The sequence below is a fragment of the Aliihoeflea aestuarii genome, from assembly GCF_024105665.1.
Taxonomy (GTDB): Bacteria; Pseudomonadota; Alphaproteobacteria; order Rhizobiales; family Rhizobiaceae; genus Aliihoeflea; species Aliihoeflea aestuarii.
In genome coordinates, this window is record NZ_JAAAMK010000006.1 from 1 (window position 1) to 55944 (window position 55944).

General features: G+C 62.5%; 54 protein-coding genes and 3 tRNA genes (1 of these 57 only partly in view). 25 read left to right on the forward strand and 32 right to left on the reverse strand.

Annotated features, from left to right (window positions below; translation table 11 throughout):
- Window positions 1-135: 135 nt before the first annotated feature.
- The 5 genes from GTW25_RS12990 to GTW25_RS13010 form a co-directional block, all read right to left on the reverse strand.
- A tRNA-Pro gene (locus GTW25_RS12990) sits at window positions 136-212 on the reverse strand.
- Window positions 213-226: 14 nt separating this feature from the next.
- Entirely contained in the window at window positions 227-1519 is a 1293-nt protein-coding gene (locus GTW25_RS12995; protein WP_252912566.1) for an O-antigen ligase family protein, read from the reverse strand.
- The gene (locus GTW25_RS13000; protein WP_252912567.1) at window positions 1516-3054 is read right to left on the reverse strand and encodes an undecaprenyl-phosphate glucose phosphotransferase; all 1539 of its coding nucleotides are present in this window, start codon (window positions 3052-3054) and stop codon (window positions 1516-1518) included. The genes GTW25_RS12995 and GTW25_RS13000 overlap by 4 nt, the downstream gene beginning before the upstream one ends.
- A 77-nt stretch (window positions 3055-3131) precedes the next feature.
- Entirely contained in the window at window positions 3132-4235 is a 1104-nt protein-coding gene (locus tag GTW25_RS13005) for a glycosyltransferase family 4 protein (RefSeq protein ID WP_252912568.1), read from the reverse strand.
- A gap of 23 nt (window positions 4236-4258) precedes the next feature.
- Window positions 4259-4816 (reverse strand): polysaccharide biosynthesis/export family protein, encoded by a 558-nt coding sequence (locus GTW25_RS13010; protein ID WP_252912569.1) that lies wholly within the window; start codon window positions 4814-4816, stop codon window positions 4259-4261.
- A gap of 184 nt (window positions 4817-5000) precedes the next feature.
- Here GTW25_RS13010 and GTW25_RS13015 point away from each other — a divergent pair, with 184 nt between their 5' ends.
- Window positions 5001-7049, forward strand: a complete 2049-nt coding sequence (locus tag GTW25_RS13015) for a Wzz/FepE/Etk N-terminal domain-containing protein (protein WP_252912570.1) — start codon at window positions 5001-5003, stop codon at window positions 7047-7049.
- Between the two features lie 18 nt (window positions 7050-7067).
- Entirely contained in the window at window positions 7068-8174 is a 1107-nt protein-coding gene (locus GTW25_RS13020; protein WP_252912571.1) for an NADH:flavin oxidoreductase/NADH oxidase, read from the forward strand.
- Window positions 8175-8193: 19 nt separating this feature from the next.
- Here the strand turns inward: GTW25_RS13020 and GTW25_RS13025 are convergent, their stop codons facing one another.
- Window positions 8194-9333 carry a GNAT family N-acetyltransferase gene (locus GTW25_RS13025; RefSeq protein WP_252912572.1) on the reverse strand — a complete coding sequence of 380 codons (1140 nt, stop codon included), beginning with the start codon at window positions 9331-9333 and terminating at the stop codon, window positions 8194-8196.
- A gap of 75 nt (window positions 9334-9408) precedes the next feature.
- Here GTW25_RS13025 and GTW25_RS13030 point away from each other — a divergent pair, with 75 nt between their 5' ends.
- Window positions 9409-10440, forward strand: a complete 1032-nt coding sequence (locus GTW25_RS13030) for a polysaccharide deacetylase family protein (protein ID WP_252912573.1) — start codon at window positions 9409-9411, stop codon at window positions 10438-10440.
- Here GTW25_RS13030 and GTW25_RS13035 read toward each other — a convergent pair.
- Entirely contained in the window at window positions 10435-10662 is a 228-nt protein-coding gene (locus GTW25_RS13035) for a DUF2842 domain-containing protein (RefSeq protein ID WP_252912574.1), read from the reverse strand. The genes GTW25_RS13030 and GTW25_RS13035 overlap by 6 nt on opposite strands.
- A 143-nt stretch (window positions 10663-10805) precedes the next feature.
- Here GTW25_RS13035 and GTW25_RS13040 point away from each other — a divergent pair, with 143 nt between their 5' ends.
- Window positions 10806-11891, forward strand: a complete 1086-nt coding sequence (locus GTW25_RS13040; protein ID WP_252912575.1) for a COX15/CtaA family protein — start codon at window positions 10806-10808, stop codon at window positions 11889-11891.
- Here the strand turns inward: GTW25_RS13040 and GTW25_RS13045 are convergent.
- From GTW25_RS13045 to GTW25_RS13080, 8 genes are all read right to left on the reverse strand, one after another.
- Entirely contained in the window at window positions 11881-12690 is an 810-nt protein-coding gene (locus GTW25_RS13045; protein ID WP_252912576.1) for an aminoglycoside phosphotransferase family protein, read from the reverse strand. The two genes, GTW25_RS13040 and GTW25_RS13045, sit on opposite strands and share 11 nt — an antisense overlap.
- A complete protein-coding gene (gene argC, locus GTW25_RS13050; RefSeq protein WP_252912577.1) occupies window positions 12687-13628 on the reverse strand; it encodes an N-acetyl-gamma-glutamyl-phosphate reductase in 942 nt (313 codons plus the stop codon). The genes GTW25_RS13045 and argC overlap by 4 nt, the downstream gene beginning before the upstream one ends.
- A 72-nt stretch (window positions 13629-13700) precedes the next feature.
- On the reverse strand, window positions 13701-14654 hold the full coding sequence (gene speB / locus GTW25_RS13055) for an agmatinase (RefSeq protein ID WP_252912578.1): 954 nt from the start codon (window positions 14652-14654) through the stop codon (window positions 13701-13703).
- Window positions 14655-14667: 13 nt separating this feature from the next.
- Window positions 14668-14955: a type II toxin-antitoxin system RelE/ParE family toxin gene (locus GTW25_RS13060; RefSeq protein WP_252912579.1), complete on the reverse strand. Its 288-nt coding sequence runs from the start codon at window positions 14953-14955 to the stop codon at window positions 14668-14670.
- Entirely contained in the window at window positions 14952-15218 is a 267-nt protein-coding gene (locus GTW25_RS13065; protein ID WP_252912580.1) for a type II toxin-antitoxin system ParD family antitoxin, read from the reverse strand. Before GTW25_RS13065 ends, GTW25_RS13060 begins: the two co-directional genes overlap by 4 nt.
- A gap of 127 nt (window positions 15219-15345) precedes the next feature.
- Window positions 15346-15822, reverse strand: a complete 477-nt coding sequence (rpsI, locus tag GTW25_RS13070; RefSeq protein WP_252912581.1) for a 30S ribosomal protein S9 — start codon at window positions 15820-15822, stop codon at window positions 15346-15348.
- Complete coding sequence (gene rplM, locus GTW25_RS13075; RefSeq protein WP_252912582.1) at window positions 15822-16289, reverse strand: 50S ribosomal protein L13; 468 nt, start codon at window positions 16287-16289, stop codon at window positions 15822-15824. Before rplM ends, rpsI begins: the two co-directional genes overlap by 1 nt.
- Before the next feature lie 216 nt (window positions 16290-16505).
- Window positions 16506-16952 (reverse strand): PaaI family thioesterase, encoded by a 447-nt coding sequence (locus GTW25_RS13080; RefSeq protein WP_252912583.1) that lies wholly within the window; start codon window positions 16950-16952, stop codon window positions 16506-16508.
- A gap of 110 nt (window positions 16953-17062) precedes the next feature.
- Here GTW25_RS13080 and GTW25_RS13085 point away from each other — a divergent pair, with 110 nt between their 5' ends.
- The 6 genes from GTW25_RS13085 to GTW25_RS13110 all read left to right on the forward strand — a co-directional run bounded on the left by GTW25_RS13085 (window position 17063) and on the right by GTW25_RS13110 (window position 20978).
- Window positions 17063-17878, forward strand: a complete 816-nt coding sequence (locus GTW25_RS13085) for an enoyl-CoA hydratase (RefSeq protein WP_252912584.1) — start codon at window positions 17063-17065, stop codon at window positions 17876-17878.
- Window positions 17878-18207: a DUF2185 domain-containing protein gene (locus GTW25_RS13090; protein ID WP_252912585.1), complete on the forward strand. Its 330-nt coding sequence runs from the start codon at window positions 17878-17880 to the stop codon at window positions 18205-18207. Before GTW25_RS13085 ends, GTW25_RS13090 begins: the two co-directional genes overlap by 1 nt.
- 3 nt (window positions 18208-18210) lie before the next feature.
- The gene (locus tag GTW25_RS13095) at window positions 18211-18672 is read left to right on the forward strand and encodes a VOC family protein (RefSeq protein WP_252912586.1); all 462 of its coding nucleotides are present in this window, start codon (window positions 18211-18213) and stop codon (window positions 18670-18672) included.
- Window positions 18669-19190, forward strand: coding sequence for a CoA-binding protein (locus GTW25_RS13100; RefSeq protein WP_252912587.1), 522 nt, complete (start codon window positions 18669-18671; stop codon window positions 19188-19190). The genes GTW25_RS13095 and GTW25_RS13100 overlap by 4 nt, the downstream gene beginning before the upstream one ends.
- 138 nt (window positions 19191-19328) lie before the next feature.
- A complete protein-coding gene (locus GTW25_RS13105; protein ID WP_252912588.1) occupies window positions 19329-20612 on the forward strand; it encodes an O-acetylhomoserine aminocarboxypropyltransferase in 1284 nt (427 codons plus the stop codon).
- A gap of 15 nt (window positions 20613-20627) precedes the next feature.
- Window positions 20628-20978, forward strand: a complete 351-nt coding sequence (locus GTW25_RS13110; protein ID WP_252912589.1) for a cupin domain-containing protein — start codon at window positions 20628-20630, stop codon at window positions 20976-20978.
- Here GTW25_RS13110 and GTW25_RS13115 read toward each other — a convergent pair.
- Together GTW25_RS13115 and GTW25_RS13120 are read right to left on the reverse strand one after the other, a co-directional pair.
- Entirely contained in the window at window positions 20975-21547 is a 573-nt protein-coding gene (locus tag GTW25_RS13115) for a hypothetical protein (RefSeq protein WP_252912590.1), read from the reverse strand. The genes GTW25_RS13110 and GTW25_RS13115 overlap by 4 nt on opposite strands.
- Before the next feature lie 270 nt (window positions 21548-21817).
- Window positions 21818-23062 carry a cytochrome P450 gene (locus tag GTW25_RS13120; protein WP_252912591.1) on the reverse strand — a complete coding sequence of 415 codons (1245 nt, stop codon included), beginning with the start codon at window positions 23060-23062 and terminating at the stop codon, window positions 21818-21820.
- Between the two features lie 75 nt (window positions 23063-23137).
- On the opposite strand from GTW25_RS13120, the gene GTW25_RS13125 reads away from it, so the two are divergent.
- From GTW25_RS13125 to hbs, 5 genes are all read left to right on the forward strand, one after another.
- Window positions 23138-24253 carry an NAD(P)/FAD-dependent oxidoreductase gene (locus tag GTW25_RS13125; RefSeq protein WP_252912592.1) on the forward strand — a complete coding sequence of 372 codons (1116 nt, stop codon included), beginning with the start codon at window positions 23138-23140 and terminating at the stop codon, window positions 24251-24253.
- A 112-nt stretch (window positions 24254-24365) separates the two neighbouring features.
- A complete protein-coding gene (locus GTW25_RS13130) occupies window positions 24366-25010 on the forward strand; it encodes an ATP-dependent Clp protease proteolytic subunit (RefSeq protein WP_252912593.1) in 645 nt (214 codons plus the stop codon).
- Between the two features lie 271 nt (window positions 25011-25281).
- Window positions 25282-26556 carry an ATP-dependent Clp protease ATP-binding subunit ClpX gene (clpX, locus tag GTW25_RS13135; protein ID WP_252912594.1) on the forward strand — a complete coding sequence of 425 codons (1275 nt, stop codon included), beginning with the start codon at window positions 25282-25284 and terminating at the stop codon, window positions 26554-26556.
- 243 nt (window positions 26557-26799) lie between these two features.
- Window positions 26800-29208 (forward strand): endopeptidase La, encoded by a 2409-nt coding sequence (gene lon, locus GTW25_RS13140; protein ID WP_252912595.1) that lies wholly within the window; start codon window positions 26800-26802, stop codon window positions 29206-29208.
- 199 nt (window positions 29209-29407) lie between these two features.
- A complete protein-coding gene (gene hbs / locus GTW25_RS13145; RefSeq protein WP_252912596.1) occupies window positions 29408-29680 on the forward strand; it encodes a non-specific DNA-binding protein Hbs in 273 nt (90 codons plus the stop codon).
- A 69-nt stretch (window positions 29681-29749) separates the two neighbouring features.
- On the opposite strand, the gene GTW25_RS13150 is transcribed toward hbs, so the two are convergent.
- Window positions 29750-29935: a Flp family type IVb pilin gene (locus GTW25_RS13150; protein ID WP_252912597.1), complete on the reverse strand. Its 186-nt coding sequence runs from the start codon at window positions 29933-29935 to the stop codon at window positions 29750-29752.
- A 361-nt stretch (window positions 29936-30296) separates the two neighbouring features.
- Window positions 30297-30372 (reverse strand) — tRNA-Val (locus tag GTW25_RS13155).
- A gap of 205 nt (window positions 30373-30577) precedes the next feature.
- On the opposite strand from GTW25_RS13155, the gene GTW25_RS13160 reads away from it, so the two are divergent.
- A tRNA-Asp gene (locus GTW25_RS13160) sits at window positions 30578-30654 on the forward strand.
- 18 nt (window positions 30655-30672) lie between these two features.
- On the opposite strand, the gene GTW25_RS13165 is transcribed toward GTW25_RS13160, so the two are convergent.
- From GTW25_RS13165 to GTW25_RS13175, 3 genes are all read right to left on the reverse strand, one after another.
- Window positions 30673-30825: a hypothetical protein gene (locus GTW25_RS13165; RefSeq protein WP_252912598.1), complete on the reverse strand. Its 153-nt coding sequence runs from the start codon at window positions 30823-30825 to the stop codon at window positions 30673-30675.
- A gap of 162 nt (window positions 30826-30987) precedes the next feature.
- Window positions 30988-31998, reverse strand: a complete 1011-nt coding sequence (gene bmt / locus GTW25_RS13170) for a betaine--homocysteine S-methyltransferase (protein ID WP_252912599.1) — start codon at window positions 31996-31998, stop codon at window positions 30988-30990.
- A gap of 63 nt (window positions 31999-32061) precedes the next feature.
- A complete protein-coding gene (locus tag GTW25_RS13175) occupies window positions 32062-32907 on the reverse strand; it encodes a helix-turn-helix domain-containing protein (RefSeq protein WP_252912600.1) in 846 nt (281 codons plus the stop codon).
- A 159-nt stretch (window positions 32908-33066) separates the two neighbouring features.
- Here GTW25_RS13175 and GTW25_RS13180 point away from each other — a divergent pair, with 159 nt between their 5' ends.
- Window positions 33067-34086: a fatty acid desaturase gene (locus GTW25_RS13180; RefSeq protein WP_252912601.1), complete on the forward strand. Its 1020-nt coding sequence runs from the start codon at window positions 33067-33069 to the stop codon at window positions 34084-34086.
- 37 nt (window positions 34087-34123) lie between these two features.
- The gene (locus tag GTW25_RS13185) at window positions 34124-34816 is read left to right on the forward strand and encodes a phosphate/phosphite/phosphonate ABC transporter substrate-binding protein (protein ID WP_252912602.1); all 693 of its coding nucleotides are present in this window, start codon (window positions 34124-34126) and stop codon (window positions 34814-34816) included.
- Here GTW25_RS13185 and GTW25_RS13190 read toward each other — a convergent pair whose 3' ends face one another.
- Window positions 34817-37393 carry a GcvT family protein gene (locus tag GTW25_RS13190; protein WP_252912603.1) on the reverse strand — a complete coding sequence of 859 codons (2577 nt, stop codon included), beginning with the start codon at window positions 37391-37393 and terminating at the stop codon, window positions 34817-34819.
- Window positions 37394-37443: 50 nt separating this feature from the next.
- Window positions 37444-39018 carry a trimethylamine methyltransferase family protein gene (locus tag GTW25_RS13195; protein ID WP_252912604.1) on the reverse strand — a complete coding sequence of 525 codons (1575 nt, stop codon included), beginning with the start codon at window positions 39016-39018 and terminating at the stop codon, window positions 37444-37446.
- A 221-nt stretch (window positions 39019-39239) separates the two neighbouring features.
- Between GTW25_RS13195 and GTW25_RS13200 the strand changes: the two genes are divergently transcribed.
- The 4 genes from GTW25_RS13200 (at window position 39240) to GTW25_RS13215 (ending at window position 42859) form a co-directional block, all read left to right on the forward strand.
- On the forward strand, window positions 39240-40409 hold the full coding sequence (locus tag GTW25_RS13200; RefSeq protein WP_252912605.1) for an MFS transporter: 1170 nt from the start codon (window positions 39240-39242) through the stop codon (window positions 40407-40409).
- Between the two features lie 187 nt (window positions 40410-40596).
- Window positions 40597-41973 carry an aspartate aminotransferase family protein gene (locus GTW25_RS13205; RefSeq protein WP_252912606.1) on the forward strand — a complete coding sequence of 459 codons (1377 nt, stop codon included), beginning with the start codon at window positions 40597-40599 and terminating at the stop codon, window positions 41971-41973.
- A 60-nt stretch (window positions 41974-42033) separates the two neighbouring features.
- The gene (locus GTW25_RS13210; RefSeq protein ID WP_252912607.1) at window positions 42034-42447 is read left to right on the forward strand and encodes a carboxymuconolactone decarboxylase family protein; all 414 of its coding nucleotides are present in this window, start codon (window positions 42034-42036) and stop codon (window positions 42445-42447) included.
- A gap of 46 nt (window positions 42448-42493) precedes the next feature.
- A complete protein-coding gene (locus GTW25_RS13215) occupies window positions 42494-42859 on the forward strand; it encodes a hypothetical protein (RefSeq protein WP_252912608.1) in 366 nt (121 codons plus the stop codon).
- Between the two features lie 226 nt (window positions 42860-43085).
- Here the strand turns inward: GTW25_RS13215 and mmsB are convergent, their stop codons facing one another.
- The 3 genes from mmsB to GTW25_RS13230 form a co-directional block, all read right to left on the reverse strand.
- A complete protein-coding gene (gene mmsB, locus GTW25_RS13220; RefSeq protein ID WP_252912609.1) occupies window positions 43086-43970 on the reverse strand; it encodes a 3-hydroxyisobutyrate dehydrogenase in 885 nt (294 codons plus the stop codon).
- A gap of 82 nt (window positions 43971-44052) precedes the next feature.
- The gene (locus GTW25_RS13225) at window positions 44053-45228 is read right to left on the reverse strand and encodes an isobutyryl-CoA dehydrogenase (protein ID WP_252912610.1); all 1176 of its coding nucleotides are present in this window, start codon (window positions 45226-45228) and stop codon (window positions 44053-44055) included.
- Between the two features lie 113 nt (window positions 45229-45341).
- Window positions 45342-45755, reverse strand: a complete 414-nt coding sequence (locus tag GTW25_RS13230; RefSeq protein WP_252912611.1) for a VOC family protein — start codon at window positions 45753-45755, stop codon at window positions 45342-45344.
- A 94-nt stretch (window positions 45756-45849) separates the two neighbouring features.
- Here GTW25_RS13230 and GTW25_RS13235 point away from each other — a divergent pair, with 94 nt between their 5' ends.
- Window positions 45850-46209 carry a hypothetical protein gene (locus tag GTW25_RS13235; protein WP_252912612.1) on the forward strand — a complete coding sequence of 120 codons (360 nt, stop codon included), beginning with the start codon at window positions 45850-45852 and terminating at the stop codon, window positions 46207-46209.
- Here the strand turns inward: GTW25_RS13235 and GTW25_RS13240 are convergent, their stop codons facing one another.
- The 5 genes from GTW25_RS13240 to GTW25_RS13260 form a co-directional block, all read right to left on the reverse strand.
- Window positions 46210-47832: an ABC transporter ATP-binding protein gene (locus GTW25_RS13240; RefSeq protein ID WP_252912613.1), complete on the reverse strand. Its 1623-nt coding sequence runs from the start codon at window positions 47830-47832 to the stop codon at window positions 46210-46212.
- Window positions 47829-48701, reverse strand: a complete 873-nt coding sequence (locus GTW25_RS13245) for an ABC transporter permease (protein ID WP_252912614.1) — start codon at window positions 48699-48701, stop codon at window positions 47829-47831. Before GTW25_RS13245 ends, GTW25_RS13240 begins: the two co-directional genes overlap by 4 nt.
- A complete protein-coding gene (locus GTW25_RS13250) occupies window positions 48698-49645 on the reverse strand; it encodes an ABC transporter permease (RefSeq protein WP_252912615.1) in 948 nt (315 codons plus the stop codon). Before GTW25_RS13250 ends, GTW25_RS13245 begins: the two co-directional genes overlap by 4 nt.
- A 228-nt stretch (window positions 49646-49873) precedes the next feature.
- The gene (locus GTW25_RS13255; protein ID WP_252912616.1) at window positions 49874-51352 is read right to left on the reverse strand and encodes an ABC transporter substrate-binding protein; all 1479 of its coding nucleotides are present in this window, start codon (window positions 51350-51352) and stop codon (window positions 49874-49876) included.
- Window positions 51353-51446: 94 nt separating this feature from the next.
- Entirely contained in the window at window positions 51447-52727 is a 1281-nt protein-coding gene (locus GTW25_RS13260; RefSeq protein WP_252912617.1) for an acetylornithine deacetylase/succinyl-diaminopimelate desuccinylase family protein, read from the reverse strand.
- A 174-nt stretch (window positions 52728-52901) separates the two neighbouring features.
- On the opposite strand from GTW25_RS13260, the gene GTW25_RS13265 reads away from it, so the two are divergent.
- Both GTW25_RS13265 and GTW25_RS13270 read left to right on the forward strand, forming a co-directional pair.
- Window positions 52902-55754, forward strand: a complete 2853-nt coding sequence (locus GTW25_RS13265) for a molybdopterin oxidoreductase family protein (protein ID WP_252912618.1) — start codon at window positions 52902-52904, stop codon at window positions 55752-55754.
- Between the two features lie 127 nt (window positions 55755-55881).
- Window positions 55882-55944, forward strand: the 5' end (the start) of a protein-coding gene (locus GTW25_RS13270) for a 4Fe-4S dicluster domain-containing protein (RefSeq protein ID WP_252912619.1). 699 nt of this gene lie beyond the right edge of the window; the window shows 63 of its 762 coding nt (coding positions 1-63); it begins with the start codon at window positions 55882-55884; its stop codon lies beyond the right edge, outside the window.

Here is a 55944-nt window from a genome sequence, read left to right on the forward strand (position 1 = left end):
TGCACTATGATCTGGGATATATCGACCTGGAACAGAAGACCTTGCAGACCATCGACAACCCGTTCGGCACGAGGTTGTCACCCATGTCTTAGGTACATTCTGTTACCCATGTCTCCGGGTCGTACATGATTTAAATGGTCGGAGCGGCGGGATTCGAACCCACGACCCCTTGACCCCCAGTCAAGTGCGCTACCGGGCTGCGCTACGCTCCGAACCGGGGCAAGCTCTAATTGGTCGATGGGGGCAAGGCAAGCGCATAATTGCGCCTTGCGCGCAAAAGGTCCGGTGCCGCTCGGGAAGCCTTGCGCTGATGCCGCGCCTCCAGGCCCATGCAGCCCCAGATGATGCCCATCAGAAGATAGAAATGGCGCCAGTGATCCATGTCGATCACCGTGCCCAGCATGATGTGCCCGACGAAGACCAGCCATGCGCACAGGAGGTATGGCTGCCACGGACGTTCGCGAAACAGGATTCGAAAGCCGCCGGCGACCGTCCAGACGATGAGCGTCACATAGGCGGCAAAGCCGGTCCACCCATAATCCATCAGCGCTTTCAGCCAGATATTGTGCGTGTCCTCGCCGAAGATCGTTCCGAAAACCAGTGGGCCGATGCCGAGCGGCCGTTCGGCGGCGAGCGCGAAGCCCATGCCGAAACGCGCGAAACGCCCCATTCTGGCTCCGTCATAGTCCTGAACGAGTTGAGCGCGCACTTCGAAGAGCGCCGCCACCGAGGGGATTTGAAGGGCGATCGCGATGGCCAGAACGATCAACCCGATACCCAGAAGCGCCATCGCCAGAATGCGCAGTCTCAAACGATTGCTGAAGGTTCTGACGAACAGGACGGTGCAAAGCCCGATCGCCGAAACCGCATAAAGACCCCACGCGCCGCGCGAGAAGGAAAGGAAGATCGCGAAGCTGAGAAGAAGAACGCCCATGACCTGAAGTGGCATCCTGAGCGGACGGCCCGTGACAAGGCCATGAAGCAGCCAGACCGCCGGCGTGACGAGGAAAGGCCCGAACACATTGGGATCCTTGAAGGCGCCGGCCGCCCGGTCGTAGAGCGTGAAGCGCTCGGCTCCGGGGAAGGCGTGGAAATAGCCCATTATGCCCAGCATACCGGTCAGGCAGGCCGCAACCGTCCACCCGATGAGGACGGGTCGCAACAGTTCGTGGCGTTTTTCGATGATGGCCGCGAAGAAGACCGCCGTGAGGGCGAGAAACGCGGTGACCGCCAGATAAAGCGGCGTCCCGCCGAAATCGGCCATCTGCGTCATCGAGATCATCCCGCCGACGAGATAGAGAACCCAGAGCGAAAGCAGTGGCGCGATCGTGCGCGAGATCGTCAGGCCGAGCAGCGCCCACACGCCGATCAGCCCGACCATGTAAAGGTCGAAGGGGGCGGGCTCGCTCTGAACGAACCCTGCCAGCGCGACGCCGAAGCCGATCGCGACCGGTATGGCAAGCGACACGATCTTGGCGTCGATCGCCGAGCGCGGTAGGGTTTGCACGGGTGCGCTCAATACGCATTCTCCGTGTTGAGAAGCCGGATCGGCGTCAGGAGAAGGATCTTCAGGTCGAAACCGAGCGACCAGTTCTCGATATAGTCGAGGTCGTATTCTGTCCGCCGGCGGATCTTGTCGTCATGGTCGATCTCGCCGCGAAGGCCGTTGATCTGCGCCCATCCGGTGACGCCCGGCTTGACGCGGTGACGCGCGAAATAGCCGTCGACGACTTCCTCGAAGAGGCGGTCTTGCGAAAACCCCTTCAAAGCATGCGGACGCGGGCCGACCAGCGAGAGCGATCCGCCGAGCGAATTGAAGAATTGCGGCAGCTCGTCGATCGAGGTCTTGCGGATGAAGCGGCCGACGCGCGTCACGCGCGGATCGCCTTTCGTGACGACCTTGCGGGCCTGCGGATCGCTCTGGTCGGCATACATCGACCGGAACTTCCAGACCTCGATCACCTCGTTGTTGAAGCCGTGCCGCTTCTGCTTGAAGAAGACCGGGCCCTTGCTGTCGAGCTTGATGGCAATGGCGGTCGCAATCATCACCGGCGAAAACACGATCAGGCCGGCCAGGCTGAACGCGATGTCGAACAGGCGCTTGGCGACCGAATCCCAGTCGTTGATCGGCTTGTCGAAGATGTCGAGCATCGGCACGGAGCCGACATAGGAATAGGCGCGGGGGCGGAAGCGCAACTGGCTCGAATGGGCGGACAGGCGAATGTCGACCGGCAGCACCCAGAGGCGTTTGAGCAGGGAGAGCACGCGCGACTGGGCGCTGAGCGGCAATGACACAATCAGCATGTCGACGCGCGCCATTCGGGCGAATTCCACGAGTTCGGCGACCGAGCCGAGCTTGGGATAGCCTGCCACGACGGCCGGCGAACGCGCATCGTCGCGATCGTCGAAGATGCCGCAGATGCGGATGTCGTTGTCCGGGTCCTGCTCGATCGTGCGGATCAGGGTCTCGGCCGGCTTGCCGCCGCCGACGATCAGCGCGCGCCGCTCCATCGTGCCGTCCCGCGCCCAGCGCCGGATGAGGGCGGACAGAACGAGGCGGGTCAGCAGCATCAACGCCAGCCCGGCCACCAGCCAGCCCGCGAACCAGACGCGCGAGAACTCCGCCGATATCTTCAGGAAGAACCCGGCCATGGCGAGCAGCGCGAAAGCCGCGGTCATGACAAGTGCCATGCGCGGCAGATAGACGAATGGCCGGCGCAGGACGGCAAGTTGATAGAGGTTTGCGAATTCGAGGAGGAACACGCTCAGGGCGGCCCCGGCGAGGATCACCAGCGGGTAGGCGTAGGTCAGTCCGGTGGGCGCGCCCGTATAAAGGAGAAACACCGCCAGACCGCCAAGCGCGATAAGCACGAATTCGCTCAGGCGAAGCAGCCCGCTGATCATGACGGGCGACATCGTGTTGCGGCGATAGTGCGATGCGATCTGCCGCGCGACGGGATTGAGTTCGCTTGCGGCGGCAGCGGGCGCTGCGCCGTCTTCGAAGGCATGGACGGCTTCGGCCGTAAACTGATGGCTCGGCTGGGTCTTGTTCATCGACACGCTCGCAAACTTGCGAGGACGTTAATCGTCGCGCGCCTAAGAAAGCCTTGAAATGCGCGCCGGGGCCAGGATCACACGCTTTTACGGTAAATGCTTTCGATACGTCCCGCCATGGCGGACGCGCCGAAACGGGCGCGCAGGGCTTCCGGCTGCGGCATGGCGGCCGGCAGCCACGCGGGTTCGTCCAGCGCGCGCATCATCTTTTCGGCGATGTCGTCGGCGTTCGGCTGCATCAATGCGCAACTGGCCTCGCCCAGTATTTCAGGAATGCCGCCGACAGCGGTCGCGATCATCGCGCGCTGCGCCGCCAGTGCCTCCAGCACGATGTAGGGCATCGCCTCGGCACGCGAGGGAACGACCATGATGCGAGCGAGGGCGAAAGCCTCGCGCGCGGGCATTGCGGGATGGAACACGACATCAAGGCCGAGTTCGCCGGCGCGTGCGCGGTAGCGTGGCAGGTCGTCGCCGTCGCCGACCATATGCGCGCTGACGCCGGGAAAACGCATCCGCGTGCGTGCCAGCGCCTCGATGAAGAGATCCGGCCCCTTCAGATCGCGCATCATGCCGATATAGAGAAAGTCGGCGGCATCGGGCAGCATCTCGACGGGTTCGAATTCCCTGTCGTGGACGCCGTTATAGACGAGGCTGTTGGCGGCGCGCGGTTCGCCAATCTTTTCGATATAGGTCCGGCGTTCATGTTCGGACACGAACAGGACGTGATCGCAGAACCGTTCCAGTTGCCGCTCGACAAGAAAGTAACCGCGCCCGGCAGCCGACCTGCGGTCGTAGTGAAGCACGCCGCCATGCGGGGAATAAAGGCGCGCCAGCGACCGGTTGCGGCGTTTGAGAAGCGAGCCGAAGACGCGCGCGTAAAAGCCGCCTTTCGCGCCATGGCCGTGAAGGACGTCCGGACGCAGCCCCGCGATCGCCCGATACGTGTTCCTGGCGGCGGTCAGGTCACCGATGCCGATCTGGCGCTGCATGTCGATGCGTTGGACTCCAAGGGCCAGGTGAGGCTCGATCTTCTGGAACAGATGATCCTCGTGTGCGCCGCCCGTGCTCGCATCGCACACGATCGCGACCTGATGTCCCGCCGCGTGCTGCGCCATTGCGAGATCGCGGACATGGCGGAAAATACCGCCGACAGGAGATCGGAAGGCGTGGACGATACGCATTCGGCTCTTATGCGCGAAGAACTCTAAAAGAACCTTTCGCGGATATAGAGCGCGTCTCCGGGAAGGATCGGGTCGCTGGTGCGCACGCGGCCCGTCATGACCTCGCCGTTGATCTGGCGGGTGATGTCCACGTCGCGTTGCTGGGCGCGGGGCGTGAAACCGCCCGCCGAAGCGATGGCCTTTTGCACGGTCATGCCCGGCACATAGGAATACTGCCCGGCAGCGCCGACCTCGCCCATGATGAAGACCGGCCGGTAGCGGTCGATCTCGGCAGTGACGTCGGGGCTGCGGATATAGCCCTCACGCAGCTTGGCGGCGATCTGTCCCTCGATCTGCTGGAGCGTGTGGCCGCGCGCGGCGACGGACCCGATCAGCGGGAAGGCGATGTAGCCGGACTGGTCCACCGCATAGGTGTTGCTGAGCGATTCCTGCTCGAAAACGGAAATGCGCACGCGGTCGCCCGCGTCCAGCACATAAGGCTGGTTGATCGCCTCGTGGAAGGCATGGGGCGCGGGCTCATAGCTCGCGCAGGCCGCCAAAGGGGCGAGGGCGAGCAGACCGTAGAGAGCGTAGCTTTTCATGACCGTAAGGACGTCCCCTGAGCCGCGCACGCAGCCACGTTTCCTGACGGTTCGTTATCGGCTTGTTAAGGTTAACACCCGGTAAAGGAAAGCCTGAAGGATAACATGGCCGGTTCGACTTCATTAACTTCATGGTTACCATGTGTATTTACTTGTTGGGCAAATTGGCCGGAGCAGATTCGCCATGAGCGCAACGCAGATGGGTGGCAGTGACGTCGATATCGATCTTCGACGCCTCGCGATAAGCGTGCGCGAGCGGTGGCGCATGATCCTGTCCGTCGCATTGCTTGCCGGGCTCGCGGGCTTCCTTTTCGTCTATTTCTCGACCCCTCTCTATCGCGCCGAAACGCGCATTTTGATCGAGGCGCGCGAATCCGCCTATACGCGCACCGCCGGGCAGGGCGACGGCGAACGGCCGATCTTCGACGACGAGGGCGTCACCAGCCAGGTCGAAGTGATCCGTTCCAGCGATATCCTGCGCCAGGTCGCAGACGATCTCGGCCTTTCCGAGCGCAGCGAGTTCCAGGCGAGCGGCCTCATGGTCCGGCTCGGTTTGCGCACGCCGGACGAGCTTATGCGCGACCAGCAGACCATCGACATCATGCGCGAGAAGCTCGACGTCTACCGGGTGGAAAACTCGCGCGTCATCGTCATCCGCTTTTCCTCGCTGGACAGGCAATTGGCGGCCGATGTGCCGAACGCGATCGCGGACGCCTATATCGAAGAGCAGCGCGCGGCAAAGCTCTTGTCGAATGAAGACGCGACTGGCTGGCTCGCGCCGGAGATTGCCGATCTTCGCGACCGCGTGCGCGATGCGGAAGCGGCCGTCGCCGCGTTTCGCGCCGATACGGGTCTTCTGATCGGACAGAACAATTCGACGCTGACCAGCCAGCAACTGTCGGAGCTTTCGTCGGAACTTTCGCGCGTGCGTGCAAGCCGCTCGCAGGCCGAGTCGCGCGCCGAAGGCGTTCGCCAGGCGCTTGAAACGGGAGGCTCTCTCGAAGCGGTTCCCGAAGTGCTCAATTCTTCGGTCGTTCAGCGCCTTCGCGAGCGGGAAGGGCAGTTGCAGGCGGAAATCGCCGACCTGTCGACGACGTTGCTCGACAATCACCCGCGCCTGCGCGGCCTTCGCTCGCAGCTTGCCGATATTTCCAATCGTGTGCGTGAGGAGGCGCGGACCGTTCTCGTCAGCCTCGAAAACGAGGCGCTTGCCGCCCAGCGCGTCGAAGCACGCCTGCAAGGCGAACTCGATGCACTGAAGGCAACCTCCGCGACGGCCGGCTCCGAGGAAGTCGAACTGCGCGCGCTGGAGCGTGAAGCCACGGCCCAGCGCGAGTTGCTCGAATCCTATCTGACGCGGTTTCGCGAGGCGAGTGCGCGCGGCGACCGCAACTATCTTCCCGTCGATGCCCGCGTCTTCGCCCGTGCGACGCCTCCGGTCTCCTCCTACTATCCAAGGCTCGTGCCGATCGTCGGCGCGGCCTTCGCCGGATCGCTTCTCATCATGATCATCGGCACGCTTCTCGGTGAACTGTTCAGCGGCCGCGCGATGCGCCCCGCTCCGCAGGCGAGCCGCGCTGAGCCGGTGCCGCATCTGGCCATGCCCGCCGCCGCTTCCATGGACACGCCGGAAGGCGAAACGCCGCTCGATCTCTCGGTGCAGACAGCGGCCGCGCATCTGATCGCCACGGATGCCGCACGGGCGGTGTTTCTGTCGCCGGAAGGCGAGGAAGCGTCCACGGCATCAGTAATGGTGGCCCGGGAACTCGCCGACGCCGGCATACGGGTGCTCTACCTCGACCTGACCGTGTCGGGCACGCCGTCGAGCTACATGCTGGAAAGCCGCATCTATACCGGCATCACCAATCTTCTGGCGGCCGAGGCACAGTTCACCGAAACGATCCATGGCGATCTTTATTCGGATTGCCACGTCATTCCGGTGGGAACGGCGGAGGCTCGAAGGGCCATGCGGGCGGCCGACCGGTTGCCGATCATACTGACGTCGCTGACCACCGCTTACGACATCGTCGTCATCGAATGCGGGCCGACGCAGATCGACGGCCTGCGCCGCGTCATGGGACAGGCGACCGAGATATTGATCGGAGCGATCGACGGACAGGATCATCGCGTCGAGAAGATCGCGCGCAGCCTCTTCGAGGCCGGCTACGGCGAAGCGATGCGCGTCGTCCCGACCGCGCCGCTCGAACGCGATGCGAGCCGCACGGTCGCGTAGGCACAGGAAAGAATCACAATGTCAAAGTCTCATCTTTTCTCGCCGATCAATGTCGGCGGACTGGAACTCGCGAACCGTATCGTGATCGCCCCGATGTGCCAGTATTCGGCCGAGGACGGCCGGATGACGGACTGGCACATGATGCACCTCGGCCAACTGTCGCATTCTGGGGCAGGGTTGCTCACCATCGAGGCCACCGCCGTTGAGCCGGCGGGCCGAATAACCGCCGGCGACGTCGGTCTTTGGGATGACGCAACACAGGCTGCCATCGCGGCTGTTGTCGCTTCCATCCGTCGGTGGTCTTCGATGCCGCTCGCCATTCAGCTCGCTCACGCAGGGAGAAAAGCTTCCTGCGATCTGCCCTGGCAGGGAGGCGCACAACTTCCGCCGGATCATGGCCGCGGATGGCAGACCTTCGGCCCCTCCACGGTGCCGTTTTCTCCTAAGGACAACCCGCCGGTCGCGCTCGACGAGGCTGGGCTGGAGCGGGTCAAGAATGCGTTCGAGCAGGCGGCGAGGCGGTCTGCGAGGCTTGGCTTCGACGCCATTCAAGTCCATGCCGCACATGGCTATTTGCTTCACAGCTTCCTTTCGCCGTTGTCCAATCAGCGTAACGACGAGTACGGCGGTAGCCTCGAAAACCGCATGCGGTTCCCGCTGGAAGTTTTCGAGGCGGTGCGCGCCGCGTTTCCAGCGGATCGTCCTGTCACGCTGCGTGTTTCGGCCACCGACTGGATCGAAGGTGGTTGGGACGTCACTCAGACCATCGCGCTGGCTCAGGCGCTTGAGGAACGCGGCTGCGCCGCGATCAATGTCTCCAGCGGCGGATTGCATGTCGATCAGCAAATTCCGATCTCGCCGAGCTATCAGGTCCCGTTGGCGCGAAAGGTGAAAGAGGCGGTCACAATCCCGGTCGTTGCCGTCGGGTTGATCACCGAACCCGAGCAGGCTGAAGCAGTCGTTGCGACCGGCGATGCCGATATGATCGGGCTGGCCCGCACCATTCTTTACGATCCGCGCTGGCCTTGGCACGCCGCCGCCAAGCTCCAAGCCTCGGTGGAAGCGCCGCCACAATATTGGCGCAGCCAGCCATCCGGACTACGCGGGTTGTTCAAGCCCTCGTAAGGTCCGTTCTCCGGAGCGGTTACCGAAAGCGGCGCAACGCCTTAACCGCGCCCAGAAGCTGCGGATTCGCCTTCACCTTTTGCTTTGCACCGGCAAGCAGGTTCGACCCTGCCACCGCCAGCCGCCCCATCGCGGAAAGCGGAGCGATGACGTCGAAATGGATGATTTCGGTGTCGCACCAGGAACGCTTGTAGGCTTCGTCACCGACGCTGAAATCGTAGAAGCGCAGCCCTTTCGCACAGGCCGCCTCGATATTGGCGTAAGCGACGAATTCGCCGGGACTGGTCGAGGTCAAATCGTCGTCCTCGATTGCGCCGAATTCGCATATGCTGCGATCGGCGAGGAGCGACGACCCCGTGATCGCGCGCGGTGTACCGCCGACGAAAAGCGCTTCAAGCGTGAACGGATGGGCCGGATCGTCAAGGCTCGCAGTGAAAAGGCTGCGCCAGAATTCCTTGACGCACGGCTCTGCAAAAACATCGGGAATGCCTGCCTTTTCGAAGCGTGCACGTTTCATGCGAATGAATGCGCCGAGAATTTTATCGATTTCCGCCGGTGTTGCCGCCGTCCTCAAATCCTCGCCACCGGCTTCCTCGAACCGCCGCAACTGCATCCGGCGCTTCTTCGCCTTCTTCTTGCCGTTCGCTCGCTCCAGCAGGCCGGTAAATCCCCCCTCCAGACTGGCAGCCAGAGCAATATTGGGGCTCGACCGTGTCGTCAGAGCGGACAAGAAATTGGTCTGTCCAGCAAGTTTGGAATGTTGCCTTTCAAGCGATAGCACCGTGACATGCGGCACCGCTGACTTTATGCCGCTCGCCAGTATTTCGGCCGAGATATGCAGATCAGGCGATATGCAGGGACAGAAATTTCCGTTCGCGTGATTGCCGCCGGCAAATTGCAGCACCGACAGACCACTGCGTCGCACTTCGACCAAAGGCAGGGCCGCGACCGGATGCCCCTTGTCGAGAAGCCAGACGATATGGCCGGGTTCATTCGACGCTTTCAGCCACGTCTCGTACCAGAGCGGTGTCTGTGCGGCGCCGGTGACGCGCGGCGATGCGAAGCTGCGATAGTCGGCGCACGCCTGTTCGTCGGCCCGCTGGACGACGATTTCAAGGTCGCGGACATCCGCCACAGCCTTCGTCGGCGCATCAACCATGCTTCAACTCTTCGCTTCTAGGTTTCATTCACAGCCCTGCCGTTTCGCCGGACGCTAGACCACAAAGGTTTCCAAATGACCGACGTCCGTGAACGGGTTCGCAAATTCGTGTTATCGGCCTCGCGGTGGACCGGCGTCGCGCGGTTCGCATCACCCTATCTCGCCGGCATCGGTGCCATCCTGATGCTGCACAGCGTAACCGTGCGGCCGCGCCGCGCGCTCGGCGTCAACGCACATCTGTCGATCACGCCGGACTTTCTCGACCGCGCGATCGCGGACATGAAGCGCGCTGGATATACGTTCGTTTCGCTGGACGAACTCGCCGAAGCGATGGCTGGCAAGCGTCGCAGCGTTGCAGCCATCACCCTCGACGACGCCTATCTCGACAATTACGTCGAGGCGCTGCCGGTCTTCGAAAGCCATGGCGTGCCCTTCACCATCTTCGTCGCGCCCGGTCTGATTGACGGCGCGGTGCAGCCATGGTGGGAGGTCGTGGAAGAACTGGCGCTTGCGCATGACCGCATCACGCTGCCGCAATCGGCCGGCGGCACGGACCTGGCGAGCCGGAGCCGAGCCGAAAAGCACGCAGCGGCACGTCAGCTCATGACATTGATGACGACCGACATTTCCGAAGCCGGCCGACAGGCGGTTCTCGACGAAATGGGCGGGCGCGCGGTTGCAACGAGCCCCTTCATGTCATGGGATCAGATCGAAGAGATCGACCGCCATCCCCTCTGCACCATTGGCGCACATACCATCCATCACTACAATCTCGCCCGGCTCGACAATGATGTCGCGCTGGCCGAAATGCTCGGATCCGCCGATATTCTGGAAAAGCGGCTCGGTCACCGCCCGGTCCATTTCGCCTATCCCTACGGCTATGCCGCCGCAGTTGGCGCGCGCGAGGTGCGGCTGGCGGAACAGGCAGGCTTTCGAACGGCAGTCACGACGCGCCACGGGACGATCCATCGCGAGCATCGCGATCATTTTCACGCGCTTCCGCGTATTTCGCTCAACGGGAATTATCAGGGAATCGGGCACCTGCGCACGATGCTGACCGGCTTTTCGGCCTTCGCCAATTCGGGCAGGCGGGTCGTGACCTTATAGGTCGCGGGTGAGCTCGCGCTTCGAAGGCTTCGTCATCCAACTGATGATGAACATGGCCGGGATGACCCAGAGGAATCCCGTGAAGAAGAAATAGGCCAGATGCACCCACGCGCTCGACTCGGCGAGCTGCGCCACGGCGAAGATCGTCGCGACGATCGCATAGACGCTGACGAGCAGAACCAGAAGAAAGGTTCCGATGAGCTTTTTGACGCGGACGGGCATGGGCGTTTCCTTTGCGCGCTAGATAAGCGAGACGGCCGGCCAAGGCAAACGCGACGGCGCGTCGCGGGCGCGAGCCTTGCAACGGCAGCAATGATGCGGCACTGCTTCGCCACGCAAATTTCCTTGAGGACATCGTCATGGCCATGGCGGCACAAGCAGGCATCCGGCCGATCGGCCTGAGCGTCGAAGAACGCAATCGGCGCATGGTGCGCTACTGGCTCTATCTGGTTCTGCTCGTGCTGTTCGCGCTTTTCGTCGTCGGCGGCGCAACGCGGCTGACCGGCTCCGGTCTGTCGATCACCGAATGGAAGCCGATCCACGGCGTCATTCCACCCATCGGCGAAGCGCAGTGGCAGGAGGAACTGGAGAAGTACCGCCAGATTCCGCAATATCAGGAAATCAACCGGGGCATGAGCCTCGACGAGTTCAAGACGATCTTCTGGTGGGAATGGGGACACCGCATTCTGGCGCGGGGCGTCGGTTTTCTCGTCGCGCTACCGCTCGCCTTCTTCTGGTTGACGGGACGTCTTGAAAGCCATCTGAAGCCGAAGCTGCTCGGGCTTCTGGCGCTTGGCGGCCTGCAAGGCTTTATCGGCTGGTGGATGGTCGCGTCGGGCTTGTCCGAGCGCGTTTCGGTCAGCCAGTACCGGCTTGCCGTTCATCTCGTTCTGGCCTGCGTGATCTTCACCGCGACGATGCTGATCGCACGCGGGCTCGCCCCACACTCGGCCCCGCCGACCGCAACGCGTACACGAAGTCAGGCCGGTTGGCTGCTCGTTCTCGTGCTCTTTCAGATCTATCTCGGTGCGCTGGTCGCCGGGCTTCATGCGGGCCTGACCTTCAACACATGGCCGCTGATGGACGGGCAGGTCTGGCCGAGCGGGCTTCTGGTGATGGACCCAGCCTGGGTCAACTTCTTCGAGAACCCGAAAACAGTTCAGTTCATGCACCGGCTGGGCGCCTACGTGCTTTTCGCGATGTCGATCTGGCATGTGATCGTCGCATGGCGCGAGGAGCCTCGGTCGCCCCATGCGCGCCGCGCCATGGTCCTGTTCGCGCTGGTGCTGGCGCAGGCGATCATCGGTATCATGACGCTGGTGATGGTCGTGCCGCTTGGACTGGCGCTGACGCACCATGCCTTCGCGATCGTCGTTCTCGGCTTCGCCGCCGCACACTGGCGGGCTGCGAAGGGGCCGTACCCCTTGCCCTCGCAGGCGATCAGGGTCTGAGGCGGGCAACCTTCAGTGCGTGTGCGACGGCGAGGCTTCGTTCGGCCTCGTTTCCGTTGCTATCCTCCAGATGCCACGCGGCGGACAGGCAGGAATGGGCAAAGCCCCAGTCGAGCAGACATTCGCGGGCATGGCCGAGTTTTTCGGACAGGATCGTAGCCATGCGCGATGCGCGCTCAGGATCGGCGCGCATGGGGCTTTCTACGGGATTGTGGAAGAGGTTGGCGGCGTCATAGGCAGGATCGCCCAGAAGTCCCTTGGCGTCGATCGCCAGCCATCCGCGCGGGCCGCGAAGGATGTTCTCGTGATGCAGGTCTCCATGCAAGGGGACCGATTCCGTCGATTGGGCAAACAGGCGGCTCGCCGTTTCGGCTGCTTCCCCGAAGATGCCGCCGTCGCTCCTTGCGCGCGCAAACAGGCTCCTGAACTGCTCTTCGAGCGGCATCAGTCCCTCTGCTCCTGAACGGGGCGCAGTAGCTTGGAGGGCGGCGAGCGCTCCGGCCGCGATGCGCGTCGCTTCGTCGTCGCCGATGCGAACCATGTGGTCCCGCAAAGTCTCGTCACCCGCATCCTCAAGCATCTGCCATGCGCCGCCATGGCAGATCAGACGGACGCAGCCATGTCCGTCGCGAAGTCGCAGAAAGGCGATCGCATGGGGCAGTTCCGGGAGGGCGAGGGCACTTGCGCGCTTGACGACGACATTCGTACCCGCGTGGCGCGCCCGCCACACCGTGCCGCCGATGCCGTCGGCGATTTCGACGGCCTCAATGATCGCCCAGGCGTCGGGAAATCCGATCAAACCGCGCGCTTCGACAGCATCAAATCCATGTTCTGGACGGCGGCTCCCGAAGCGCCTTTGCCGAGATTGTCGAGCACGGCGACAAGGTTCGCCTGACCCTTGCCCTCGGTGCCGAAGACGAAGAGCTTCATGCGATCGGTGTCGTTGAGCTCGGTCGGATCGATGCGCGCCAGCTTCGCGCTGTCGCCCAGCGACACGATTTCGACGACGTCCTGCCCCGCATAGTGCTTTTCGAGCGCGGCATGAAGGTCTGAGAGTGATGGCGCATTGTTCAGATCACCCAGATGCAGCGGCACCTGCACGATCATGCCCTGCGCGAAGCGGCCGACGCTTGGCGAAAAGATCGGCAAGTGGTCGAGAAGCCCGTGCTCCTTCATCTCCGGCAGGTGCTTGTGGGTGAGGGTGAGACCGTAGAGAAAATGCGGCGAACCGATATGGTCCGGCGCATCCTCGTTCTCCATCTGGGCGACGAGTTGCTTGCCGCCGCCCGTATAACCGGACACGGCGTTGACCGTGACCGGATAGCCCGATGGCAGGATGCCGGCTTTCACCAGCGGACGGATCAGGCCGATCGCACCAGTCGGGTAGCAGCCGGGATTGGCGACGAGCCGCGCCGATGCGATCTTTTCGGCCTGGCCTTCGTCCAGTTCGGCAAACCCATAGGCCCAGTCGGGATTGATCCGGTTCGCCGTCGACGTGTCGATCACCCGTGTGGAGTTGGTCCCGTCGAGCATCGCGACGGCCTGTTTCGCCGCATCGTCCGGCAGGCACAATATGGCGATGTCGGCCGCTTTCAGCATCTCCTCGCGCAGCGCGTCGTTGCGGCGTTCGGCTTCCGGAATGGAAAGCATGTCGAGGTCGCCGCGCGCGGCGAGCCGCTGCCGGATCTGAAGCCCGGTCGTGCCGTGTTCGCCGTCGATGAAAATCCTGGGTTTCATGGAAATGCTCGTTTCGAATGAATTTTCAAAGGGATGCAGCCGCATCCGGACTCTGTTTGGTATCGCCTTGAATCAGCGCTTCAGCCGTCGTCGTTCCATGACGAGCCCGATATAGTGCTGCGCTACGGTCGCGCCCGCGATCGCCGTGATATCGGCATGGTCGTAGGCGGGCGCAACCTCGACGATATCGGCGCCGACGATGTCGAGCGAGCCGAGCGCGCGTAGGACCGACAGCATGCGCGCCGATGACGGGCCGCCGGCGACTGGCGTACCGGTGCCCGGCGCGAAAGCGGGATCGAGGCAGTCGATATCGAAGGTCAGATAGGTCTTGGCGTCGCCGACGCGCGCCCTGATGGCGGCGGCGATCTCGTCTGCCTTCATCTCCTCGACCTCATGGCCGTGGATGATCTGGATGCCGAAATCATCCGGCGCATGGGTGCGAATGCCGATCTGGACCGAGCGCTCAGGAACGATCACGCCATCGCGAACCGCGCGCGCGACGAAAGAGCCGTGGTCGATGCGCCTGCCGTCATCGAACCAGGTATCCTGATGCGCGTCGAACTGGACGAGCGCCAGCGGACCATGCTTGGCCGCATGCGCTTTCAGGATCGGCCAGGTGACGAAATGGTCGCCGCCCATCGAAAGCAGGAAGGCGTCATCCGTGATCAGCCTTGCCGTCTCGCGCTCGATGGTCGCGGGCGTTTCCTGATGGTTGCCGTAGTCGAGCAGGCAGTCGCCATAATCGATGACCGCCAGATCCTCGAAGAGGTCGGCATGGAATGGATATTGCGGATCGTTGTCGAAGATCGCCGACGCGCGACGGATCGCCTGTGGCCCGAACCGCGCACCCGGACGGTTCGAAACGGCCGCATCGAACGGAATGCCCCAGACGATAACGTCGGCCCCGGAAATATCCTTCGTATAACGACGGCGCATGAACGACAGCGCCCCCGCATGGGTCGGATCGCTCGCCGCACCCTTGAGGGCAGGAGCCGTGAAGGCGTTGTCGATGGTTTTTTCGGGCATTGAACCTATTGCCTTATAGCAGCTTCTCGTAGTCTCGTGCGCCGTGAAGAATGTGAAGGACTTCGACGACCTCGTCACGACATCGATAGAAAATCAGGTAATTTCCGTGAACGCGCCGCCGGATTCCAGCATGTTCGTATCCTTCGACGATTGGAAACGCCAAAGCATTTTCGCTGAGCGTTCGGCACCGTTCGTGAAGGGCATCGACTAGGCGCTCGGCTGCGGCTGGGCGATCAAGCGATATCTGGCCGAGAATATCGATGAGATCGGACCATGCCGCATCGGTTATGACGACTTTCATCCCCGGCGCGCGCGCTCTTCCGCAAGTGTGCTGCGTAGCCGAGTGAATACTTCATCCACCGGCGTCACGCGACCGGATTCGGCGTCGCTCAGGCCCTTGGTGATCGCTGCGTCAATGCTTTGACGCCGTTCTTCTCGCTCGCGTTCTTGAAAATAGCGTTCGCGGATAAGCGTTCGAACATATTCGCTGTTCGAGGCGAAGGCGCCCTTGCGCGTCTGCTCGCGAACGAATTGTTCAAGATCGTCGGTAAGCGTAAGTGTCATCTGACCAGCCGATCTCATGGCAGCCTCCATTTCGTACAGTGCTTTACAGTGTATGCGAGACGAACAGAAAGCCAAACGAAAAAAGCGGACCCGAAGGCCCGCTTTCCAAATTCCGTATGCCTGAAGCTTAGCGCTTCGAGAACTGGAACGAACGACGTGCCTTGGCGCGACCGTACTTCTTGCGCTCGACGGTACGCGAGTCGCGGGTCAGGAAGCCACCCTTCTTGAGCACGCCGCGCAGCGTCGGCTCGTAGTAGGTCAGCGCCTTGGAGATGCCGTGACGAACGGCACCGGCCTGGCCCGAAAGACCGCCGCCGGCGACGGTTGCGATGATGTCGTACTGGCCTGCGCGGTCAGCGGCGACGATCGGCTGCTGGAGCACCATCTGAAGGACCGGACGCGCAAAATACGCCGCGAATTCCTTGTCGTTGACGATGATCTTGCCCGAGCCCGGCTTGACCCAGACGCGCGCGATGGCGTCCTTGCGCTTGCCGGTGGCATAGGCGCGGCCCTGCTTGTCGAGCTTCTGGACGTGGACGGGAGCGGCCTGCTCGGTCGAACCGGTCGCCTGGCCCAGATCCTGGAGGGAGTTGAGTTCAGCCATTACTTGACGACCCTTGTGTTCTTCTTGTTCAGGCCGGCGACGTCGAGCGTCTCGGGCGTCTGAGCGGTGTGGGGATGTTCGGAGCCGGCGTAAACGCGCAGGTTCTTCATCTGGCGACGGCCGAGCGGGCCACGGGGGATCATGCGCTCAACGGCCTTCTCGAGAACACGCTCCGGAAAGCGGCCTTCGAGAATCTGGCGCGCGGTGCGCTCCTTGATGCCGCCCGGGTGGCCGGTGTGCCAGTAGTACACCTTGTCGGTGAACTTCTTGCCCGTGAAGACGGCCTTGTCGGCATTGATGATGATGACGTTGTCGCCATCGTCGACATGCGGCGTGAAAGTCGGCTTGTGCTTGCCGCGCAGACGGTTGGCGACGAGAGAGGCGAGGCGGCCGACGACGAGGTTTTCAGCGTCGATCACGACCCACTTCTTCACCACGTCCGCAGGCTTCTGCGAAAAGGTTTTCATGGTCGGTATGCTTCCGTTTGGAACCTTCGAAAGGAAGGCGTTTCTTGTTGCTTGTATTGCCGTTGCCCGGCAACAGGAACATTTCCCGGAAAAGGGAGCACGTTCGATGCGGCTTATAGGCGGACGCTTCCGCGCCGTCAAGCGACGCGTTTCCGCTCAATGACTTAACAATCAAGAAAAAACAACGACTTATAAATAAGGTATTATTTTACCTCATTATACCGACCGTTTCGGCGGGATCGAATAGGTGCCGGTCGCGTGCGCGACGACATGGCGGTCGGGTCCGCTGACCATTTCGATGTCGAAGACCATCAGGTTGCGACCGAGCTTGAGGATGCGGCATTGGCCGTCGATCGGACCCGCCTCCGCCTTGCGCATGAAATTGATGTTCAGATTCGTGGTGACGGACAGCGCGTCCGGCCCCGCGTGCGAGAGGACGCAGACATAGCCGCCGATATCGGCAAGCGTGAAGAGGGAAGGGCCGGAGACCGTGTTGCCCGGCCGAAGATGGCGGTGATCGGCGTTGAGACGTACGACGCAGCCGCCGGAAAAGATTTCCGTCGCCTCGTAGGCGGCAAAATCGTCGTTGAGTTGCGGATAGACCTTTTTGAGCAAGGCATTGATCTCGGCGGCGTCCATGACCGGCACCATCGGTCTCGTCATTCATCCCTCCAATTCCGTTTGCGTAAACGTCAATCGACTGTCGCCGTTTTGACCCTGTTCATCAAGCCGTGCCGTGCTAGCTATGGGTTAGGAAAAGGAAGCTGCGAATAATGAGCCATCTTCGACCCGTCCAGTCCGATATATCACCGGTTCATGCCGAAACGTCGGCGGGTATCTGCTTCCTGACGCTGGATTCGCCGCCCGCCAACGCCCTGTCGATGGAGATGATCGCCAGCTTGCGCGCGCATCTGGCGCGTGCAGCCAATGACGATGCCGTGCGCGTCGTCGTGCTTGGCGCGACGGGCAAGGTCTTTTCGGCCGGGCATGATCTGAAGGAGATCGCCGCGCACCGTGCCGATGCGGACAAGGGACGCGCATTCTTCACCGAACTGATGACCGAATGCGGCGCGCTCATGCAGGAGATCGTGCGCCACCCCAAGCCGGTGATCGCCGCAGTCGCAGGCGTGGCGTCCGCCGCCGGCTGTCAGCTCGTCGCAAGCTGCGACCTTGCGATCGCAACCACCGAGGCGACCTTCGCCACGCCAGGGGTCAATATCGGTCTGTTCTGCTCGACGCCGATGGTCGCGCTGTCGCGCAATGTGTCGCGCAAGCAGGCGATGGAGATGCTGTTGACCGGCGAGATGATCGAGGCAACCACGGCGCGCGAGTTCGGCCTCGTCAACCGTGTGGTGCCGCCTGAATACCTGAATCAGATTGTTGGAAAATATGCACAAGCCATTGCGTCCAAATCGGCTTTGACCTTGAAGATCGGCAAGGAGGCGTTCTACGCGCAGGCCGAAATGGAACTCTCCGGCGCCTATGAGTATGCAGGCCGGGTCATGGTCGAGAACATGCTGGCGCGCGACGCCGAAGAGGGCATCGGCGCCTTCATCGACAAGCGCAAGCCGCAATGGGAGGATGTTTGATGAGCGTGATTGACTGGCCCGAAGAGGGCGTCGGCGGCTGCATCGCTTCTCGCCTCGTCGCGAGCGGAGAGGAGCCGATCCGCTTCTTTTATCGCGACGAGCCGGTCGATGAGGTCGATACCGGCTGGTGTTTCCTGTCGGGCATCGAGACCGATGAGGAGATGGAAGACCCCGACAGTCAGGTCATCCTCGATCTTCGTTCCGCCGTGGAGCTTGAGCCTGCGATCCTGCCGTTTCTGGACGCGCCGACAGGCAGCGCTTTCGAACGGGGCGAGGGCGGCGATTTCGAGCGGGTGACGGACTGGTCCCCGAACTCGCAGGATGACTAGGCAATGGAACAGCGCCTTTCCATCGTGACGCTCGGTGTCGATGATCTCGACCGCGCAGCTTCGTTCTACGAGCAACTCGGCCTCGAACGGCACAAGAAATTTGCCGAAGGCGTCGCCTTTTTCCAGATGGGCGGTGTGATCCTGTCGCTGTTCCCGCGTGACGAGTTGGAGAAGGATGCCGGACTGCAGGCCGCGCGCTATGAGCGCGTCGGGAAGGGGTATGTCGGCCATGTCGATGCCGCGCCTTCCGTCGTTCTTGCCTACAATACGCGCACGGCGGAGGAGGTTGCGGAGATTCTGGCGCTGGCCGAAAAGGCGGGCGGGCGCATCGTCAAACCGGCGCAGCGCGCCTTTTGGGGCGGCACGTCCGGCTATTTCAAGGACACCGAAGGCAATTTCTGGGAGGTCGCCCACAATCCAGACTTTCCCATCGATGCCGAAGGGCGGATCTCGTTACCCGAATGAACCACGACAGCTACGACAATTCCTACATCTCCGGCATTCTCACCTCGGTGAAGGCGATCGCCATCGTCGGTGCATCCGCCAATGGAGTACGTCCCTCCTTCTTCGTTGCCAAATATCTGATCGACAAGGGCTATACCGTGCATCCCGTCAATCCGGGCCATGCCGGCAGGGAAATCCTCGGCCGCACGACCTATGCGCGGCTTTCCGATGTCCCCGAGCCGGTCGACATGGTCGATATCTTTCGCGCATCGAGTGCCGTGCCGGGCGTCGCGGATGAAATTCTTGCGCTCGATCCGCTGCCGAAAGTCGTGTGGATGCAGCTTGGCGTGCGCGACGACGCGTCGGCGGTGCGGCTCGAAGAGGCGGGAATTCAGGTGGTCATGAACCGCTGCCCCAAGATCGAATATGCGCGGCTTGCAGGCGAGATCGGCTGGAACGGCGTCAACAGCGGCGTCATTTCGTCGAAGAAGCCGGTCATGCGCGCCGGATTTCAAAGCTTTGGCATCCGGCAGCGATAGAAAAAGAATTTTCTCCGCACGGCGCCGGAACGACGCGGCGGCGCCTGCCGGAGAGTGTTTCCGGGAATAATCGTCTTTGCTTTTGCCCTGGCGCTTTGCGATGAATGACGCCTCGATTTTGGTTCAGGAGGACTTGTCATGGCGCAGCGCGCACCCGGTTTCAACACTCTCGCGGTCCATGCGGGCGCGCAGCCCGACCCGGCGACCGGCGCGCGCGCCACGCCGATCTACCAGACGACCTCCTTCGTCTTCGACGATGCCGATCACGCCGCCTCACTGTTCGGGCTGAAGGCGTTCGGCAACATCTACACCCGCATCATGAACCCGACGCAGGCGGTGCTTGAAGAGCGCGTCGCCGCGCTCGAAGGCGGCACGGCCGCGCTCGCGACGGCCTCGGGCCATGCCGCGCAGCTTCTGATCTTCCACACGATCCTCAAGCCCGGCGACAATTTCGTCGCCGCGCGCAAGCTTTATGGCGGGTCGATCAACCAGTTCGGCCATGCCTTCAAGAACTTCGGCTGGGAAGTGCGCTGGGGCGATACGGCTGATCTGTCGGCCTTCGAAAGCCAGATCGACAACAAGACACGCGCGATCTTCATCGAGAGCCTCGCCAATCCCGGCGGCACCTTCGTCGACATCGCGGCCATCGCCGAAATCGCGCACAGGCACGGCCTGCCGCTGATCGTCGACAACACGATGGCCTCGCCTTACCTCCTGCGCCCGATCGAGCATGGCGCGGACCTCGTCGTCCACTCGCTGACCAAGTTTATCGGCGGCCACGGCAATTCGATGGGCGGCGTCATCGTCGATGGCGGCACGTTCGACTGGTCGGCATCCGGCAACTATCCGATGCTGTCGGAGCCGCGCCCCGAATATGGTGGCATCGTCCTGCACGAGACCTTCGGCAACTTCGCCTTCGCCATTGCCTGCCGCGTGCTTGGCCTGCGCGATTTCGGCCCGTCGATCTCTCCCTTCAACGCTTTCCTCATCCTGACCGGCCTCGAAACCCTGCCGCTGCGCATGCAGCGCCATTCGGACAATGCGCTGAAGGTGGCCGAATGGCTGTCGAAGCACGACAAGGTGGAGTGGGTATCTTATCCCGGCTTGGCCGACGATCCGAACAATGCCCTGCACAAGAAATATTCGCCGAAGGGCGCGGGCGCCGTCTTCACCTTCGGTTTGAAGGGCGGATACGAGGCGGGCGTGAAGGTCGTGGAAGGCGTCGAGCTTTTTTCGCATCTCGCCAACATCGGCGACACGAAATCGCTTATCATCCATCCGGCCTCGACCACGCACCGCCAGCTCGATCCCGAGCAGCAGACGGCGGCGGGCGCGGGGCCGGACGTCATTCGCCTGTCGGTCGGCATCGAGGACGTCGAGGATATCATCGCCGATCTGGAGCAGGCGCTGGCGAAGGCCTGAGAACGGGAGAGCGTCATGTATGTCAGCCGCATCGTCGGACTGGTCATTTCCGGGCTTGAGGCAGAGACCGGCCAGCCCGCCGAAGGCCGGGTGCTCGAAGGAAATCCGCAGTTCCGCACCTGGAATATCGAAGAGGCCGGCAACGGCCTTTTCGCCGGCATATGGGAATCGACGCCCGGCAAGTGGCGCATCGAATATGACGAATGGGAGTTCTGCCGCATCCTGTCGGGCGTCTCGGTCATCACGGAAGAGGGCGGCGCGGCCCGCACGGTGAAAGCGGGCGACAGCTTCATCCTGCGCCCCGGCTTCAAGGGCACATGGGAAGTCGTGGAAACGACCCGCAAGGAATATGTGATCCGGGTCTAGCTCGCCGGATCGAACATAGGCTCTGCTGTGACGGACGTTGCGGCCGCGACTGAAAGCGGGCCCGATCTGTCCATGTCCCGGGCAATCAGAAAACGGCGCATGCCGAAGACAACCATGATCGGAACTGCGATCTGCAACAAAGGCGGACCGGAATAGGTAAACGCCCAGAGCCCACCCAACGACGCTGCCGCGAGCAACGCCAGCGACGAGCGAATTTCCGATGTCCGATCCGCTGATGATCTCAGCAGGCTTTTGCCAGATGCGAGAAACACGGCACCAACCGCAAGAATGCTCACGAAAACGGATGGGTGGGCGTACTCCAACGCAGATTGAGCAAATTCCCGATAGCCGAGCGCGAACAAACCCACGATAGCGGGGGTAATGACGAGAAGATGGAAATTGATGCCCAGCAGGATCGGGTCCGGCGCGATCCGGCGAATGACGAATGAAAAAAGCACGGCTGCTACGAAAGCGGAGCTGATCCAGCCTGCCAGTTCGATGCCAATGCCTGATTGCCAAAGCGCCAGAAAAACGAATGACGGCGACGTCTCGACGACGTCCTTGATCATGTCTTTCTGTCTCTTCGAACTCAAGATCGCCTCTCCTCGTCACTGAAGAGTATCGTGTCCATTTAGAGAAGCATGCGCAAGTGGATTGCGTTGTGGAGCTTGAGACTATGTTGACGGCGAGGCATGGATTCCTGTGACGAGCACAGGAATGACGATTGCAAATTTGCTCCCAGCAAATCTCCGGTGCTGGAGATCAGCATCAATCTTGATGCCGTCATTCCTGTGCTCGTCACAGGAATCCATGCCTCGCCATCTCTATCTGCGCACATTTCACCACTCCACTAATAGCCGCTCCAATCCGTGGAAATGATAGGTGTCGCGATAAGCGGGCTCCTCGGCCAGCTTCAGGCCGGGCAATCTTTCGAACAGCACCTTCAGCGATGCCTGCATCTCCAGCCGTGCCAGCGGGGCACCGATGCAGAAGTGGATGCCGGCGCCGAAGGAGACGTTTTTCTGGTCGGGCCGGCCGGGACGGAATTCCAGCGGATCGGCAAAGGCGGCGGGGTCCGTGTTCGCCGCGCCGAGCATCAGCCATATACGCTCGCCGGCCTTTACCGTAACGCCCGGCGCGATCTCGCGGTCCTCAACGGCGAAGCGGTTGAACATGTGCAGCGGCGCGTCGAAGCGCAGGCATTCCTCGACGGTTGCGACGGTCGCCGCCTCGTCGGTGAAAAACCGGCGCGCATCGCCGCCCTGTTTCAGGATGGTCCGGATTGCATTGCCCGTCTGGTGGACGGTCGCCTCGTGGCCGGCGTTCAAAAGCAGGATCGCCGAGGCGACCAGCTCGTCCTCGTCCAGCTTTTGTCCTTCATCGCGCGCGCTCGTCAGCAGGCTGAGCAGATCGTCGCGCGGATCGGAAGCGCGCTTGCGTGCATGGTCGCGGATATAATCGGAGAAATCGCGCGCGGCCTGATTGGCGCTTTCTTCCATCTGACGCGTCAGCCCGTGCATATACATGACCACCATGCGGTGCGACCAGTCGAGCAGCATCGGCCCGTCCTCAGGCGGCACGCCGAGCATTTCGGCGATGATGGTGATCGGGATCGGCGTTGCGAAAGCCGGGATGAGGTCGGCGCGCCCGTCTGCCTCGAAGGCATCGATGCGCTCATGTGCCAGTTGCTCCGCGCGCGGGCGCAGCCGCTCGACCTGCCGTGAGACGAAGGCGCGGTTGACCAGCGTGCGCAGTCGCGTGTGGATTGGCGGTTCGAGTTCGAGCATCGAACGCGCCTCGACGGCGTCGAAATCCGTCAGATGCGCGCGCTCGCCCTGCGCCAAAACATAGGGCCTGTAGCCGCCCGGCTTCTCGCGGCCGAAATTGCGATCCCGCAGAAGGCCGTTGACGCCCTCATAGGACGCGACGCACCACGCGCCGAAGTCCTCCCAGTAGAAGACCGGCGATTGCTCCTGGAGCCATCGATAAGCGGGGTACGGGTTCTGGAAGAAGGCCGGCTCGTGTGGATCGAGGCGCAGGCGAAGCGTGGCGGCGTGGAAATCGAGATAGGAGGGCTGTGTCATCAGCGCTCCATGCCCGACTTGTCACATGGTTTCCAGACCCTATGGTAGCGGCGGGCGGATGCGAGGGATAATTCGATGAAGATCATCATAGTCGGCGCGGGCATCGCCGGACTGTCGACGGCATGGGCGCTGACAAAGCGCGGTCACGACGTAACGATCCTCGAACAGGGATCGATCCCCAATCCGCTGGCGGCGTCCGGTGATCATCACCGCATCATTCGCCGCGCCTATGGGGCGCATCTGGGCTATGCCGCGCGGATCGACGAGGCTTTCCGCGCCTGGGACGAGGTCTGGCATGATCTGGGCCAGAGCCATTACGATAATCGCGGCTTTCTGTGCCTCTCCTATAAAAGGGGTGACGCTGCGGATGTGCATCGCGCTGGCCTTGAGGCCGGTGGCCATCCCTTCGAGATCGTCGCGGCCGATGATGCCGCCTTGCGCTGGCCGTTCATCACCGCCGAGGGCCTGCGTTATGCGGTTCATTCGCATGAAGGCGGCGCGCTGCACTGCCGGCGCATCGCGATGGGGCTTGCCGAGTGGTTGCGTGCCAACGGCGCCGACGTGCGCGAGCACTGCAAGGTCGCGGGCATCGACGTCGACGGCGCGACGGTCACTTTCGAAAACGGCAAGGTGCTTGCCGGCGACTGCGTCGTCGCGGCGGCCGGCGCCTGGGTGCTGGAGCTTTTCCCGGACCTCGCGGTCGATTTGCAGCCTTACCGCACGGCGGTCGCCTATCTCGATCCGCCGGACGATCTTCGTGAAGCCTGGAAGACCGCGCCGATGCTCCTCGACCTTGGTGAGGCCGACGAGGGCTACATGATCCCGCCTTCCGGCGATGGCGGGCTGAAATTCGGAACCGGGCTGCATAAGCGTCCGGCCGACGATGCCGACGCGAACCGCGGCATGCGGGACGGCGAGGGTGACGAAATCCGCCGCCGTATGGCGCCGACCATCGCGCGCGTCGACGACTATCGCGTCACCGAGGCGGTGAGCTGCGTCTACACCTTCACGAGCGACAAGATCTTCTATGCGGCTTCGATCGGCCACGCGCTGGTCGTGTCGGCCTGTTCAGGGCATGGCTACAAGTTCGGCGCGGCGATCGGGCGGCGCGTGGCCGACGCGGTCGAGAGAGGTGACACGGCGACGTTGCGTCAATGGCTGCGGGCCGACGATACCGGCGGGGATGCCTGAAGAGACGTGCCGGGCGCTCTTGCGCGAGCCGAACCCGCCATCCTATTTAAGGCACAACGAAGGCCATCCAGATTCGGCCCGTCCGGGCCAGCTACTCCTTGAAGGAAGAGACATGAGAGATCCCGTCGAAACCTATATGAACCTCGTGCCGATGGTGGTCGAGCAGACCAATCGCGGGGAACGCGCCTACGACATCTTCTCGCGCCTTCTGAAGGAGCGGATCATCTTCATCACCGGCCCGGTCGAAGACGGTATGGCGACGCTGGTCTGCGCGCAGCTTCTGTTCCTCGAGGCCGAGAACCCGAAGAAGGAAATCTCGCTCTACATCAACTCGCCCGGCGGCGTGGTCACATCCGGCATGGCGATCTACGATACGATGCAGTTCATCAAGCCCGCCGTCTCGACGCTGTGCATCGGGCAGGCGGCATCGATGGGCTCGCTTCTTTTGTGCGCCGGCCACAAGGACATGCGCTTTGCAACGCCGAACGCGCGCATCATGGTACACCAGCCGTCCGGCGGCTTTTCCGGCCAGGCGTCCGATATCGAGCGCCACGCGCAGGACATCATCAAGCTGAAGCGCCGCCTGAACGAGGTCTATGTCAAGCACACGGGCCAGGATTACGAGACGATCGAAAAGACGCTCGACCGCGACCATTTCATGACCGCCGACGAGGCGAAGGCATGGGGCCTGATCGACAAGGTCATCTCCGAGCGCGAGGCCGTCGAAGCTGAGGTCAAGGACGCGGCGAACAAATGACGCGGTTTTGACCGGCGAGCGCGACAATTCGGTCACAATCGCCTGTTCCATCGCAAGGAGCGGTTTTCTAGATTAAGCCTATATTCAACGATAGCAGGCTTAGATTTTTGCTGGGGATTCGTGAGGAGAACACCAATTCGCATTTGGCATAGGCGGGCGAATTGGGTTCACTGACGCGACATTCTTGGCAGGGCGGGTCGCCCGTCCTAGAATTCAGATTCGGCGCCGTGTTGGGGCGGGGCCGAGTACCGGTGCCGAAAGGACGTACCAAATGAGCAAGATCAGCAACAGCGGTGGCGATTCGAAGAATACGCTCTACTGCTCGTTTTGCGGCAAAAGCCAGCACGAGGTGCGCAAGCTGATCGCAGGCCCGACGGTCTTCATCTGCGACGAATGCGTCGAATTGTGCATGGACATTATCCGCGAGGAAAACAAATCCTCGATGGTGAAGTCGCGCGAGGGCGTGCCCACGCCTCAGGAAATTCTGAAGGTTCTGGACGATTACGTGATCGGGCAGCCGCACGCCAAGCGCGTCCTGTCGGTCGCCGTCCACAATCACTACAAGCGCCTCGCGCACGCCTCGAAGTCGAACGACGTCGAACTGGCGAAGTCGAACATCCTCCTGATCGGCCCGACCGGCTGCGGCAAGACGTTGCTCGCCCAGACGCTCGCGCGCATCATCGACGTGCCCTTCACCATGGCGGACGCGACGACGCTGACGGAAGCCGGCTATGTCGGCGAGGATGTGGAAAACATCATCCTCAAGCTTCTCCAGTCGGCCGACTACAATGTCGAGCGCGCCCAGCGCGGCATCGTCTATATCGACGAGATCGACAAGATTTCGCGCAAGTCGGACAATCCCTCGATCACCCGCGACGTGTCGGGCGAGGGCGTCCAGCAGGCGTTGTTGAAGATCATGGAAGGCACCGTCGCCTCCGTGCCGCCGCAGGGCGGGCGCAAGCATCCCCAGCAGGAATTCCTGCAGGTGGACACGGCCAACATCCTCTTCATCTGCGGCGGCGCGTTTGCCGGTCTCGACCGCATCATTTCCGATCGCGGCCGCAAGACCTCGATCGGCTTTGCGGCAAACGTCGCCTCGCCGGAAGACCGCCGCACGGGCGATCTCTTCCGTCAGGTCGAGCCCGAGGATCTCCTGAAGTTCGGCCTCATTCCCGAGTTCGTCGGTCGTCTGCCGGTGCTGGCGACGCTCGAGGATCTTGACGAGCCGGCTTTGATCCAGATTTTGACCGAGCCGAAGAATGCGCTGGTCAAGCAATATCAGCGCCTGTTCGAGATGGAGAATGTCGAACTGACGTTCCATGAAAGCGCCCTGTCGGCGATCGCCAAGAAGGCGATCGAGCGCAAGACCGGCGCGCGCGGGCTGCGCTCGATCATGGAATCGATCCTTCTCGACACGATGTTCGAGCTTCCCGCGCTCGAAGGCGTCCAGGAAGTCGTCATTTCGGACGACGTGGTCCAGGGCTCCGCCCGGCCGCTCTACATCTATGCCGAGCGCGAAGCCGAGAAAGGCTCCGCCAGCGCATGATGCGCATTCGGCGCGGTCGTCAAGGCCGCGCCGGCCATGCCTTTCAGGCATTGCTACCTTGCGTCACCCCATGTCTTGATCTGACGCGCGATCGACGCCACCTAACCAATATTGAGGCGCAATCCTTCCGTGCCGCAAAATGATGTGCGATCTTTCAATCGCAATGGGCGGAAGGCATTGGGGCCGCTACACTGAGATTCGCGACCGGCCGAAAAAGGCGGTTGCGGACAGAAAGGTTGGACTATGACCAAAGTATCGGGCAACCCCGACCAGACGATTTACGCAGTCCTCCCACTGCGTGACATCGTCGTTTTTCCGCACATGATCGTTCCGCTTTTCGTCGGACGTGAAAAGTCGATCAAGGCGCTGGAAGAGGTGATGGGTTCGGACAAGCAGATCCTGCTTGCGACCCAGAAGAACGCGGCCGATGACGAACCGCAGTCCGACGGCATCTACGATGTCGGCACGGTGGCTAGCGTCCTGCAATTGCTGAAGCTTCCCGACGGCACCGTGAAGGTGCTGGTCGAAGGCTCGGCGCGCGCGCGGATCACGTCCTTCACGGAGCGGTCGGACTATCACGAGGCGACGGCGGAAATTCTCGCCGAACCGCAGGACGAGGAAGTCGAGATCGAGGCGCTGTCGCGCTCCGTCGTCTCCGACTTCGAAAATTACGTGAAGCTCAACAAGAAGATTTCTCCGGAAGTCGTCGGTGCCGCAGGGCAGATCGAGGACTATTCCAAGCTTGCCGACACGATTGCCTCGCATCTGGCCATCAAGATCCCCGAAAAGCAGGAAATGCTTGCCACGCTCTCCGTGCGCGAACGGCTCGAAAAGGCCATGGGCTTCATGGAAGCCGAGATTTCCGTGCTCCAGGTGGAAAAGCGCATCCGCTCGCGCGTCAAGCGCCAGATGGAGAAGACGCAGCGCGAATACTACCTCAACGAGCAGATGAAGGCGATCCAGAAGGAACTCGGCGAGGGCGAGGACGGCCGCGACGAAGCGGCCGAACTGGAAGAGCGCATCAAGAAGACGAAGCTGACCAAGGAAGCGCGCGAGAAGGCGGATGCGGAGCTGAAGAAGCTGCGCACCATGTCGCCGATGTCCGCCGAAGCCACGGTCGTGCGCAACTATCTCGACTGGCTGCTTTCGATCCCGTGGGGCAAGCCCTCCAAGGTCAAGAGCGACCTCGAGTTCGCGCAGAACGTGCTCGACACCGATCATTTCGGCCTCGACAAGGTCAAGGAGCGCATCGTCGAGTATCTGGCCGTGCAGAGCCGTCAGAAGAAGCTGAAGGGGCCGATCCTGTGCCTCGTCGGACCTCCCGGCGTCGGCAAGACCTCGCTCGGCAAGTCGATCGCCAAGGCGACCGGACGCGAGTTCATCCGTATGGCGCTCGGCGGCGTGCGCGATGAGGCCGAGATTCGCGGTCACCGCCGCACCTATATCGGCTCGATGCCCGGCAAGGTCATCCAGTCGATGAAGAAGGCCAAGAAGTCCAACCCGCTCTTCCTGCTCGACGAGATCGACAAGATGGGCCAGGACTTCCGCGGCGATCCGTCGTCGGCGCTTCTGGAAGTGCTCGATCCCGAGCAGAACTCGTCCTTCATGGATCACTACCTCGAGGTCGAGTACGACCTGTCGAGCGTGATGTTCGTGACGACGGCCAATACGCTGAACATCCCGCCGGCCCTGATGGACCGGATGGAGATCATCCGTATCGCCGGCTACACGGAAGACGAGAAGGTCGAGATCGCCAAGCGGCATCTTCTGCCGAAGGCCATCCGCGATCACGCGTTGAAGGCGGACGAGTTCTCCGTCGACGATGATGCGATCCGTGCGATTATTCAGGTCTACACGCGTGAGGCCGGCGTGCGCAGCCTCGAGCGCGAGCTGATGAAGCTCGGGCGCAAGGCGGTCACCGAAATCCTGCGCAAGAAGGTCGACGCCGTGCATGTCACGCGCGAGAATCTGTCCGACTATCTCGGCGTCGAGCGCTATCGCTTCGGCCAGGTGGAGGGCGAGGATCAGATCGGCGTCGTGACGGGCTTGGCCTGGACGGAAGTCGGCGGCGAATTGCTGACCATCGAAGGCGTCATGATGCCCGGCAAGGGCAAGATGACGGTGACGGGCAATCTGAAGGACGTCATGAAGGAATCGATCTCGGCGGCGGCATCCTATGTCCGATCGAGAGCGATCGACTTCGGGATCGAGCCGCCGCTCTTCGATCGGCGCGACATCCACGTTCACGTACCCGAAGGCGCGACGCCCAAGGACGGTCCGTCGGCCGGTATCGCTATGGTCACGGCGATCGTGTCGGTTCTGACGGGCATTCCGGTCCGCAAGGACATCGCCATGACTGGCGAGGTCACGCTGCGGGGCAGGGTGCTGCCTATCGGCGGTCTGAAGGAGAAGCTGCTGGCGGCCCTTCGTGGCGGCATCAAGAAGGTGCTGATCCCCGAGGAGAACGCCAAGGACCTGGCCGACATCCCCGAGAACGTGAAGAACGCGCTCGAGATCGTGCCGGTCAGCCGCGTCGGCGAGGTTCTGGAGCACGCCTTGATGCGTCTTCCCGAAGCGATCGAATGGGTGGAGCCGGCCTCAGCGCCCGCCGCGTCCGTCGACGATTCGGCCTCGGCAAGCCTCGCGCACTGATCCGATTGCAAAAAACCGTCTGATAAACGGAAAAGCCGGGCATTCAGCCCGGCTTTTTCATTGAAAAAGCCCGGAAAAGCTGGGATTTTGCGCGCCCAAGGCCAGCTTTTGCTTGGTTGTGGACGGTGCATATGCCTACACTCCGCCCGCTGCCGGCAGAACCCAGTTTTCCGGCCTTTCAAACGAAAGGAATTTTCTGATGAACAAGAACGAGCTTATCGCCGCGGTTGCCGAGGAAGCCAGCCTCTCGAAGGCTGATGCGCAGTCCGCAGTCGACGCGGTGTTTTCGACCATCTCGGGCGAACTCAAAAAGGGCGGCGACGTGCGCCTCGTCGGCTTCGGCAATTTCTCGGTCTCGCGCCGCGAAGCCTCGACCGGCCGCAACCCGCAGACGGGCGCCGAAGTGCAGATTCCGGCCCGCAACGTGCCGAAATTCTCGGCCGGCAAGGGCCTCAAGGACAACGTGAACTAATTTCCAGTTCTTCGGTCCAAGCATAAAAAAAACCCCGGCGATCGCCGGGGTTTTTTGCAGTACAAGAAATTATGGGGTGACAGTGTTCGCGCCGGAAAGCGCGGTGTCGATATTTGTGAAAGTCGTGACGAGTTCATCACCCAAAAGACCGGCAGCGCCAATGATCGTCACGCCGATCAGCGCGGCGATCAGGCCGTATTCGATGGCGGTCGCGCCGGATTCATCATTCTTGAAGCGCTTCAGAAGGTTCGTCATGTGATCTGGGCTCCTTGCCCCCGTTTGATGGGGCTTGGCCGCCCCTTGTTGTGACAGGGACGAAATTACGCGGGTCGTGTTGCAATCTGCTTAATCGGGATCGTTAATGACTGCTTACATTCCGAATGGTTAAGTGCAGGATAATCCGTAAAATCCCGTTCTCTATAATTTTACTCAATATAGACTTTTGTTATATCGATTATATAGTTCACGTCATCTAGCCGGACGGAATGCTACGCGTCCCCGAAGGCAGCGCAGGCGTAAGGGTGGGATCGTGAAGGGAATGGAGCCACCCGAGCGCATTTAGCGCTTCGATGCCAAGAATGCGCGACCTTTGAAAGGTGCACGGGATCGGGAAGACTGGTGGGCGATGACAGGCTCGAACTGCCGACATCTTCGGTGTAAACGAAGCGCTCTACCAACTGAGCTAATCGCCCGACGGGGCGAACCATTAGGGCGTTTGGCAGCAGTGCGCAAGCCCCGGCATGGCATCGGCATCGAGGTTTTTGCCGGCTTCCGCAGCGTCGCGCGGCTTGCCGGTCGAAACTGCGCTTTCGCCGGTCCTGCGCGCTTGACACCTCATGTCGAACCGCTTAATCCACCCATCAACGCGGGTCGCCGAAGAGGTGGCCAGCGCAAAGCGCGGGTGTAGCTCAGTCGGTTAGAGTGCCGGCCTGTCACGCCGGAGGTCGCGGGTTCGAGCCCCGTCACTCGCGCCATTTTTCTCCAGAACATCATTATTGCTGCTGACCGGTTTCGATGTTTGCATCGACGGCATCGTGTTCGGCCGTGTTGTCGAGCAACTGCGTCAGCAAAAGAAGCGCGATCGCGATCCCGGCGAACAGCTTGAGGAATCCGGCGGCTATCCGCTTGCCCGGATTGTCGATCATCGGCCGGCGTTCCTCACTCTCGTCTCCCAAAACAAAAAGGCCGGGCTTTTGGCCCGACCCTCAAGGTCTCAACGGTGGTGCCAGTACATCCGTGGTCACCGGCCGGAGACAATCTGCTGTTGGTACTCAAATAGGAGCGCGAAGGGGCCTCGACAAGGGGTGTCAGTCGCGCGTGCGCCGACGCTCCCTGCGTCCGGTTTCGCTGCCGCTTTGCGAGGCGAGCTTGTTTCGCAGCGGCCCGATGCGGGCCTCGATGGCCTCGACGGTCGGCCGCTCGGTTTTCCGGTGCGCATCGAGCGCCTGGCGCATCGCGGCCAGATGAGCGAAGGACGTGCCGCAGCAGCCGCCGACGATCCGCGCACCGGCATCGACCGCGAGGCGCGCATAGTCGGCCATCAGCTCCGGCGTGCCGGAATAGTAAATCTCCGTCCCGCGGAATTCGGGAATGCCGCAATTGCCCTTGACGATGACCGTCGCGTCGGGTCGCGCCGCGCTCATGTCGAGAAGCGAGGCGAGGATGTCGGAGGCTCCGACGCCGCAATTTGCGCCGACCGCGAGCGGCTTTTGCGCCAGTTCGTCCCCGACCTCGTGAATGGCGTCCGGCGCAAGGCCCATCATCGTGCGGCCCGCCGTATCGAACGAGCCCGTATAGGTATAGGGCAGGCCGACCTTGATGGCGGCCTCGGCCGCCGCGCGGATTTCGCCCGGAGCCGACATGGTTTCGATCCAGGCGACGTCCGCGCCGCCTTCCTTCAGCCCCTCGATCTGCTCGGCAAAGGCATCGACGGCCTCGTCATAGGTCAGCGAGCCCAACGGCTCCAGAAGCTCGCCCGTCGGCCCCACGGAACCCGCGACGATTACGCGCCTGCCGGCATGGTCGGCGACGGCGCGGGCAAGCTCGGCCGCCTTGCGGTTCAGTTCGTGGACGCGCCCTTCGGCGTGATGCAGCTTGAGGCGATGGCGCGTGCCGCCGAAGGAATTGGTGAGGATGATGTCCGCGCCCGCATCGACGAAGCCCTGATGAAGCGCCGTGATCTTTTCCGGCGCGGTCTCGTTCCACAATTCGGGCGCGTCGCCGGCTTCCAGCCCCATGGCGAAAAGGTTCGTGCCCGTCGCGCCGTCCGCGAGCAGCACGCCCTTTTGCGCGAGAAGTTCATCGATCGGATTGGCCATGGGAGGCGCTCGCTTTTCTTGATGCGGGTTGTCGCGAAAGATATAAAGAATTCCTTATATCCGTCAATCAGCCATCGCCCGGCTCAGGTTCCGGCAGTAGCTTGCCGTTTCATGCGCATTGATTTCGGCCGCGCGGATGAGATTGTCGAAGTGGCGTGTCAGTTTTTGGATCGGCGAGACGGCATTCAGCACCAGATACATATCGCCGACGAAGATCGCGGCGCGAATTTGCCCGAAGATCGTATAGGGGATCGAATAGCGCTGGCGCCCGTCGTAGAGATAGAGCCGGAAGCTGGGATAAAGATCCTCGATGAGCCGTGCCATGTGATCGAGCTGCGCGCGGCGGTCATCGTCGGACAGGCCGCTCCACACACCATTTCCCTTGGCGAAGATTTCCAGCATGTGGCGCGGCATGCACACCTCCATGTCCGTCTCGGGCCGCCGGTTGTAGTCGATCCGGTAGTCCTTTTCGTCGATCTGGTTTTCGCGGCTCTTGCGCGTGATGCCGGCCTCGTAGGCGATGACGGCGTCGGTGCGCAGCAGGTCGGGAATGCCGGCCGGCACGTAGCGCACTTTCGTTCCCACCGCCTCGGCGTGCCAGGCCGCCAGAAGCGTATGGTCGAAGCCGCCCGTTCCTTCCTCGATTTCGAGGCTCTCGCGAATTTCGGATGCAAGGCCCTCGTCCTGGCTCAGCCCCATCAGCCAGTCAAGTGAAACGCCGTAGGTTTCAGCCATGTTGAGCAGCGTTTCGGCGCGGGGCAGGCGGGTCGACTGGCCGGAGAGAAGTTGCGACAGGGCGGATCGATCGATGCCGACGCTTGCCGCGAAGGTCGATTGATTGCGCGCGTGCCGCGCAAGCAGCAGCCGAAGCCGGTCCCGGAAGATGGTCGAAAGGTCGCGCTTGTCCATGGCTCATAGTGGCATGATTGGTGACAAAACAAAACAATAGAGGTCAACGCGTTTCACTATCAACGATTTGTGCGCATTGTATCATTTGTTACTGCTCTTTTTGGTGTCAGCATATGTCAGCAGGATCGGGGGATTCGGCGGATATATGGGGCAGAAACCATGAGCAGAAATGAGAACCCGGCAGTACCGGGAACGGTGCGCTCGCTACGAGTCGAGTGGCGAACGGTGGCGTTGATCGTCGGGTGCTACGGCCTGTGGATGGCTGCGGGCACCATCGGCTGGAGCCTGTCGCCATGGCTCGCCATGCTCGTTCTGACCCTCGCCGTCGCACTCCACTCCTCGCTTATGCATGAGGCAGCCCACGGCCATCCCACCCGCAACGGCCTCGTCAACGAGGCTCTGGTCGGCTTGCCCATCGGGGTGGTCTATCCGTATCGCCGTTTCAGGAAACTGCATCTGTCACATCACGCGGACGAGCGCCTGACGGACCCGTTCGACGATCCCGAAAGCTGGTACCAGGCTTTATGGAGATATCAGGCGCTGCCGGCCGGGCTGCGGTCCCTGCTCGTCTTCAACAATACGATGATCGGCCGGTTTCTGATAGGCCCGGCGATTTCGAACGTGGCGTTCCTCCTGTCTGACTGGAAGCTGTTGCGGGCCGGCGATCCGGCGGTGCAGCGAGCCTGGCGCCATCATCTCGTCGGGCTGGCGATCCTTCTGCCCATTCTCGTCTTCGCGTTCCGGATGCCGCTCTGGCTCCATCTGGTGCCGGTCTATCTCGGACAGTCGATCATCGCGATCCGGACCTTTGCCGAGCATCAATGGTCGGAACGCCCGGACGGGCGGACGATCATCGTTGAGCGTTCGCCGCTGGCCCTGTTGTTCCTGAACAACAATCTGCATCTGGTTCATCACAAGCAGCCCAACGTGCCGTGGTACGAGTTGCCACGCCTGTTCCGTGCGCGGCGCGAGGAGTGGATGCGCATGAACGCAGGCTACGTGTTCCCGAGCTATTTTGCGCTGTTCCGCGCTTTTGCGCTCACGCAGAAGGAAGCGGTCGTGCATCCGGTTCTGCGCCGCACACCGGAGCCGGGCAGGGCGTTTCGCCCGCGTGTGCGCCAGCGATCCGTTCACGGTTTGGGGAGCGCGCCGGTTCCGGCCGAACCTTCCCGGAAATAGGGTTGATCGCCTCGCGAGATTGCGCGCATAAGTAGCCATGATCGCAGCTCTTCCCATGTATGACTGGCCCGAAGTTCACGACGAGACCGATGCCCTCTGGTCCGCCATCGGCGGTGCCTTGCGCAAAGCGGGTATCGATGCGCCGCAAGCGCTGACGCGCGAGACCGGAAACCTCCATGCCTTCTGGCGGCGTCCCGACATCCTGTTCGCCCAGACCTGCTGGGGGCCGATGCGCGACGGGCTGGAAGACCATGTGCACCTGGTCGGCCAGCCCGATTATTCCGGGGTGGAGGGCGGCGAGGGCGAGGCGTATCGCAGCGTCATCCTTATGCGCGAAGGCGAGGCTGCGCCACTGAGCGTCACGGTCGCGGAGCGCCGCGATCTGCTGACGGGACGGCGATTTGCCTACAACCAGCCCGATTCCATGTCCGGCTATCTCGCGCTTGAAGCCGATCTCGGCTCGTTGAAGGCATTCAGCAAGAAAATCCCGACCGGTGGGCACCGCGCCTCCATCCGCGCCGTCATGGACGAGCGGGCCGATTTTTGCGCCATCGACTGTAAGAGCTGGGATTTGGCCAAGCGGCATGAGCCGGGTGCGGCCGACCTCGTGCCTATCGCCTGGACGCAGCCGCGAAAGGGCCTGCCCTACATCGCGGGCAAAAGGGTTGGTATTGATAAAGCCGCCGAAATGCGCGCGGCTCTTCTCGATGCCGGACTGATCGTCGCCTGATCAACCGCGCATGCGCGCGCCGGTCGGATCGAATGGCGGTTCGACGGCGATTTTGGCCGCGCGACGCTGGCCGAGAATCTCGATTTCGAACAGCCCCTCGCTGGCATCTTCCGCCAATGGTGTCGGCACATAGCCCTGTGCCATCGACTTGCCGACGTGGTGCGCATACCCGCCCGACGTGACCCAGCCGACGACCGACCACTCGCCGTCCCTGATGCCGCGCACCGCCGATGCGTCGGTTGCAGCATCGGAGCCGCGGACGTCCTCGCCTTCGCCGTCGAAGCGCGGCGCGCCATAGCCGTGCGGCGGTTCGACCGTGCCATATTCGGTTCCGTTGACCTTTGCCCAGACCGGCTCGTCGCCCATAACATCGGCATCGAGCGCATCGACCACGAAGGAGACGCGGCGCAGTTTCGGCCCGTTGGCCTGTTCGCGCGCCGCCGCCTCGCGGCCGATGAAATCGTTCTTTTCCAGCTTGATGAAACGGTCCATCGCGCCTTCGAAGGGCCCGTAGATCGGCCGCAGCTCGCGGAACCATGTCGGGAAGTTCTTCTCAAGCCGCATGGACAAGAGCGCCCGCATGCCGAAATCGACGATGCCGAATTCCTCGCCCTCGCGCTTGATCGCCTCGTAGACACGGCGCTGATAAGCCGGTTCAAGCCAGATTTCATAGCCCAGGTCGCCCGTATAGGAGATGCGATTGGCCATGCAGGGCGCGCCGGCCACCGCCATCTCGCGATAGTCCATGAACTTAAACGCGGCGTTCGACACGTCCGTATCGACGAGCTTTTGCAACAAATCGCGCGAGCGCGGCCCGGCGATGGAGAGTCCCACCAGCGTCTGGTCGAAGCGGATGATGCGGACCGAGCGGTCCGTCGGCAGGTGCTTTTCGAACCAGCGCATATGGTACTTCTGCGCCGCCGAAGACCCCCACACCATGAAGCGGTCCTCGTCCGCCTTGGCGATGGTGAAGTCGCCGATCAGCTTGCCGAATTCGTTCAGCATCGGCGTCAGGACGATGCGGCCCGTCTTCGGCATCCGGTTGGTCATCAGGCGGTTCAGGAAATCCTCCGCGCTCGTTCCCTGAATTTCATATTTGGCGAAATTCGCGATCTCGGTGACACCGACGCGCTCGCGCGTGGCGCGGACTTCATTGCCGACATGCTCGAAATCGTTGGAGCGGTGGAAGGAGACGACATCCTTCGGCTCGGTCCCCTCCGGTGCGAACCAGAGCGGTGTTTCAAGACCCCATGAATCGCCCATGACGGCGTTGTTGTCGCGCTTCATCACATCGTAAAGCGGCGTCGTCTGGACAGGGCGTGCGGCCGGAAGCTCTTCATTCGGGAAGCGGATGGAAAAGCGCCGCGAATAATTCTCACGCACCTTGGCGTTGGTGTAGCGCAGGCTCGCCCATTCGCCGAAGCGGGCGACATCCATGCCCCAGACGTCGAACCCCGGATCGCCGTTGACCATCCAGTTCGACAGCGCCAGCCCGACGCCGCCGCCTTGGCTGAACCCGGCCATGACCGCGCAGGCACACCAGAAATTCGTCAGACCCTGCACCGGGCCGACGAGCGGATTGCCATCCGGCGCGAAGGTGAACGGGCCATTGATGATCTGCTTGATACCGGCCTTTTCGATGCCGGGAAAATGCTTGAAGCCGACTTCCAGCGAGGGCGCGATGCGGTCGATATCGGGCTGGAGAAGTTCATGGCCGAAATCCCACGGCGTATTGACCGGCGACCACGGGCGGCAGTCCTTTTCATAGGTGCCGAGCAGCACGCCGTTGCGCTCCTGACGCGTGTAGATTTCACCTTTGAAATCCATCACGCCGACCATCTCGCGGCCGGTGCGCGCGTTGAATTCCTCCACCTCGGGCATCGGCTCGGTCAACAGATACATGTGTTCCATGGCGAGAAGCGGCAGTTCGACGCCGACCATCCGGCCCACCTCGCGCGCCCACAGGCCACCGCAATTGACGACGTGCTCGGCCTTCACGGTGCCGTTCTTCGTCACGACGTTCCAGGTGCCGTCCACCTCCTGCGTCAACTCCTTCACCGGGTTGCGCAGCACGATCTCCGCGCCGAGCTTTTTCGCCGCCTTGGCATAGGCATGCGTCGTCCCGGACGGGTCGAGATGGCCTTCCACGGGGTCCCACATCGCACCGACGAAATTCGTCTCGTCCATCAGCGGGAACATCGCCTTCGCTTCCGAGGGCGTGATGAGTTCTGTATCCATGCCCAGATACCGCCCCTTTGCGTGGGCGAGACGTAGAAAGTCCATGCGTTCCGGGCTGTCGGCCAGCATCACGCCGCCGGTAAGATGCAGCGAGCAGGACTGGCCGGAAATCTCCTCCAGTTCCTTGTAAAGCTGGACGGTATATGCCTGCAGCTTTGCGACGTTCGGGTCGCCATTGAGCGTGTGGAACCCACCCGCGGCATGCCAGGACGAACCGGAAGTGAGTTCCGAGCGCTCGATCAGCATCACGTCGGTCCAGCCGGCCTTCGCCAGATGGTAGAGCACTGAACACCCGACGACCCCGCCGCCGATCACAACTGCCTTTGCATGGGATTTCATGGATTTACGCTCGCGGTCGGAATCGAAAAATGAAGGTTTTGAACCATAGCTCAAAAATCCGTCGGTGCGCCGCCTTCGGCAATGCGCCTGGCGACGAAGGCGTCGATCGCCTCTTCGATAGCGGGGTCGATGGCTGGTTTTTCGTAGGATGCGAGGCGTTCTTTCCAGACGCGGTTGGCCTTGTCGACGGCGGTGGGCGCGCCGGCGAGGCTCCACGTTTCGAAATTGCGCCAGTCCGACAGAACCGGCGAATAGAACGCGTCCTTGTAGCGGTCCTGCGTGTGCTGGGTGCCGAAGAAGTGCCCGCCTGGGCCGACGTCGCGGATCGCGTCCACCGCCAACGCATCGTCCGAAAGGTCGAGCGGCGTCAGGAACTCGGCTACCATTTGCAGAAGATCGATGTCGAGGATCATCTTCTCGTAGGAGCAGCACAGTCCGCCTTCGAGCCAGCCGGCCGAGTGCAGCATGAAGTTGGCGCCCGCCTGCACCGCGCCCCACAGCGAAAAGACGCTTTCATAGGCGGCCTGCGCATCGACGGAGTTCGCCGCGCAAACATTCGACGTGCGGTAAGGAATGCCGTAGCGCCGCGCGAGTTGTCCGCCGACGAGCTGCGCCTTCATGTATTCGGGCGTGCCGAAGGCCGGCGCGCCGGATTTCATATCCACATTGGAGGTGAAGCCGCCATAGGCGACCGGCGCGCCCTTGCGCACCATCTGCGTGAACGCGATGCCCGACAGCGCCTCGGCATTCTGCTGGACCAGCGCGCCGGCGATGGTCACGGGTGCCATCGCCCCGGATAGCGTGAACGGCGTCACGATCACCAACTGACCGCGGCTCGACATCTGGATGATGCCCTCCATCATCGGAATGTCGAGTTTCAGCGGCGAATTGGTGTTGATGATCGTATAGACGGACGGCTCGGAGAGAAGCTGTTCCTCCGAAATGCCCCGCGCCAGTCGTGCGATCTCGATGCCGTCGAGATTGCGTTCGAGACCCAGCGAATAGATGTGGAACGGCTTGTCGGTAAGCGTCGCCAGGTCGCGAATACATTCCAGATGCCGGATCGACGGATGGATATCGACCGGCTCGACCGGATAGCCGCCGGTCGCCTGGATGATGTTGTGGACCTGCGCGAGCTTCAGGAAATTGCGGAAATCGGTCTGATTGCCGGCGCGCCGTCCATTGTCGAGGTCGGAGCAGTTGGGTGCCGATGCCACCTGGGCGAAAATGAGGTTATTTCCGCCGAAATGCACGTCATGCGCCGGGTTGCGCGCATGAAGCGTAAACTGCGACGGGCAATGCGAAACCAGTTCGAGGATCATGTCGGCATCGAAACGCACGCGGTCCGAACCTTCACGCACATCCGCGCCGGCCGCCTTCATGATCCGCCGCGCCTCGTCATGGAGAACGTCGACGCCGATCTCCTTCAAGACGCGCAGCGAGGTGAGGTGGATCGATTCCAGCTCATCGTCCGAGATGAGTTTCGTCGGCGTCAGCGGGTTCTTCAAATTGCGGTAGGGCGGCTGTTCGAAGCCGACCGCTCCGCCGGCACGTTTACCGGCCCGCCCCCCACGGCGGGGGTGGTGGATCGGCAGGGCTTCCGGCGGCAGGAGCGGGTCTGTCATCTGGAACTCTTGAAACGAAATCGTGCCGCATAGTGGCCCGCCGCCCGACGACCCGTTAGGGATGCTGCGACATTTTCGAAGACGGAACCGACACGGCCGCGAGGCCCCTGCAGCATTGGCGACGCAGTGGCGAAATCGCGGTGTGGACCAGCGTTCGGGATGTTTTCGTCCAGCCTGATTTTGCACTGGCATTTGCCTTTGCGCCGGGATTTCGTCGCGCCATGGATCGGATCGAGACACCATTTGCGCTGCCGCCTGTGCCCTGGCTCGCCATCGGCGCGGTCACGGCAACGGTGTCCGTATTCGCCATCGCGCAAGGGTTGTCCTATCCGCTGCTCGCCTTCATCCTCGAACGACAGGGCGTATCGCCGACGATGATCGGCCTGTCGGCCGCCATGTCGCCGCTCGGCATGATGGTCGCGTCGTCCTTCGTGCCGCGTCTCGTCAACTGGCTTGGCGGCGTGCGTACGGTGCTGATCTGCTCCATCTTCTGCGCCGCGATGTTCGCACTGATCGGCGCGACGCAGAATGTGTGGCTTTGGTTTCCGCTGCGCTTCCTGCTCGGCTTTTCCGTCATCCCTCTCTACGTTCTGTCAGAGGTCTGGATGATCGCCCTTGCGCCTGCCTATGCGCGTGGTCGGTTCATGGGTGTCTACACATCCATCATCTCGCTCGGCTTCGCGCTGGGACCGGCAACGCTGGCGCTTGTCGGCACGCAGGGGTGGGCTCCTTTTCTCGTCGGCATCGCGGCCTTTCTTGTCTGCGGGCTATTCGTTTTCGCGGTTGCCGCGCGTCTTCCGGCGTTTCATGAGGATGAGCAGCAAGGCACCGTGCGCCGGTTCCTGCCCGTCGCGCCGACGCTGCTTCTCGCGGTCGTCGTGGCGGCCGGATTCGAAACGGCGATGATGTCGCTCCTGCCATCCTACGGTCGTGCCTTCGCTATCGGCGAAGCGCAGATGGCGACGTTGCTCACCGTCTTCATCGTCGGCAATTTTGCGCTTCAGGTGCCGCTCGGACTGCTTGCCGATCGCTGGAACGCGCGTGGCGTCATGCTTTTGTGCGCGGTCATGGGTATTGTCGGCTGCGTGCTTTTGCCGATCGTGCTCGGCACGCCGGCGCAATGGCCGGTCGCCTTCTTCTGGGGCGCGTTTGCCTATGGCATCTATACGATGGCCATCGTCGAACTTGGGCAGCGGTTCACCGGATCGATGCTCGTCGCCGGCAACGCCGCCTTTGCGCTCATGTGGGGTATCGGTGGTATTTCCGGCCCGCCCAGCGCCGGCGTCGCCATGCAGGCGATCGGTGCGAACGGTCTGCCGCTCATTCTGGCGAGCCTGTGTCTGGTTCTGGTCGTCGTCGCTCTCTTCCGAGCGCGCCAGCGCTCGGCTTGAACACGATAGCAGGCACGGCTACAAACATGCCATGCGCCTTTCGCAGATCAGAAGAAACGCACATGCCTCGACCCCGTCGCCCCGCACGCGGCACGCGGAGCTTTTGCGGCTGTGCGCCCGTATCGGCTATTCGCCGCCATCTGCCGTCTGAACCTGTCACATTGGTTTAGGACGGAGACGAAATCGCATGACTTATCAGAACTATTCGCTCGCGCAGCTTCAGGAAATCGACGCCGCGCACCACCTTCACCCCTTCACCGACCACAAGGATCTTCGCCACGCCGGCTCGCGCATGATCACACGCGCAGAGGGTCCCTTCGTCTATGACAGCGAGGGCAACGAAATCCTCGACGGCATGGCGGGGCTTTGGTGCGTCAATGTCGGCTATGGCCGCAATGAACTGGCCGAAGCCGCCTATGCGCAGATGAAGGAACTGCCCTACTACAATTCCTTCTTCCGCTGCACGACGCCGACGCCGGTGCTTCTCGCGAAAAAGATCGCGGAGATCGCGCCGAAGAACATGAATCAGGTGTTCTACGGCTCGTCCGGTTCGGAAGCGAACGACACGGCTTTGCGTCTCGTTCGGCATTACTGGGTGCTGGAAGGCAAGCCGCAGAAGAACCGTATCATCTCGCGCAACTGGGCGTATCACGGCTCCACCATCACCGGCACGTCGCTTGGCGGAATGGCGGCGATGCACAGCCAGTTGAACGGCGCGGTTCCCAATATCACCCATGTAATGCCGCCCTATGCGTTCGAACTCAAGCAGCCGGGCGAGAGCGACCACGATTTCGGCCTGCGTGCGGCAAAGGCCGTCGAGGACGCGATCCTCGAAGCGGGGGCCGAAAACGTCGCGGCCTTCATCGGCGAGCCGATCATGGGGGCAGGGGGCGTCAAGATCGCACCGGACAGCTACTGGCCGGAAATCCAGCGAATCTGCAAGAAGTACGACGTGCTCCTGATGCTCGATGAAGTCATCACCGGCTATGGCCGCACGGGCGAGTGGTTCGCCGCGCAATCGCTTGGTATCGAGGCCGATACGATCACGACGGCAAAGGCCCTGACGTCAGGCTATCAGCCGCTTTCCGCATTGCTCGTGGGCGACCGGATCGCGGCGACGCTGGTCGAAAAGGGCGGCGAGTTCTACCACGGCTACACCTATTCGGGTCACCCGGTGGCGTGCGCCGTTGCGCTCGCCAATCTCGAGATCATCCAGAAGGAAGGTCTCATCGATCGCGTTCGCGACGAGACCGGACCCTATCTGGCAAAAGCGCTTCAGGAAAAGCTCGGCGGTCACGGCATCGTCGGCGAGGTTCGCTCTTTCGGCCTGATGGCGGCGATCGAGATCGTCAAGGATAAGGAATCGAAGGCGCGCTTCCCCGATGTCGGATCGGCAGCCGCGTCGGTGCGCGATCATGCCATCGCCAACGGCATGATGATGCGCGCGGTCGGGGACACGATGATCCTGTCGCCGCCGCTGATCTGGACGAAGGAAACGATCGACATGGCCTGCGAGCGCATCGGCAAGGCGCTCGATCTGGCCGAAAAGGATTTGCGCAAATAGGCTTTACCGCGCCCCTCCCGACGAACCGTCTGGAGGGGCGCTTTGCATCGGAGGTTTGAAATGACGAATGCACCGCTTGTCCCGCTGATCGAATACGAATCCGCCTCCGACGAGGTTCGCGCCGTCTATGACGACATCATGCAGACGCGCGGCACCGACTGGATCAACAATTTCTGGAAGGTGCTGGCGCATGACCCGATGGCGCTCAAGCGCACATGGGAAGACGCCAAGCAGGTGATGGCGCCCGGTGCGCTCGACCCGCTGACCAAGGAACTCGTCTACGTCGCCGTATCCGTGACGAATGGCTGCGAATATTGCACTTATTCGCATACGGCTGCCGCGCGCGCCAAGGGCATGAGCGATGCGCAATTCATGGAACTGCTCGCGGTCGTCGGCATGGCAAACGAGACCAACAGGCTCGTCAACGGCCTGCGCCCGCCGGTCGATCCGCAATTCATTCCGGAACATCGGTGACTGCGACGCGTTTTGTGCAGCGCAATATCGCGCCGGAATCCGAACCATGCCAGTCAAACCGACCGTTCGATCGATGCGCGCCGCCGCCGCGTTGACCGGCAATCTGATGCTTGCGCCAGCCGTCATCGCCATGCGCATGCCTCTGCTCGAAGCCGAGGTGAACAGTTCCAATCCCTACCGCGTCGAAACCACCCGCGCGGTCACGGAAAAGATGTCGGCCCTGGTCGAAGGCACGCTGGCGGCGCAGATTGCGCTGACCAAGGCGGCAATTCAGTTCTGGCCCGAAGTCTGGTCGGGAAAGACGCCGTCGCTCCTGAGTGGCGTGGCCGCAGAGGCAATGTGGCGCGCCGCGCTCGGCCCGTCCGGCCTTGCCGTGAAGAGCAATCACAGGCGCTTGAGCCGGAAAATCTGAAGGAAACGCAAAAACCGCGCTCTCCATTGGAGGAACGCGGTCTTGCCAAGAAGGACGCATGGCGCTTCGCGAACGATACACTGCGAAGATTACTGCTCCGGTACGCGAGACCTGATCCGGAGCGGGAGGCGGCTGCGACAACCGCCTTGCCATCCGTTTTAGCCGGTCATCCTTACCAGCGGGTTATCAGTCACTTAAGCAAAGATGAATTTGACGAAAATTTGAGTTAACCGGTTTTGCCGCGCAGGAAATTGACGATGCCGGAAAAGTCGGTGCCGCCTTCGCCCATCGCGTTGAAAAGGGCGTAAAGTTGCGTGGCTTCCGCTCCGAGTGGCGTCACTGCGCCAGCGCTTTGCGCCGCTTCCTGTGCAAGGCGCAAATCTTTCAGCATCAGCGCGGCGGCGAAGCCCGGTTTATAGTCGCGATTGGCGGGAGATGTGGGAACTGGTCCGGGCACCGGGCAATAGGTCGTCAGCGACCAGCACTGGCCGGACGACGTCGACGCCACGTCGAACAGCGCCTGATGCGACAGACCGAGCTTTTCGGCGAGCACGAAGGCTTCGCCGACACCGATCATCGAAATGCCGAGGATCATGTTGTTGCAGATCTTGGCGGCTTGTCCTGCCCCCGCATCGCCGCAATGGACGATCTTGCCGGCCATGGGCTGAAGAATCGGTTCGGCCTTGGCGAAAGCGTCCGCCGCGCCGCCGGCCATGAAGGTCAGTGTGCCGGCTTCCGCACCCCCAACGCCGCCGGAAACCGGCGCATCGACCGAAAGCATTCCGGCATCGGTCGCAATCTTGTGCGCCTTTCGTGCGGACTCGACGTCGATGGTGGAAGAATCGATGAAGAGCGTGCCTTTGGCTGCGGCCGCCGCGATATCCTCGTAGACGCTCACCACATGCTTGCCCGCCGGCAGCATGGTTACCACCACCTCCGCGCCTGCAATCGCCTCCCGCGCGCTTGCCGCAACCGAAGCGCCATTGGCTTTTGCCGTATCGAGATTGGCGGCGACGAGGTCGAAACCCGTTACCTGATGGCCAGCCTTGACCAGATTGGCGGCCATGGGATTTCCCATATTGCCGAGGCCGATGAATGCGATGGTGGTCATGGTTCCTCCCGATGGAAGGGAAGCAGGGAGTAGGGAAACAGGGAAAGCGCTTGCTCGTTGAACCTTCCCTTTTCCCTTCTCCCTATTTCCCTATCAGATGCCGCGCGATGATCACCCGCATGATCTCGTTCGTGCCTTCCAGAATCTGATGGACGCGCAGATCGCGAACGAGCTTCTCGATTCCGTAATCGTGCAGATAGCCGTAGCCGCCGTGCACTTGCAGGGCCTCGTTGGCGACGTCGAAGCAGGTGTCGGTGACGAAGCGCTTGGCCATGGCCGACCATTTGCCGGCATCATGCGCCTTGCGGTCGAGTTTCGACGCCGCCGCGTAAAGCAGCATGCGCGACGCGTTGATATCCGTTTCCATGTCGGCGAGCTTGAACTGCAATGCCTGGAACTGATCGATGGTCTTGCCGAACGCCTTGCGTTCGTGGGCATAGGCAAGCGCCTTGTCGAACGCCGATTGCGCCCCGCCCAGCGAGCAGGCGGCGATGTTGAGCCGGCCGCCGTCGAGCCCCGCCATCGCGATCTTGAAGCCGTCGCCTTCGCCTGAAAGCAGGTTCTCGGCCGGCACCTTGCAGTCCTCGAAGATCACCTGACGGGTCGGCTGCATGTGCCAGCCCATCTTGTTTTCGGCGGTTCCAAAGGAAAGACCGGGCGCGTCCTTTGGGATGACGAGCGTCGAGACACCCTTCGGCCCGTCCTCGCCGGTGCGCACCATGGCGACGTAAACGTCGGATTCACCGGCACCGGAGATGAACTGCTTGGCGCCGTTCAGGACATAGTCGCTGCCGTTGCCGCCCGAGCGCGTCGCCTTCGTCTTGAGCGCGGCGGCGTCGGACCCCGCTCCGGGCTCCGTCAGGGCATAGCTTCCCATCCATTCGAAAGATGTCATCTTCGGCAGGAAACGCTGGCGCTGGTCTTCGTTGCCGAACTTGTCGATCATCCACGCAGCCATGTTGTGAATGGAGATCATCGAGGAAAAACCGGGGCAGGCGGCCGCGAGTGCTTCGAAAATGAGAACCGCATCCAGTCGGCCTAATCCCGAACCGCCGACATCCTCGTTGATGTAGATGCCACCGAAGCCGAGTTCGCCCGTCGACCGGATCACGTCGTTCGGGAAATATCGCTCCTTGTCCCAGTCGAGGGCGTGCGGCGCGACATTCTCGGCCGCGAAGGCGGCCGTCATATCCTGAATGGCGCGCTGGTCCTCATTGAGTTCGAATTGCGTGGCCGTGGCGTCGAGCGCGGCGTCCATGCTGGCCTCCCTGTCGCACTGGTATTCCTCAGGGCAGCAATCTATCCCATTGGCCCGTGCGTGCAACGGAAAGCCTGTGCGCGAAACGCCAAGTCGATGTGCGCCAGATCGCGTCAGGCGTCGCTCAGCTTCGGCCAGTAGGTGCCGAAGCACCACACATTGCCTTCCGGATCGCGGCAGATGAACTGGCGGCTGCCATAGTCCTGCTCGGTCGGTCCTTCCACGATTTCAGCGCCCGCGCCCTTGGCGCGCTCGAAAAGGGCGTCGACATCCTCGACGGCGATGTAGAGCGATTTGCCGCCCTGTGCCTCGGGCTTTCCGACCGTCTTTGCGTAAGCATCGTCCCGGTTCTCGCCGCACATGATCATCGCGGAGCCGAAGGCGAGTTCGGCATGGGCGATCTTCTCGCCGTCCATATATTTCGCGTGAATGGTGAAGCCGAACGCCTTGACCAGCCAGTCGATCATGCGACTTGCATCCTTGAACCGGAAGGTCGCGAATATGCGGGGTGCCTCCACTGCGCTCATGAAAAGTCCTCCCTTTCCGAAAGCTTGACCTCGGCCTCAAGACTGCCATTTCCATGCGTTTGAAGCCAGCGTAAGATCATTCGACGGGGAGTTGATGCGCTTAACAGCCGAACAGGATCTGACGATGCCGGTCGAGATGCTTCTCGTCCTCATGATCGTGCTCCATGAGGGAGGACGCGGCGAGCAGTTCGCGCTGCTTGCCGAGCGGGCCTATGACAGGTTCGGGCTCGACCCTGCCGAGCGCGAGATGCTGGCGCGTGAACTGGACGCCTATCGTCCCGCGAAAGGTTCGGCCGGCATCATCGGCGCATTGCGGGCGCTCGGTGAGGCGGAGCGAAAATCGATAGTGAGCGAGATTCTCGATTTCACTGCGTCGGACCCGCTCTTGAGCCCCCATCAGCGCCGGTTGCGCATCCGCGTTCTCGATATTCTGGCACTTGACGAGACGGACTGATCAGACGCGCGCAAACCGGCGTCGCTCGAGCGCGCGTTCCAGATCGGGCGAGGCGGCGACGAGCATTTTTCCTGCTTCCGATTGCGGGTTGTCGAGCACCGAAGCTGTGTTCCCGCGTTCGACGATTTCGCCCTCGTGCATCACCATCACCTGATCGGTGATCGCGCGCGCCACCATCAGATCGTGCGTGATGAAGAGATAGGCGACGCCGAGACGGCTGTTCAGATCGGCGAAGAGGTCGAGTATCTGCGCGCGGATCGAGACGTCCAGTGCCGAAACCGGCTCGTCGGCGACGATCAGCTTGGGCCGCGTGATCAGCGCGCGCGCGATCGAAAGACGCTGGCGCTGGCCGCCGGAAAACTCATGCGGGTACTTGTCCATGTCGCCCGCCGACAGTCCAACCTCCGCCAGTGCCTGCGCGACGCGCTCGCGCCGTTCCGACCGCGACGGCTGGGTTTCCAGAAGATGCAGTGGCTCGGCGACGAGCCGTTCGACCTTGTGGCGCGGATTGAACGAGCCGTAGGGGTCCTGAAACACGACCTGCATGTTGCGCCGGGCCGGGCGCAGATCGTTCTCCGATTTCGTCGTCAGTTCGTCGCCGAAAAGACGGATCGACCCGGATGTCGGTCGGTCAAGCGCGAGGATCATGCGGGCAAGTGTGGACTTGCCGCAGCCTGAACGACCGACGAGCGCCATGGACTGGCCCTCGTGCAGCGCGAACGAAACACCGCTGACGGCGCGGAACGGCTCGGGTTTCGAAAACAGCGAACGCCGACGGCCGGCATAATCGCGCGTCACGTCCCGAACCTCCAGCAATGGCCGCTCCGAACGTCCATCCGCCAACGGGGTGCGCTCCGGCACATGGGTCGAGGCTTCGGCCAACTGGCGCGTATAGGGATGCGCCTTTTCGGTCAGGATACGGCCCGTTTCGCCTGAATCCATCACTTCGCCATGACGCATGATGGTGACCCGCTCCGCCATGTCCGCGACGACGGCAAGGTCATGGCTGATGAGAAGGAGACCCATTTTCCGTTCGTCGACGAGGTCGCGCAAAAGGTCGAGAATCTGTGCCTGCAAGACCACATCGAGCGCGGTCGTCGGCTCATCGGCGACAAGCAGCTTGGGTTCCAGCGCGCAGGCGATCGCGATGACGACGCGTTGGCGCTGGCCGCCGGATAATTCGTGCGGATAGCGCGACAGCGGGAATTTCGATTCCGGCAGGCCGACCCGGTCCAGCATCGCGCGTGCGCGGTCATCGGCGTCTTTCCGGTTGACGCCCGCATGCCAGCGAATGCCCTCGGCGACCTGTTCGCCGATCGTTTTGACCGGGTTCAGCGCCGTCATCGGCTCCTGAAACACCATACCGATCTCGTTGCCGCGCAGCCGGTTCATCGCCGCTTCCGGCGCGCCGAGAATGTCGACGCCGTCGAAGGTCACGCGGCCGGAGGCGTGCGCAAGGTCAGGCAGGAGACGCATCAGCGTCAGCGCGGTCATCGACTTGCCCGAACCGGATTCGCCGACCAGCCCCAGAACCTCGCCTTGCTCGATGGTCAGGTCGACGCCTTTCAATATCTCGAATTTGCCGATCGAGAGGTCGAGCTTTTCGATTTCGAGGAGGCTCATCGTGCGCGCCTCAGCCGCGGGTCGAGCACGTCGCGCAGGCCGTCGCCGAGAAGGTTGAGGCCAAGCACGGTGACGACGATGGCAAGGCCGGGAAAGATCGCCAGATGCGGCGCACCCATCATGCGCGTCTGCGCGTCGAAAAGCATGCGTCCCCAACTCGTCATCGGCGGCTGCGCGCCCAGCCCGAGATAGGACAGACCGGCTTCCGCCAGAATGCCGAGCGCGAACTGGATCGTCGCCTGGACCAGCAGGATCGACGCGATATTGGGCAGGATGTGCTCGATCGTGATCAGCGTCGCCGACTTTCCCGAGGCCCGCGCGGCCAGGATGTATTCGCGCGGCCACAGCGCCATCGCGCCGGCCCGCGCCACGCGCGCGAAGACCGGCACGTTGAAGATGCCGATCGCGATGATGGCGTTGACCGCGCCGGGGCCGAAGATCGCGGTGATCATGATGGCCGACAACAGTGCGGGAAAGGCGAAGACGAGATCGTTGAAGCGCATCAGCACCTCGTCGATCCAGCCGCCGCGCGCCGCCGCCCAGCAGCCGAGCGGCACGCCCACGCCGATGCCGATGCCGACGGCGACGAATGCGACGGCGATCGAATTGCGCGCGCCGACCATGATCATCGACAAGATGTCGCGGCCGAAATGGTCGGTGCCGAACAGGTGCTGCACCGATGGAGTGAGTTGCTTGTCCGCGATTGAAATGAGGGTGATATCGTAGGGCGTCCACATGAAGGAGACGAGCGCCATCGCCGCGATGAGGACGGTGGTCGCGAAACCGGTGACGAACGAGACGTTGGAAAAGGCGGCACGCACGAAATGCGCGGCGCCTTCCACCGGAGGGGAGGTGGGCTCCGTGCTCATGAGCGCGCTCGCAGGCGCGGGTCGACCAGCGCATAGGCGACATCGACGAGGATGTTGACGAGAATGACGCTGGCGACGAGAAGCATGATGACGCCCTCGACGACGATCAGGTCGCGCTGCGTGATCGCCTGGAAGACGAGGCGGCCGAGGCCGGGAATGTAGAACACGTTCTCGATGATGATCGTGCCGGCGAGCAGGAAGGCGAATTGCAGGCCGAGGATCGTCAGAACGGGGATCATCGCGTTGCGCAGCGCGTGCCGCCACAGCACCTTTCGACGTGGCATGCCCTTGGCGCGGGCGGTGCGGATATAATCCTCGCCGAGCACTTCCAGCATGGCCGAGCGCGTGACGCGGGCTAGGATCGCCGCTTGCGGCAGGGCAAGCGCGATCGAGGGCAGGATCAGCGCCTTGAGACCCGGCCATACGCCGCCCGACCAACCGGGAAAACCACCCGCGGGCACCAGTCGCAGCCAGACGGCGAAGACGTAGATCAAAAGCAACGCGAACCAGAAATTCGGGATCGCCACGCCGATCTGCGCGGTGCCCATCGACACGGTATCACCGAGCTTGCCGCGCCGCGCGGCAGCGAAGATGCCGACCGGAATCGCGATCGCCGTCGAAAGCGTCAGCGCGATCAGCGCCAGCGGCACCGAGACGACGGCGCGCTCCGCAATCAGATCGATCACGGGCGCGCGGTAAGTGAAGGACCGGCCGAAATCTCCCGTCAGCATGCCGCCGGCCCATGAGATATAGCGCTCCACGACCGGAGCATTCAGTCCCATCTGCTCGCGCAGCGCGTCGAGCGCCTCGGGCGTCGCGTTCATGCCGAGCATCAGCCGGGCCGGATCGCCCGGCAGTATTTCCATGACCGAAAAGACGATCATGGACGCCACCAGCAAGGTGACGAGCCCGATCGCGATGCGCTTGAGAAGGAAGAGGGTCATCGGGGTGCCGCAACTTCCCCGCAGCGGAAAGACCGAGTTTGCTCGCGCCCCCCTCTGGCCTGCCGGCCGCCCTGGCCCGAGCCATGTGTCTCAGCCCGTGCTTCGGCCCCCCCGCAAGGAGGGAGATCACGCGCGGCGATGGCGAGACTAATCTCCCCCCTTGCGGGGGAGATGGCCGGCAGGCCAGAGGGGGGCAACGTAAGGCTCAAGCTGCGTGGGCTTTCCCGACTACTCCGTCCAGTGAACCTTGGTCAGATCGTTCGCCTGAACCGGCATGTTTTCCCAAAGCCCTTCGAGCTTGGCGTCCCACACCCCAACCTTCGGCAACTGGAAAAGGAAGACGACGGGCGCGTCCTCGGCGAGGATTTCCTGCGCCTGCCCGTAAAGTTCGTTGCGCTGCGCCTCGTCCGCCGTCACATCCAGTTCAGCGATGACCTCATTGAACGCCGGGTTCTGGTAGTCGAAATAATAATCCGGGCGCGAATAGATATCGATGTCGTTCGGCTCGGTGTGCGAGATGATCGTGAGATCATAGTCCTTGTCGGTGAAGACGGTCGAAAGCCAGTCCGCCCATTCGACCGGCTGGATTTCGAGATTGATGCCGACCTGGCGAAGCTGTGCCGCGATGATCTCGCCGCCCTGACGAGCGTAAGGCGGCGGCGGTAGTTTGATCGTGGCGCTGAACCCATCGGCAAGCCCAGCCTCGGCGAGCAGTTCCTTCGCCCGCTCGGGATCGTAGGGATAGGTGCCGGTCAGGTCGACATAGGCAGCGTTCGCGGGCGAGAAATGCGAGCCGATCGGCGTGCCGAGGCCGTTCGACGCGCCGGCGATCACCTCGTCGCGGTTGACGGCGTAGGAAATGGCGCGGCGCACCTCGACATTGTCGAACGGCTCGCGGCCATTGTTCATCGACAGGAGCGTCTCGCCCTCAGTCGAGCCGATGACGACTTCGAAGCGCGGATCGCCCTGAACCTGCTCATAGGCGTCCGGCGGGAACATCGGGAATGCCTGAATGTCGCCCGACAGCATCGCGGGAACGGCGGCTGCCGCATCGGGAATGATGCGGAACTCGGCGCGCTCCAGCGCCACTTCGTCGCCCCAATAGTCCGGGTTCTTGACCAGCACGATCGACGACCCGCGCGCCCAGCTTTCGAAGCGGAACGGGCCGGTCCCGACGGGGTTCTCCGTATTGGTGCCGGCGGATGCCTCGGAGACAATCACCGCGTCGCCCCAGCCCATATTGTAGAGGAACCCACCCTGCGGGCGCGACAGTGTCACCGTGACTGTGGCCGGATCGGTCGCCTCGACGCTTTCGATGGCGGCGAATAATCCCTTTTGCGCATTAGTCGAATCCTCGGCCCGCGCGCGGTCGAGCGAGAAAACGACGTCGGCCGACGTGAACGGCGCGCCGTCGTGGAAGGTCACGCCTTCGTGCAGCTTGAATGTATAGGTCAGACCGTCATCGGAGATTTCCCAGCTTTCGCTGAGTGCCGGCAGGACCTCGCCGCTCGGCCCGATGCGCGTCAGCCCCTCGAAGACGTTGGCGTAGACGATCTCGTCGATTGCGGCGGCCGCGCCGGCGGTCGGGTCGAGATGCGGCGGCTCGAGAACGACGCCGAGGACGAGGTCGGTGCGCGGCTGGGCGAGCGCCGTACCGGATGCGAGCGCGATGGCCGCGGCTGCGAGCACTGGAACGATGAACTTCATGTTTCTCTCCCGATACACGGCCCGACACGGAACCGGCTGCGATAAAACCTTGAATCCGAAGCCGAGTAAATCGGCTTTCGCGGTGCGGCATCGCCTATCGCACTGCCGCACCGCGCAGCATCACGTCGAGCCCGACCGCCATCACCTTTGCCGATTCCACCATGTCGTCGATGCCGACCCATTCGTCGGGCTGGTGGGCAAGGTCGAGGATGCCGGGACCGTAGGCGATGCAGTCATGCAGATGGCCGATGCGCGCAATATGCTTCTGGTCGTAGGTGCCCGGCGAGATGACGTAGTCCGGCTCCTTGCCGAAGATTTCGCGAATGCCGGTCGCCACTGCCTCGACGACAGGCGTGTCGCGCTCCGTCATCAGCGGCAGGACTTCCATCAGGTCGCGGATCGCATAGTCGAACTTCGGCCGGTCGCGCTTCAGCCGTTCGAGGATGGACGTCACCTCGCTCTTGACCTCCGAAATGTCTTCCTCGAGCAGGAAACGGCGGTCGATGACCGTTCGGCAGGTGTCGGCGACATTGGGCGAGGGCAGGCCGGGGAAAAAGTCCTCGGTCTGCCCGCCATGGATCGAGTTGATGTTCATGGTCGACCGCCGCGCGCCTTCCGGCACGACCGGCATGCGCGTCTGCTTCTGGTCGAGCGCGGGAAAGAGCTCTTCCTCGAAGGCGTGCAGGACCGCGCCCATGTGGCGGATCGCCGAATCGCCGAGGAACGGCATCGAGCCGTGCGCGATGCGCCCTTTGGTCTCGATCTCGGCCCACCAAACGCCGCGATGGCCAAGGCAGATGCGGTCCTTGTTCAGCGGTTCGGGAATGATGACGTGATCGACACGCGGCTTGGAGAAATAGCCCTTGCCGGCCAGATAGGCGACGCCGCCATAGCCGCCCGATTCTTCGTCCACGGTCCCCGAAATCTCGATCGCGCCTGAAAAATCGGGATAGGTGGCCAGAAACGCTTCCGCCGCGATGATCGAGGCGGCAAGGCCGCCTTTCATGTCGCATGCGCCCCGCCCGTAGACGCGCCCGTCCCGCACGATGCCGGCAAACGGGTCGACGCTCCAGCCATGTCCGGCCTCGACGACGTCGATATGTGAATTGAAGTGAACAGTCGCGCCCGGCCCGCGCCCGTCATATCGCGCGATGACGTTGGTGCGGGGATAATGATCCGAATCGCCCGGCGTGCCTTCGCCGCGCACGAATTCGGCCTCGAAGCCGCTCCGCTTAAGCCGCCGGGCGATGTATTCGGCGCACGGCCGGTAGGCTTCGCCGGGCGGGTTGACGGTCGGATAGCGGATGAGGTCCTGCGTCAGTGCGACGAGGTCGGTGGTGCGGTCCTGAACCGCTCTCATAAGATGGTCGTTCATTGACATAAAGTGAGCCTCGTCCTGCGGCGTTTGGCAAGTGGGCATCGGCGGTTCCCACTGTTGGACCAGCAATTTTTAACGGGATGGCCGCACGTCAAGGCATGAACGTTCGTGCAGAACCGTTTTCTTGGCATAGCGTCTTCTGTAAGAGTTCACGGGTAGAGAAGGATGCTCATGACAACCCACCATCATCTCGACCTGTCCCGTCCGGTCTCCGACGAGGTGCGCAAGACGACCTGCTACATGTGCGCCTGCCGATGCGGCATCGATGTACATCTGAAGGACGGCAAGGTCCGCTACATCGAGGGCAACCGCGACCACCCGGTGAACAAGGGTGTCCTGTGCGCGAAGGGGTCGGCCGGCATCATGCAGCATTATGCGCCGGCGCGCCTGAAAGCGCCGCTGTTGCGCACCGGTCCGCGCGGCTCGGGCGAATTCAAGGAAATCTCGTGGGACGAGGCTTTGGCTCTCGCCGTCGAGTGGCTGGGACCGGTGCGCGCGCGCGATCCGAAAAAGCTCGCCTTCTTCACCGGCCGCGACCAGTCGCAGGCGCTGACGAGCTTCTGGGCTCAACAGTTCGGAACGCCGAACTATGCCGCCCATGGCGGTTTTTGCTCCGTCAACATGGCGGCGGCCGGCATCACGACGATCGGTGGCGCGTTCTGGGAATTCGGCCAGCCGGACTGGGACAAGACGAAGCTGTTCGTATTGTTCGGCGTCGCCGAGGATCACGATTCTAATCCGATCAAGATCGGCATTTCGAAGGTGAAGGCGCGGGGCGCCCGCTTCGTCTCGGTCAATCCCGTGCGCACCGGCTATTCGGCCGTCGCCGACAATTGGATCGGCATCCGGCCCGGCACGGACGGTCTGTTGATCCTCTCGCTCGTCCACGAACTCCTCAAGGCCCGGCGCATCGATGTGGACTATCTGATGCGCTATTCGAACGCGCCATGGCTGGTCGTCGACGCGCCCGGCAGCGCCGATCACGGCCTCTTCGCGCGCGACGGGGAAGGGCGGCCGCTTGTCTTCGAAAGCGTGACGGAACATGCGGTCCCGGCCGGCACGAAAGGCGCGCGCCCGGCGCTCCATGGACGCTATACGCTTCCCGACGGCCGCGCCGCGCGTCCCTCATTCGAGCTTCTGGCCGGCGAATATCTCGACCCGAAATACGCCCCCGAAGCCGTCGCGCGTGAAACCGGCATCGATGCGGAAACGATCCGCGGCCTTGCCGCCGAGATCGGCCGCGTCGCCTTCGACGAGGCGATCGAGATCGACCAGCCCTGGACCGACGTCAACGGCGTCAGGCACGCAAGCTTCGTTGGGCGGCCCGTGTCGTTCCATGCCATGCGTGGAATCTCGGCCCATTCCAACGGGTTCCAGACCGCGCGCGCGCTGCACATGCTTCAGGTGCTGATCGGCGCGGTGGATTGCCCCGGCGGGTTCCGCTTCGAGCCGCCTTATCCCAAGCCCGTCGAGGCGCATCCGCGCCCGCACGGAAAGGCCGAGCATTTCGGCTCCAACCAGCCGCTCTCCGGTCCGCATCTCGGCTTCCCGCTCGGACCCGAGGACCTGCTGATCGACGAAGACGGCAAGCCGACCCGCATCGACAAGGCGTTCTCCTGGGATGCACCGCTTTCAGCGCACGGCCTGATGCACATGGTCATCGCCAACGCGCATGCGGGCGATCCCTATCCGGTCGACGTGCTCTTTCTCTACATGGCCAACATGGCCTGGAACTCGTCCATGAACACGGCCGGCACCATGAAGATGCTGGAGGAAAAGGACGAGGAGACCGGCGAATACCGCATCCCGAAGATCATCTATTCGGATGCCTATTCGTCCGAGATGGTCGCGTATGCGGACCTCGTTCTGCCCGACACGACTTATCTCGAACGCCACGACTGCATCTCGCTGCTCGACCGTCCGATTTCGGAGCCGGACTCGGTCAATGACGCGATCCGCTGGCCGGTGGTCGAGCCGGACCGCCCTGGACATCAAGGGGTGCGCGCGTTCCAGAGCGTGCTGATCGATCTCGGCGCGCGGCTGAAACTGCCCGGTTTCGTGGATAATCACGGCAAAGCGATTTACGCGGACTATGCCGACTATATCGTCCGTCACGAGCGCCGGCCGGGCATCGGCCCGCTGGCGGGCTTTCGAGGAAGCGACGGTGACAGGGCCGGTCGCGGCGCGATCAACCCGGATCAGATCGAGCGCTACATCGCCAACGGCTCGTTCTTTTCGGCCCATATTCCGGCAGACGCGCTCTATTTCAAACACGCAAACCAAGCCTATCAGGACTTCGCCGTGAAAATGGGCTTCTTCGACAAGCCCCAACCGGTGACGTTCCAACTCTATTCGGAAATCCTGCAGAAGTTTCGCCTGTCGGCTGAGGGCGTGCGCGAGCCGGTCGCGCCGCTCGAGCATCGCGAGCGCATCCTTGCCGCCTTCACGCCCTTGCCGGCATGGTATGCGCCTTTGGAAGAAGCGGCGGTGGCGGCTGGCGATTTTCCCTATCACGCGATCACGCAGCGCCCCATGGCAATGTATCATTCGTGGGGTTCGATGAATGCGTGGCTGCGCCAGATCCACACGGCGAACCTGCTTTATGTGCCCGGCGCGATCTGCGACGAGCACGATCTGAAAGACGGCGACTGGGTCTGGCTGATCTCGCATCACAGCCGCATCAAGGTGCCGGTCGCGCGGTCGAACGTCGTCAATCGCGACACGATGTGGACGTGGAACGCCATCGGCAAGCGTGGCGGAGCATGGGCGCTGGACAAGGATGTACCGGAGGCGCGCAAGGGGTTCCTGCTCAACCATCTGATCCACGAATTGCTGCCGCCGAAGGGCGACGGCATGCGCTGGTCGAACTCCGATCCGATCACCGGACAGGCCGCCTGGTACGATCTGCGCGTGCGGATCGAAAAGGCCGAGCCGGGCGAAATCAGCGAACCGCATATGGCGGCCCAGAGCCGCAGGACCGAGCCGCCGAAAGAATTGCGCTACGGGCAGGAGTGGAGCGCATGATAGAATTTTTGCGCCAATCACCCGTACGCCGTCCGCTTCGCCTCCACCTCTCCCCCCGCCTGGGGGAGAGGTGGCCCGAAGGGTCGGAGTGGGGGTTGTTCGCTGCCGTAAGCGAAGAGGCGTTCGCATGACCTCGCTTCCCTCTCTCCCAACCCCCAAAAAGCTCGGACTCGTCATCGATCTCGACATC

Excerpts from the sequence above, each read along its gene's own strand:
- GTW25_RS13000 (WP_252912567.1), bottom strand. The coding sequence starts at position 3,054 with ATGAACAAGACCCAGCCGAGCCATCAGTTTACGGCCGAAGCCGTCCAT.
- GTW25_RS13005 (WP_252912568.1), bottom strand. The coding sequence starts at position 4,235 with ATGCGTATCGTCCACGCCTTCCGATCTCCTGTCGGCGGTATTTTCCGC.
- GTW25_RS13010 (WP_252912569.1), bottom strand. The coding sequence starts at position 4,816 with ATGAAAAGCTACGCTCTCTACGGTCTGCTCGCCCTCGCCCCTTTGGCG.
- GTW25_RS13015 (WP_252912570.1), top strand. The coding sequence starts at position 5,001 with ATGAGCGCAACGCAGATGGGTGGCAGTGACGTCGATATCGATCTTCGA.
- GTW25_RS13020 (WP_252912571.1), top strand. The coding sequence starts at position 7,068 with ATGTCAAAGTCTCATCTTTTCTCGCCGATCAATGTCGGCGGACTGGAA.
- GTW25_RS13025 (WP_252912572.1), bottom strand. The coding sequence starts at position 9,333 with ATGGTTGATGCGCCGACGAAGGCTGTGGCGGATGTCCGCGACCTTGAA.
- GTW25_RS13030 (WP_252912573.1), top strand. The coding sequence starts at position 9,409 with ATGACCGACGTCCGTGAACGGGTTCGCAAATTCGTGTTATCGGCCTCG.
- GTW25_RS13035 (WP_252912574.1), bottom strand. The coding sequence starts at position 10,662 with ATGCCCGTCCGCGTCAAAAAGCTCATCGGAACCTTTCTTCTGGTTCTG.
- GTW25_RS13040 (WP_252912575.1), top strand. The coding sequence starts at position 10,806 with ATGGCGGCACAAGCAGGCATCCGGCCGATCGGCCTGAGCGTCGAAGAA.
- argC (WP_252912577.1), bottom strand. The coding sequence starts at position 13,628 with ATGAAACCCAGGATTTTCATCGACGGCGAACACGGCACGACCGGGCTT.
- speB (WP_252912578.1), bottom strand. The coding sequence starts at position 14,654 with ATGCCCGAAAAAACCATCGACAACGCCTTCACGGCTCCTGCCCTCAAG.
- GTW25_RS13060 (WP_252912579.1), bottom strand. The coding sequence starts at position 14,955 with ATGAAAGTCGTCATAACCGATGCGGCATGGTCCGATCTCATCGATATT.
- GTW25_RS13065 (WP_252912580.1), bottom strand. The coding sequence starts at position 15,218 with ATGACACTTACGCTTACCGACGATCTTGAACAATTCGTTCGCGAGCAG.
- rpsI (WP_252912581.1), bottom strand. The coding sequence starts at position 15,822 with ATGGCTGAACTCAACTCCCTCCAGGATCTGGGCCAGGCGACCGGTTCG.
- rplM (WP_252912582.1), bottom strand. The coding sequence starts at position 16,289 with ATGAAAACCTTTTCGCAGAAGCCTGCGGACGTGGTGAAGAAGTGGGTC.
- GTW25_RS13080 (WP_252912583.1), bottom strand. The coding sequence starts at position 16,952 with ATGACGAGACCGATGGTGCCGGTCATGGACGCCGCCGAGATCAATGCC.
- GTW25_RS13085 (WP_252912584.1), top strand. The coding sequence starts at position 17,063 with ATGAGCCATCTTCGACCCGTCCAGTCCGATATATCACCGGTTCATGCC.
- GTW25_RS13090 (WP_252912585.1), top strand. The coding sequence starts at position 17,878 with ATGAGCGTGATTGACTGGCCCGAAGAGGGCGTCGGCGGCTGCATCGCT.
- GTW25_RS13095 (WP_252912586.1), top strand. The coding sequence starts at position 18,211 with ATGGAACAGCGCCTTTCCATCGTGACGCTCGGTGTCGATGATCTCGAC.
- GTW25_RS13100 (WP_252912587.1), top strand. The coding sequence starts at position 18,669 with ATGAACCACGACAGCTACGACAATTCCTACATCTCCGGCATTCTCACC.
- GTW25_RS13105 (WP_252912588.1), top strand. The coding sequence starts at position 19,329 with ATGGCGCAGCGCGCACCCGGTTTCAACACTCTCGCGGTCCATGCGGGC.
- GTW25_RS13110 (WP_252912589.1), top strand. The coding sequence starts at position 20,628 with ATGTATGTCAGCCGCATCGTCGGACTGGTCATTTCCGGGCTTGAGGCA.
- GTW25_RS13115 (WP_252912590.1), bottom strand. The coding sequence starts at position 21,547 with ATGATCAAGGACGTCGTCGAGACGTCGCCGTCATTCGTTTTTCTGGCG.
- GTW25_RS13120 (WP_252912591.1), bottom strand. The coding sequence starts at position 23,062 with ATGACACAGCCCTCCTATCTCGATTTCCACGCCGCCACGCTTCGCCTG.
- GTW25_RS13125 (WP_252912592.1), top strand. The coding sequence starts at position 23,138 with ATGAAGATCATCATAGTCGGCGCGGGCATCGCCGGACTGTCGACGGCA.
- GTW25_RS13130 (WP_252912593.1), top strand. The coding sequence starts at position 24,366 with ATGAGAGATCCCGTCGAAACCTATATGAACCTCGTGCCGATGGTGGTC.
- clpX (WP_252912594.1), top strand. The coding sequence starts at position 25,282 with ATGAGCAAGATCAGCAACAGCGGTGGCGATTCGAAGAATACGCTCTAC.
- lon (WP_252912595.1), top strand. The coding sequence starts at position 26,800 with ATGACCAAAGTATCGGGCAACCCCGACCAGACGATTTACGCAGTCCTC.
- hbs (WP_252912596.1), top strand. The coding sequence starts at position 29,408 with ATGAACAAGAACGAGCTTATCGCCGCGGTTGCCGAGGAAGCCAGCCTC.
- GTW25_RS13150 (WP_252912597.1), bottom strand. The coding sequence starts at position 29,935 with ATGACGAACCTTCTGAAGCGCTTCAAGAATGATGAATCCGGCGCGACC.
- GTW25_RS13165 (WP_252912598.1), bottom strand. The coding sequence starts at position 30,825 with ATGATCGACAATCCGGGCAAGCGGATAGCCGCCGGATTCCTCAAGCTG.
- bmt (WP_252912599.1), bottom strand. The coding sequence starts at position 31,998 with ATGGCCAATCCGATCGATGAACTTCTCGCGCAAAAGGGCGTGCTGCTC.
- GTW25_RS13175 (WP_252912600.1), bottom strand. The coding sequence starts at position 32,907 with ATGGACAAGCGCGACCTTTCGACCATCTTCCGGGACCGGCTTCGGCTG.
- GTW25_RS13180 (WP_252912601.1), top strand. The coding sequence starts at position 33,067 with ATGAGCAGAAATGAGAACCCGGCAGTACCGGGAACGGTGCGCTCGCTA.
- GTW25_RS13185 (WP_252912602.1), top strand. The coding sequence starts at position 34,124 with ATGATCGCAGCTCTTCCCATGTATGACTGGCCCGAAGTTCACGACGAG.
- GTW25_RS13190 (WP_252912603.1), bottom strand. The coding sequence starts at position 37,393 with ATGAAATCCCATGCAAAGGCAGTTGTGATCGGCGGCGGGGTCGTCGGG.
- GTW25_RS13195 (WP_252912604.1), bottom strand. The coding sequence starts at position 39,018 with ATGACAGACCCGCTCCTGCCGCCGGAAGCCCTGCCGATCCACCACCCC.
- GTW25_RS13200 (WP_252912605.1), top strand. The coding sequence starts at position 39,240 with ATGGATCGGATCGAGACACCATTTGCGCTGCCGCCTGTGCCCTGGCTC.
- GTW25_RS13205 (WP_252912606.1), top strand. The coding sequence starts at position 40,597 with ATGACTTATCAGAACTATTCGCTCGCGCAGCTTCAGGAAATCGACGCC.
- GTW25_RS13210 (WP_252912607.1), top strand. The coding sequence starts at position 42,034 with ATGACGAATGCACCGCTTGTCCCGCTGATCGAATACGAATCCGCCTCC.
- GTW25_RS13215 (WP_252912608.1), top strand. The coding sequence starts at position 42,494 with ATGCCAGTCAAACCGACCGTTCGATCGATGCGCGCCGCCGCCGCGTTG.
- mmsB (WP_252912609.1), bottom strand. The coding sequence starts at position 43,970 with ATGACCACCATCGCATTCATCGGCCTCGGCAATATGGGAAATCCCATG.
- GTW25_RS13225 (WP_252912610.1), bottom strand. The coding sequence starts at position 45,228 with ATGGACGCCGCGCTCGACGCCACGGCCACGCAATTCGAACTCAATGAG.
- GTW25_RS13230 (WP_252912611.1), bottom strand. The coding sequence starts at position 45,755 with ATGAGCGCAGTGGAGGCACCCCGCATATTCGCGACCTTCCGGTTCAAG.
- GTW25_RS13235 (WP_252912612.1), top strand. The coding sequence starts at position 45,850 with ATGCGCTTAACAGCCGAACAGGATCTGACGATGCCGGTCGAGATGCTT.
- GTW25_RS13240 (WP_252912613.1), bottom strand. The coding sequence starts at position 47,832 with ATGAGCCTCCTCGAAATCGAAAAGCTCGACCTCTCGATCGGCAAATTC.
- GTW25_RS13245 (WP_252912614.1), bottom strand. The coding sequence starts at position 48,701 with ATGAGCACGGAGCCCACCTCCCCTCCGGTGGAAGGCGCCGCGCATTTC.
- GTW25_RS13250 (WP_252912615.1), bottom strand. The coding sequence starts at position 49,645 with ATGACCCTCTTCCTTCTCAAGCGCATCGCGATCGGGCTCGTCACCTTG.
- GTW25_RS13255 (WP_252912616.1), bottom strand. The coding sequence starts at position 51,352 with ATGAAGTTCATCGTTCCAGTGCTCGCAGCCGCGGCCATCGCGCTCGCA.
- GTW25_RS13260 (WP_252912617.1), bottom strand. The coding sequence starts at position 52,727 with ATGAACGACCATCTTATGAGAGCGGTTCAGGACCGCACCACCGACCTC.
- GTW25_RS13265 (WP_252912618.1), top strand. The coding sequence starts at position 52,902 with ATGACAACCCACCATCATCTCGACCTGTCCCGTCCGGTCTCCGACGAG.